The sequence below is a fragment of the Fusicatenibacter sp. genome (genome assembly GCF_977045365.1).
The window spans coordinates 1-57,671 of the sequence record NZ_CDRRUH010000008.1 but is presented as its reverse complement, the minus strand read 5'-3'; the positions used below and the strand labels follow the sequence as shown (position 1 = coordinate 57,671).

The window sequence follows — 57,671 nt, the reverse complement described above, 5'->3', positions numbered from 1 at the left end:
GCGGAGCGCATAGCCGAAGAAACAGTTCAGCAGGGCAAAAACAATCACAATCAGAAGAAGCTGCTGCTGGTAAACACCCATGACGTCCCGGACTTTATCGAGACCGCCAAGCAGCGTGTTGATGTTGAAAGCTTGCATATTCAGATTCATGATATTCACTCCTATATGATGTATCGGAAAAATAGATACAGGTTGTATTTTAGTACGGAACGGCGGTTTTGGCAAGTGAAATTGTGTTTGAGATCTGGGAAACGGCAGAATGGCGGCGGTGTGCATATGGTATAAGGAAGAGCAAAAAGGAAATAAAACAGGCATGAATCAGGATAGAGTATATGAAAATAGAAGAAATTCCTATCAGGGAAATCCGATGGAACGGCCGGAGCCGTTTTTTGCGGCACAGCCCTTATGGGGAAGAAGTATGGAGGAGCAGCAGGAAGCGCGGGAACGGCAGCGGATGCAGTCGTATTATTCCCGGACGGCATCGGATCTGCAGCGGCTGGTGGAGGCAGAGTGTGACCGCATGGATTACCGCGGCAGCATGATGTACGACGAGTTCCCGGACCGGCTCATGATGGAGCACACCTGCCGGAATATTGCACGTCAGTACGGCAGGGAAAACGGTGGGAAGGATGAGAAAACGGCAGAAGAGGAACTGCTCGATCTGATCGGCGTTCTTTTTTATAATGAAATGTTCCGGAGGCGGAGCAGGAGGAAACATTATTACAATCTGTGGCTTTAACCGCGCCATAAAGTAATAAGAGGGTAACACATTTTTAATAATTTTTCTGTTGTGGTTTTGCGGAAAACAGATTACAATATTAGCGGGGTTGTAAGGGGCTTTATTACACATGTTTACAAACGATTCAGGAAGTTTGGAGAGTATAAATGGAATTACAGAAATTATTACAGGATGAAATCCGGGAAGGGCTGTACCGCATTACGATCAGCGGCCCAAGAGGGGACAGTGAAGTGTCCAAAGTGAGAATCCGCCCGGTTGAAATAAAAGGAAAACTGCTCTTTCAGTGCCAGGAAACGGTCGGCGCGAAGGAGTTTCATAAAAATATGACAAAAGACGATGTGATCACCCAGATCAGCGACTGGATGAACGGAACCTTCAAGCAGATGCAGCTCGAATCCGACACCTGCACCGCCTCCGTTCTGGTCAGCAAAAAGGGAACGATGACGATCAAAAAGAAACCGCATATGAAAGGAACCGGCAAACCCGTCAATCTGGCGCATAACCGGAAGAAACGGTATATTCTGGAAGAAGGAATCCCGGTTCCTTTTTTACAGGATCTCGGTGTTATGACAAAAGAAGGCAAAATCGTGCGGACCCGCTACGACAAGTTCCGCCAGATCAACCGCTTTCTGGAGTTCATCGAAGATATCCTGCCGCAGCTCCCATCGGACCGCGAGATCACGATTCTCGATTTCGGCTGCGGAAAATCGTATCTGACGTTTGCGATGTATTATTACTTCCGCGAACTGAAAAAACTGGATGTCAACATCATCGGACTCGATCTGAAAGAGGATGTCATCGCGATCTGCAACGGACTGGCGGAGAAATACGGCTATGAAAAGCTGCATTTCTATCAGGGCGACATCGCTTCTTATACCGGCCGCGACGAGGTCGATATGGTGGTGACGCTGCACGCGTGCGATACGGCGACTGACTATGCGCTGGAAAAAGCCGTCAAATGGAATGCAAAAGTTATTCTTTCCGTGCCGTGCTGCCAGCATGAGCTGAACCGCCAGATTGCAAACAAAGAACTGTATCCGATCATGGATTACGGCATCTTAAAAGAGCGCATGGCGGCGCTTCTGACCGACGGAATCCGGGCAAAGCTTCTGGAGAATGCAGGCTATGAGACACAGATTCTCGAATTCATCGACATGGAGCACACGCCGAAGAATCTTCTGATCCGCGCGGTAAAACGCCAGGAAGGCTCGAAAAAACTGCCGGAAGAACTGAAAGCGTGCATGGAAGCGTACCATGTGAAGCCGACACTGGCAGACCTCCTGACAGAAAAGGAGGAGCCGTGATGAATAAAAGAGCAGCAAGGATTCTGATCCTTTTTCTTGTTTTTGCCGCATCAGTCGTTGTGTTCACACACCTGATGAGCCACGAGACGACGGAGAATGCGACCGATCTGGACGCAGCGAGTCTTCCGGTGCTGTACATGAAGACCGCGGACACGACAGTGAACCGCATGTACGGATACCGCCAGGAGATGAACGGCGTAACGACAAGAGAAAACCTGACACCGCTGCCGATGGACCGTTCGCTTACGCTTGAAATTGATGCGAAGGGACAGAAAATTAAAAACGTGACCTATACGGTGGAAAGCACAGACGGCGGAGCGCTGATTGAAAACTCGGTGCTGAAATCGTTTGACGAGGACGGAAGCTATCTGAAAGCAGACTTCCAGTTAGAGACCGCGATTCTGATGAATCAGGAATATACGCTGAAGCTCGAGGTTGCCTACGGGGACGGCCAGTCTGCCTGGTATTACACCCGCATTGTACAGCGCAACGGCGTGGAGGTCGGCGATTATCTGGCCTACACGCAGATGTTTGCGCAGACATGCCTGGATAAAACGCAGGCGGAAGCGCTCGTTCCGCAGCTTGAGCCGGATGAGACGGGGGATAATTCTTCGTTCCTCAATGTCAACATTCATTCCAGCCTCGACCAGATTTCCTGGGGAAGCCTCGCACCGACGATCGTACAGCAGCCGGTGCAGCAGATCAAAGAAGCGAATGAGACGACGACCAGCATCACACAGGAGTACATGATCAGTGCGCAGGATGAGAACGGACAGACGGAGTATTATACCGTAAGCGAGTTCTACCGGATGCGAGAGTCCGACGGAGAGATTATTCTGCTGGACTTCGAGCGGAGCGCACAGCAGATCTTTGATCCTGAGCTTGGTGTTCTGACGAAATCCGGCATCAACCTCGGTGTGACCGGCGAGGATACCGAGTATGTGACGAATACGGCAGGTGATATTGTTGCGTTTGTGGTAAACGGCGATCTCTGGTGCTACAACCGCAGTGCCAACAAGACGATCCGCGTGTTCAGCTTCCGCGAGAACGGCAGTCTGGATGACCGGGAGCAGCATGGAGAGCACGATGTCAACATTGTGCGTGTGGATGATGCGGGTGACGTGACGTTTGTTGTTTACGGCTATATGAACCGCGGAAACCACGAGGGTGAAGTGGGAGCAGCCGTTTACTATTACCGCGCCGAGCGGAATGTGGCGACCGAGGAGATTTTTGTCCCGGCAGACATTTCGTATGAGATGCTGAAAAAACAGCTCGACCGTCTCTCCTATGTCAATCAGCAGAAAGAGATGTATCTCTATCTGAACGAGGACCTGTGCAAGGTGGATATTGAAACCGGCACGACGACAGTGGTCCGGGAAAGTATCCCGGAGGACTGCTTTGTAGTATCGGAAAGCCAGGAGAGCATCGCGTGGATGGATGCGGACAATGCAAGCAGTGCGATGAACATCACCGTGATGAACCTGGAGAGCGGGGAAACGCAGCGCTTTGCGGCGGATGACGGACAGAAGATCCGGGTACTTGGCTTTATCAATGAAGACTTTGTCTATGGTATGGCAAACGACAGCGATATTTTAAAAGATATTTCCGGCAATGAAGTTTTTGCCATGCATACGGTGCGGATTGTCAGCATCGACGGAACCGTGAAAAAAGAGTATCACCAGGACGGCTATTATGTGACAGGCGTGTCGATTTCGGACGGCCTTCTGGAGCTGGACCGCGTGATACGCCAGGAAAACGGCTATGCGGATGCGCCGGAGGATCACATCATGAACGGCGAGCAGCAGAGCCAGGAGCTGGTGACGGGCCGTCTGGCGACGGTGGATGACAGAAGAGAGCAGCAGTTCCTCCTGGAATTCTCGACGAGCGGCAAAACACAGTCGCTTCTGACACTGACACCGAAATATATTTATTCGACACTGCGGACCGATCTTACGATGTCGTACGATACGGGCAGTGCGGATCTTTACTATGTTTACGGAAAAGGAAAGCTGATCGCCATTTTAAGCTCCCCGGCGGAGGCCGTACAGCTTGCCGATGAGAATGTCGGCGTTGTGCTGAACAGCAGCCAGTCCTACGTATGGGAGCGCGGAAACCGCCAGCAGGGCATGCGCCTCGATGAGACAACGATGCCGTCCGGATTCCAGAGTGCATCGCTTGACGAAAACGTGCTGAAGGAGTCGCTCGGTGATGATTACGAGCTGCTGAACCTGACGGGATGTACAAGAGAAGAAATTCTTTACATGATCAGCAGCGGTTACGGCGTTGTCGTGAAGACCGGCGCGAACGAGAGCCTGCTTCTGACCGGATACGATATTTTCGGAAATTCCTGGCTGTATAACCCGGCAGCGGGTGAGACAACCGCACTTTCTGACGATGACAGCGATGCATTGTTCGCACAGAACGGCAATGTCTTCATCAGTTATATCAAAAAAGTAAAGATCGAGTGATTTGCGGGGTTTTCTAATGAACGAAAAAGTGCTAAAATAAAGAAAGCACTATGAATATTAGGGAGAAAAAAGACAATGAAACTTACAACCATCCGAGAGATTTATAAAAACCGGGAAGCATACCTGGACAAAGAAGTAACCGTAGGCGGCTGGGTGCGCAGCGTACGTGATTCCAAAACCTTTGGTTTCATCGTTCTGCACGACGGAAGCTATTTCGAAACTCTGCAGATCGTATACCACGACGAGATGGAAAACTTCGCTGAGATTTCCAAAATGAACGTCGGCGCAGCCATCATCGTAAAAGGTACTCTGGTTGCTACTCCGCAGGCAAAACAGCCGTTTGAGATTCAGGCGACAGAAGTTACCGTAGAGGGCGCTTCCGCACCGGATTACCCGCTGCAGAAAAAACGCCACTCCATGGAGTACCTTCGTACTATTTCCCATCTGCGTCCGAGAACCAACACCTTCCAGGCAGTATTCCGTGTTCGTTCCCTCTGCGCTTATGCGATCCATCAGTTCTTCCAGGAGAGAGACTTCGTTTACGTCAACACTCCGCTGATCACTGGAAGCGACTGCGAGGGAGCCGGCGAGATGTTCCAGGTAACCACCATGGATCTTGACAATATTCCGAAAACCGAGGACGGCGCTGTTGATTTCACACAGGACTTCTTCGGAAAGAAGACAAGCCTTACCGTAAGCGGCCAGTTAAACGGCGAGACCTTTGCACAGGCATTCCGCAACATCTACACCTTCGGACCGACCTTCCGTGCAGAGAATTCCAACACCACCCGCCACGCAGCAGAGTTCTGGATGATCGAGCCGGAAATCGCTTTCGCTGATCTGGAGGACGATATGGAGCTTGCTGAGGCAATGCTGAAATATGTCATCCGCTACGTTATGGAGCATGCACCGGAAGAAATGCAGTTCTTCAACAGTTTCGTGGATAAGGGACTGATCGAGCGTCTGAACCATGTCGTAAATTCTGAGTTCGGCCGTGTAACCTACACCGAGGCTATCGAGCTTCTGGAGAAAAACAACGACAAATTCGATTACAAAGTATACTGGGGATGCGATCTGCAGACCGAGCATGAGCGTTATCTGACCGAGCAGATCTTCAAGAGACCGGTTTTCGTTACCGATTATCCGAAGGAGATCAAAGCGTTCTACATGAAGCTGAACGATGACAACAAGACCGTTGCCGCTATGGACTGTCTGGTTCCTGGCATCGGAGAGATCATCGGCGGAAGCCAGCGTGAGGACGATTACGAGAAACTGCTGGGACGTATGAAAGAGCTGGGACTTGCTGAGGAAGATTACGGATTCTATCTGGACCTCAGAAAATATGGTTCTACCCACCACGCAGGATTCGGACTGGGATTTGAGAGATGCGTTATGTATCTGACCGGAATGGGCAACATCCGCGACGTCATCCCGTTCCCGAGAACAGTAAACAACTGCGAGCTGTAAAAAGAAAATATAGAACTATTCAGAGCCATGCGAAATGGAAGAAAAGAATGCGAATCATGCTTGCATGAATGAGCGTTCTTTTCTGGAATTTCATATGGCGAGAAGCCATATCGAGATGTAGCGAAGCGAAATCGAGATGGGGCTCTGAATCGTTACGAGATTTAAAAATACGGATGCCGGGTGCAGTGGAATCCAATGTGGATTTAGTGCGCCTGACGTCCGTATTGTAGTAATAGAGAAAATGAGTTCAGAAAGGAGTGTGGCGTATGCGGTTTATTCATATTGCGGATGTGCATCTCGGCATGCAGCCGGATGCGGGATTTCCCTGGAGCGAGGAGCGCGGGGAGGCCATCTGGGAGAGCTTCCGGCGGATCATCCGCCTGGCCGGTCGGGAAAAGACGGACTTTCTGCTGATCGCGGGAGATCTGTTCCAGCGTCAGCCGCTGCTTCGGGAACTGAAAGAGGTTAATGATCTCTTTGCTTCCATCCCGGAGACGATCGTCGTGCTGATTGCCGGAAACCACGATTATGTGAAGCGGGAGAGCTTTTACCGCGGTTTCGACTGGGCAGACAACGTGGTAATGCTCCTGTCGCCGGAGCCGGACTGTGTTGAAGTTCCGGAGAAGAAGACGGCGGTGTACGGATGCAGTTACGACAAAAAAGAGATCCTGGAAAACCGGCTGGACGGCGTGCGGCCGGAGGGCAAAATGAAATATCATCTGCTGCTCGCGCACGGCGGCGATGCCCGCCACATGCCGTGGAATCCGGGCCGCATGGCGCAGGCTGGGTTTGATTATATTGCGTGCGGACACATTCATAAGCCGGGGATTCTTATTCCCGACAAAATGGCATACGCAGGCGCACTCGAACCGACGGATGAGACTCAGTTGGGGCCGCACGGCTACATCCGCGGAACGGTGGACGAGCACGGCACGCGGATTCAGTTTGTGCCGTTTGCCAGATATGAGTACGAAGATCTGGTGTTGAACGTGACGGAGGATCTGACACAGTATGCGCTGGAGACGAAGCTGACACAGGAGCTGGCGCTGCGGGAGGATGGGAAGATCCGGAAAATCATCCGCCTGAAACTTGTGGGGCACCGTGCCGCCGAGCTGGAATTTTCTCCGAAGCGGCTGATGGACTGCGGAAGAATTATCTCGGTGGAGGATGAAACACGCCCGGCGTATGATCTGGAACAGTTGAAGAAAACGTATGGCACGGGTCTGATCAGTGCCTACATTGAAGCATTTGAAACGAAGACGGATGTGCAGTCGCAGAAAGCACTCGACTATGGACTCGAGGCGCTGCTGGCGGCGCGCAGGAACGGCTGAAAAAAAGATTGCGGGAGGCGTAGAAGATGAAAATAGAAAAACTGGAAATCCGCAATTTTGGAAAAATGCAGAACCGCACACTGGAATTTTCCGATGGGATTCAGCTCATCAGCGGGGAAAATGAGAGCGGAAAATCGACCGTCCATACCTTCATCCGCAGCATGCTGTTCGGCATGACACGCGGCCGGGGGCGGGCGGCAAAAAATGATGTCTACAGTCGTTATGAGCCATGGGAAAATCCGGCATACTATGCGGGAGAGATGGTGTTTGAAAGCGGCGGCAAACGGTTCCGCCTGACACGGAATTTCGGGCGGCAGAACGCCGATACAAAGCTGGTGTGCCTGACGGACGGCGAGGTACTCTCCGTGGAGGACGGCGATCTTTCCATGCTGCTCGGCGGTGTCAGCGAAATTGTGTATGATAATACGGCTTCCATCGGGCAGTTAAAAGGCAGAACCGAGGAAGGGCTTGCAGACGAGCTGCGGAACTATATGGCAAATTACCAGGGGAGCAGCGATGGAGAGCTCGATGTGGCGGCGGCGCTGGATCTGCTGAAGCAGAAGAGAAAGCGCCTGGAGCAGGAACAGAAAAAGACGCTGGCGGGACTGGAAAAACGGAAGGAAGAACTTGAGACGAAAATTTCCATTTTTACGGAGGAGTGCCGTCAGAGCGAGGAGAATCTGCAGCAGGCGAAAGAGCAGATGAAGCGGGATATTTATCAGAAGGATGTGCCGATCGAACGGGTGCGGAAGATGAAAAAAGAATCTCGGAAGAGCCGCAAATGGGGTGCCGCGTGCGTGGCGCTGGCTGGATTTCTCTTGTTCTTATGCATTCTGCAGTTCTTCCATATTGATTCGCTGCTGACGAGAACGGGACTCGGGCTTGCGATTGCGGCGCTCTTGTATCTGGCGTACAGTTTGTTCCGCCACCGGAAAACGGAGGTCGAGCAGGTCGTGACGGAGCCGGAGGAGCAGGCGATCCGCCGCCAGCAGTGGAATGTGGACCGCCTGAAGCAGGAGCTTGGGCAGAAACAGACGGTGCTGTCGAATCTGCAGAGTGAATACGAGGAACTCTGCATTTCCATGACGGAAAAAGATCACCTGCAGGAGGAACTCGACGCGCTTTCCATGGCGGGGGAGACGATTCAGCGTCTCTCCGTGCAGATGCAGAGCCGGATTGGTGACCGCTTAAAACAGCAGATGTCAAAAACGCTGTCATCGCTGACGAACGGCCGCTATCTGCAGGTGAATATGGATGAGAATCTGCGGATCGGGCTCCACACCGCGGACGAGTACGTGCCGCTTGAGCAGGTCAGCCGCGGCACGATCGAGCAGGCGTACTTTGCACTCCGCATGGCGGCGATGGATGTGCTCTGCGGGGAAGAGGAGCTGCCGGTGATCCTCGATGAATCGTTTGCGTTTTATGATGAAAACCGGCTGAAAGAAACTTTGAAATGGCTGGCGGAAAGCCGGACGCAGGTGCTGCTCTTTACGTGTCAGAAGCGGGAGGAGGAAGCACTCTCGGAGATGGGAATTTCGTACCGGAAAATTGTGCTATAGATGCTGCGGCCCGCAGGAAATCTGTGAACTGCGGGCCGGGAAATAAAAGGAGAATAATATGCTGACAATAGGATGTCATTTATCATCGTCCAAAGGATACCTTGCCATGGGAAAAGAGGCGGTGTCCATCGGGGCGAATACCTTTCAGTTTTTTACAAGAAACCCGAGAGGAAGCAAAGCGAAAGCCATCGACGAGGCGGATGTCGCAGCGTTTCTTTCCTACAGTAAGGAGCATGGAATCGAACAGATTCTGGCGCATGCGCCGTACACGCTGAATCCGTGCTCGAAGGATGCGCACACGAGAGAGTTTGCATGGATGACGATGGCGGATGATCTGAAGCGGATGGAATACACGCCGGGAAACTGCTACAATTTCCACCCGGGCAGCCACACCGGACAGGGTGCGGAAGAGGGAATCTGTCTGATTTCGGAGATGCTGAACGAAATTTTAAAACCGGAGCAGACGACCACTGTGCTGCTCGAGACGATGGCAGGAAAAGGAACCGAGGTCGGAAGATCGTTTGAGGAGCTGGCGGCGATTCTGGATCGCGTGGAATTAAAAGACCACATGGGCGTCTGCCTGGATACGTGCCATGTGTACGATGCAGGATACGATATTGTGGATCACCTCGATGATGTGCTCGAGGAGTTCGACCGCGTGGTGGGACTTTCGAGGCTGAAAGCAATTCATCTGAACGACAGCAAGAATCCGTTTGAGAGCCATAAGGACCGCCATGAGAAGATCGGCGAGGGATCGCTGGGGCTTGCGGCATTTGAGCGGATCGTGACGCATCCGGCGCTTGCGGGACTGCCGTTCTATCTGGAAACACCGAATGAGCTGGATGGATATGCGAAAGAGATCGCGCTGCTGCGCGGGTTTGCGAAATAGAGGAAGAAGGTAAGAGAAAGTGGAAAACCAAAGAGAGAAGAACAGAAAAGCATTTTCTGGCGACAGAAGTGAGAGAGTGACCGGAAAGAAAAAGGAAGATTTTCGGGAGAACAGAAAGAAAACCGGTGATGGGAAAGTTGAAAAATTCCATATGAACCAGGAGAAAAACAAAACCGGAAAACGGGGAACGTTTGGACAGGACAAAGGAAAGAAAAACGGGAACAATGCGGAGCCGGTGAAGAAATTCAGAAAAGAAGAGAAAGCAGCACCGGCAAAGGCAGAGCAGAAAAAGGGCGCATCCTCGTCGAAATCGAAATGTCCATACCAGAAAAAATGCGGCGGATGCACGTATCTGAAACTTTCCTATGAGGAGCAGCTTGCGAAAAAAGAGCAGTTCATTAAGAAAACACTGAAAGGCATTGTCCCGGTCAAAGGCATGGTCGGCATGGAAAATCCCTACCATTATCGGAATAAAGTCAACTCCGCCTTTGCACGCAAAAAAGACGGAACGATCGTATCCGGAATCTACGAAAAAGGAACGCACAAAGTAGTCCCGGTCGAAGAGTGTCTGCTTGAGGATCAGCGCGCCGATGCCATCATCCGCGATATCCGCAGTCTGCTGAAGAGCTTCAAAATCATGATCTACAACGAAGACAGCGGCTACGGCCTCCTGCGCCACGTCATGGTGCGCACCGGTTTTGCCTCCGGAGAAATCATGGTCGTCCTCGTCTGCGTATCGCCGGTCTTCCCGTCGAAGAACAAGTTCGTGAAAGCCCTGCGCAAGCTCCACCCGGAGATCACGACCATCGTACTGAACGTCAACGACCGCACCGACAGCATGGTGCTCGGAAAACGCGACATCGTCCTCTTCGGACGCGGCTACATCGAAGATGAACTCTGCGGCTGCACCTTCCGCATCTCCCCGCAGTCCTTCTACCAGGTCAACCCGGTTCAGACAAAGAACCTGTACGAAAAAGCCATCTCCCTGGCCGGCCTTACCGGAAACGAGCGCGTCATGGACGCCTACTGCGGAATCGGAACCATCGGCCTGATCGCATCCCGTGACGCCAGAGAAGTCATCAGCGTAGAACTGAACCCGGACGCTGTCCGCGATGCCGTAACAAACGCCAAACGAAACCAAATCAAAAACGTCTCCTTCTACCAGAACGACGCCGGCGCCTTCATGGTCTCCATGGCCGAAAAAGGCGAAAAAGCCGACGTCGTCTTCATGGACCCGCCAAGAGCCGGCAGTGATGAAGCCTTTCTGTCCTCTGTCGTAACCCTTTCACCGAAAAAAGTGGTCTACGTCTCCTGCAATCCGGAGACATTGGCGAGAGACCTGTGGTATCTGACGAAACACGGATATAAGGCAGAAGAGGCATGGGGGTATGATATGTTCGCGTGGTCGGAGCATGTGGAGACGGTAGTCTTGATGTCAAAGAAAGAGAAATAAATAGCGAAAAGTAGCGTATTTACGGGCTTTTTTTGAGATTAGGCAATAGCTCATGAAAGTCCGTATTTCTTATATTGAAACATATCTACTGAAAAAACGGTCAAAGGGTTTAGGCTGTGGATTAGATGTTATGAAAAAGCGTTAAGCATGAATCAGTAAATACAAGGAGGAATTAATATGGATTGGGCTATATTGATATTTGAAATTTTATTGACAGTTGCAGTGTTTTTAATTGGTTTGTTTGTCAAAAATTATCTTCCTTCATACATGGATGAAAAAGGTAAGAATTTAGCAACTAAAGAAGACATAGAAGAAATTACAAGAAAGACCGAGGAAGTCCAGCAAGAGTTCCGTGAAGGATTTGAACTTTTTTCAAATGATGTAAAGTTCAAATATGATTTCTTTTATAAACAGTACTCTGAGTTATACTGCAAATTGTATGCGATTATTATTCAGTCTGAGTATGTTAGGCATTTTATAGAACTGACAGATAAAAGAAATATACCTTTTGAAGAGGCTCCTTTTTTAGAAATTACGCCAACACACAAGGAAACTACTACTTTCAATATAAGCAAAGCAAATGGTTCATCTGTTACAAGAAAAACAGAAGAGATTGAAACACCGATATCGCAGTTTAACAAGAAAGAGTTGTGTGATTACATAATAAGCAATGGCAGTTTGGCTTCACAAAAACTGTTAAAGCTTGCGGTTGCATATAGATTTGCCGCAGACCATTATTCGGGAAATGGTTCAGGTGGAAGTATTGATGTTAAAGATATTGCTGATGAAGAAGAATTCAGAATGATAAAAGATATAGTCGTTGCAATTGTGCAGGACTATAATCTGTTAAGAAAAGAATTGAAATTGGATTATAATGAAAACGAAATAAAGACTGGTATTCCAGAATTATAAATTAAAACCCTCTCAACCATCATGGGTGGGAGGGTTTCGTGCGTGTATGATGTTAATATAAACTTCACAATTTAATACTACATTTATTCTTGTAATACTACATTTGTTGTGATACATTATTACTACAAGGAGGGAGCTTGATGGATACTTATAGTGTTAAGGAAATAGCAGATATGCTAAATACAAATCCAGAAACCGTAAGAAGATGGATTCGTTCAGGTAAGCTAGAAGCAATTCAAGAATCGAGAAAAGGCGGAAATGTAGTAACAAAATCAATGCTTGATGCTTTTCTTAAAACCTCTCCAAAGTACGCCGGTATTGCTACAGGGTTATTGGCTTCGCCAGTCGGCTTAACAACAGCTACAGCTGCGATTGTTGGAGGCATTCTTGCTCAACAGCTTATAAAGAATGATGAGATAAAAAATGCTCACGTTAATACTTCAGAAATACGTAAGTTGTTGTTAGGCAATATCCAATCTTCCAAAGAAATTATTGCTAGAAAGAAAAAGAGTATCAAGCATCTTCAGGAAGAGATTGACGAAGAACAACAGCGTATTAATGAAGCAGAAAGACTTATAAAAGAGCTCGATGAAAAGACTAAAAGTCAAGAGGAGGAATAGTATGGCTCAGAATTGGGATTATGCAGAATTATCAAAAGATGCAAAAGTAGCAGGAGGCCCAGAAAAGTATGTTGAAATGCTGGAGCTTGCAAGCAAAGAGGCAGGTAAAATGGAGATGCTGCCTTGGCTTGGAGTAGCGGCAGTTGGTGCTTCATTATTGACTGCGGCAACTATTAAAGTTGTTGACTATTTCAAATCGAGAAAGAAGAACAACGAAACCGAAATAGAAAAAGCAAAAGCAGAAATCATAAATGGTATTAAAGAATATGATGCTGCACATCCAGATGAAGAAGGAGGTAGCGAAGATGAGTGAAAGATTTCCGGGATTTGATTGGTACTGTGACCGTTGTAATGCCTATTTGAATGACCAACTGGGATTTGATGACCATCATTATGTGTGGAAGTGTACCGAATGTGGTCATAAGAATAGTATTTCCACTGATGATATTTATGAATCAGAAGAAGACTTTAGAAACTATAACAAATAATTTAAGGGAGCGAAAAGATGACTAGAGAAGAATTAAAAGAACAGATTGATGAGCTTATGCGACAGTATGCTGATGAAGAAATTGATGGAGCTACATACGCACAAAAGATGATGGAGTTAACTTCATCTGCTCAGAACGATAACGATTAAACTTGATTATTCGATAATGTGCTGAGGTGGTCAAACTATGCCTTATAATTACAAGGCATGGAGTTTCCTGTTGTGTTTGTAGATTCATTAGGGAATGTTCCGAGAAAAAGCTATAAGGATATCCTAAATAAAATTGAAGGAAGATATTACCATAGAGAGACATTTGAACCATACGACGAAATGAAACTCTTTGATTTCTGGAGATTGTATTATACAGCCTTTTCCAGAGCACAGGATTTATTGGTGCTAACCTGTAACGAAGATAAGAAAACACCAAGTAAGTATATTAAAGAAGTTTATGGCGAGCTTCAAAGTGTGGAGGCACTTGATCTTTCTGAGTTTACTTTTCATACAGTAAAGAGCGTGAATTTGAAAAATACTTTTTCGTTCACATCACATATTGCTGTTTATGAGACCTGTGCCCTTCAGTACAAATTTTATAAAGAATTGGAATTTATGCCTATTCGTCAGGGAGCTATGTTATTCGGTACCCTGGTTCATGAAACGATTGAAGACGTACATCGTGCAGCACTTAGACATGAGACCGAAAAAATAACCAAGGATAATATTACTAGTTGAGCTTTCAACCAAAGAAACAGTAATTGATGATATCAAAGATCAGATGAGATATAGCAGGTTTTCATTGATTGGCGAAATTTCACGCTATATGAACTTGTCGTGTGTTTTAATTAGTCGAATTCTTTCTGAGGCTATTGATGAATTTGACAACTTAGTTAAAGCAGTAAATAAGCATAACGAAGTATTGGATGATGTAATTATACCCAAAATCTTCAACACACTTTATGAGGTTAAATCTGAGCAGAAGAATGAGGATGTGGATGTAATATTACTAAAAGAGCCAAAAGATTCAGGATATTATGAGTTCTCTGCCGATGAGAATTTGGTGATAGAAAAAGATCATAATAGTTTTAGTCCTGAGGAAATCAAGAAAAGCTTTCATGCCGACACATATTGCTTTGATTCAAAGCCGGAGAAGGAATGCTTCTTACAGTATATTTCAAGTAAAAAGGTCAAAGAAATATACTTTACTGGTATGTTTACGGCCAATCAGGGAGATTTATTTGTTCAGTATTATGATCCAGAATCAAAACGTATTAGGCAGTATTATCCGGATTTCTTGGCTAAGATGAATGATGGTTCATATCAGCTTATTGAGGTCAAGGGTGACAATATGATCGATGATGAAGTCGTAAAGGCAAAGGCAGAGGCCGCAGAGGAGATGTCTGTCGCAAGCGGTATGAAATATGTTATGTATGCGGGCAGTGTACTCATGAAGCAAAATGTATTAGAGCATCCGCCTGTGACATATTCCGATGAGCCGTCACCTTTGCTTATGGTAGCTGAAGACCCCGTGCCTTACGGCAAGTAATGATCTTAGAAGGTTGCTACTGGATATAGATATAAAAGAGGAGGGCGTAAACATGCCAACAACGATAGAAGTAAATAAACAAAGCGTGGAAGCGCTCCTGGGTAGCGGAAAATCAAAACCGTTTGTTATTCCTGAGTACCAGCGACCATATGCTTGGACAGATGAACAGGTAGAAACACTCTTTGAGGATTTATGGGATTTTACTGCTACAAGTGGCGGTACAGAAAGAGAGAGTTCCTATTTCCTCGGAAGTGTGGTTTCCTACGAAAATGAAGATGGTGAGCAGGAAATAATCGATGGACAGCAACGTATTACGTCTTTGTTTCTGCTGCTGTGTGCGATTTATACGAAGCTTGTTGCTACGCCTGCATCAGAGAGAACGGCAGAGGCCAATAACTTTATTGGAAAGATTGAGCCTACCATCTGGAGAACCAATAAACTTACCGGAATGGTGGATTTCAAAAATATCCTTTTGACATCACGAGTTGTGAATAACGAAGGAAATGAAATTTTGCGATCAATCTTGGAAACCGGAAAAGCGGATGAGGATGCGAAAGACAACTATTCGAAAAACTATCGCCATTTTCAAGAGCTGTTTGATAAGCATTCCACTGAGAATCCATTGATGGTATATCAGTTTATTTATGCGCTCCTGAACCAGGCTATTCTGCTGCCTATCACAGCAGATACCCAGGATACTGCGTTGACTATTTTCTCAACGTTGAATGATAGAGGTCTTCCTCTGTCGGACGCAGATATTTTTAAGGCAAAGATTTACAACCAACTTGCGCCGGATGATAAGAAGGCATTTATCGACCGCTGGAAAGATTTAGATGAGCAGTCTACTGATGCGAATGAAAGTATTCAACAGCTGTTCTACTATAATATGTTTTATTATCGCGCACTGGATAAGGATACGAAGACGACTACTCCTGGCGTCAGGAAGTATTATGCGGCTAATAAGTTTGAGCGCTTGTATAAGCCTGAATTGTTGGACACTCTTTTTGTTATCCTGAATCTGTGGAAGGTTGTAAACAAAGGAGAGGAACTTGAAGATGAAGCCTGGTCCAAGAATATTAAAATAAGGCAGACACTGGATATTCTGACTTCATATCCGAACGAGTACTGGAAATACCCGGTTGTTATTTACTATGTTTGCTATAGGAATGAAGAAAATTTTGAAACACGATTTGCTCGGTTCTTGAATAAGCTGCTCATGGAGCTGATGACAAAATACTTGATGATACCGACAATCAATGCTGTAAAGCCGGATATCCTGAAGCTGAATTCTGCAATTGTAGCATCGGATATACCTACGTTTGAGTTTAAGACTGTCGATATGACACAGCTGGAGCCGTATATCCAGAATCCGAATCGTAATGCAGTGCGTATGCTTCTGAAGACGCTTGCGTATGAACATCAGGATGATCTGCTTCCGGCTAAGTGGGAGATAGAACATATCTTTCCGCAGAAGTGGCAGACGAATTATTTCCCGGATGAGCCAGACGCAACCATCAAAGAGAGAATTGAGCATATAGGAAACAAACTCCCATTTGAAAAGAAGCTGAACATTGTCGCTGGTAATGGATATTTTGGCAAGAAGAAAAAAGAGTACACCTCTTCCAAGATTGTAATTACCAAGGCAATGGGAACCTCTGATGTAATGGATTGGAATCTGGAATCCATCACGAAACGCGATATTCGCGTATCTGATGAGGTGATCGAAATTATGAAGAGATGGGATAACGAATATTTGGACGTTCCGGCTAGTGAGGGTAAGGCAGAAGAACCTTCTGAGGAAGAATTGGCTCAGATTGAGAAATTTAAGAAGAATGGCTGGATCTAGTGATAAGAAAAAGGGAGGCATTTCATTTGGCAAAGAAAAAAGATGAGATAACCATCCGCTCAAGCGCAGCGGAATACCTGACCTATGTTGCCTCTGTAGGTGATCAGCAGGACAGCATAGAAATGCGCTATGAGGATGAAAATATATGGCTGACACAGAAGATGATGGCCACATTGTATGATGTTGGTTTACCGACGATAAATGAACATATTAAAAAAATATACGCAGATAGTGAATTGGAAGAGGCTGCAACTATTCGGAATTTCCGAATAGTTCAAACCGAAGGTTCTCGTCAGGTCACACGCGATACCAAGCACTATAGCCTTCAAATGATCATTGCCGTAGGCTTTAAGGTCAATTCTGAGCGAGCGGTACAGTTCCGTAAATGGGTAAACCAGATCGCTAAAGACTACACCATCAAAGGCTGGGTGATGGATGATGAAAGGCTGAAGCGAGGAACGTATCTGACTGAAAAGTATTTTGATGAACAGTTAGAGCGTATTCGTGAGATCCGTGCGAGCGAAAGAAAGTTCTATCAGAAGATCACCGATCTGTATGCTACAGCCATTGATTATGATAAGAATTCTGCAACGACGAGAAGATTCTATGCGACCGTTCAGAATAAAATGCATTACGCAGTTCATGGACATACAGCAGCTGAGCTGATCGTGGAAAGAGCCGACCACACAAAGGAACATATGGGATTAACTACCTGGGCAGATGCTCCTGATGGAAAGATTAAGAAAAGCGATGTCACGATTGCGAAGAATTATCTGAGTCAGGATGAAATGAAGCAGCTGAATCGTATGGTTACGGCATACCTGGATTTTGCGGAAAACATGACATTACGGCATATTCCGCTTACGATGCAGGATTGGGAAAAAAGGCTCAATAGCTTCATTGAAATGTTTGATTACGGTATTTTACAGGATGCAGGCAAGGTGACAGCGGAAATTGCAAAGCTTCATGCTGAGACAGAATTTGAAAAATACCGCGTGATCCAGGACAGATTATTCATGTCCGACTTTGATAGGTATATGCTGGAGTTGGAAGAAAGCGCAAAGAAATAGGGACAATATTTCAGGTCGAGACGGTGAAATCCGGCAATTCAACCTTGTCGAGTGTATGGGCTCATCTGAGATAATCACCGGCATGTTATGAGGATATAAGTCGACCTTCACTGTCTCAACTGTCGAGACAGTGGCAGGGAGCAGCAGTGTAGACTTGCCTTGCATTATATAGGTAGGAAGGATCTTATGCTGACTTGTTCCCATAGACTTCAATGGTTAAGACCGTGATATGAATGTCAAATTTGCCACAGATTGCATCGGTTTGAAGCCATGAATGCGCGGTTTCAGAAGGTGTGGACATGTTTCCGTTTTGACAGGATATGTTTCCGCGAACGGGCACAATACCAGACATCAATCAGAAGGTATCGTGCCATGTGTAGACAGTCTGTTTACTAACGCGAAAGAAGGCTTAATACAACAGAAGAAAATAATTTCGTGAAACAGACGAAGAGGCTTGTCTGAAAAAAGAAGGAATGAAAAAACAGGAGAGGAAAAAAGAAACATGGCAGTAAATAAAAATGGAATCGTAGTATTAGGAGCAGTTTTTGTGGATATCAAAGGTTTTCCAGAGAACATCTACGTCCCGGACGGCAGAAACGCCGGCCATGTCGAATATATCCACGGCGGTGTGAGCCGAAACGTGGTGGAGGACATCGCAAATCTGGAGTTGCGCCCGACTTTCCTTGGAATTGCGGACAATACCGCACTCGGCGAGGATGTTGTGCGCAAACTGCAGCGCCATAAAGTCAACACCGAATACATGAAAGAAATCCCGAACGGTATGGGAACATGGCTTGCTGTCTTCGATCACAACGGTGATCTGGCGGGCTCCATTTCCCAGCGCCCGAACCTGATGCCGATTCTCAATATTCTGGAAGAAAACGGAGATGAAATTATCGAAAACTGCGATTCTGTTGTGGCGGAGATCGATATGGACAAAGAGATCATCAAAAAGCTGGTACAGCTCTGTGAAAAGTATGATAAAAAATTGTACGGCGTTGTCAGCAACATGAACATTGCGGTCGGCAGACGCGATCTTCTGCAGAAATTTGACTGCCTGATCTGCAACCAGCTCGAGGCAGGTGTTTTCTTCTCCGACGATTACAGTGAGAAAACACCGGCCGAGATGGAAAAGATTCTCGCCGAGCGCCTGAAAGCGGCGAATGTTCCGGCCATGGTCGTAACAATAGGCGGCGACGGAGCGGTTTATGCGGAAGCAGGCGGAGAGAGCGGCTTCTGCCCGGCGCAGAAAGTACAGGTAAAAGATACAACAGGAGCCGGTGATGCGTTCTGTGCAGGTGTTTCCGCCGGTCTGACCTATGGAAAAACGCTTGGCCAGGCAGTTGAAATCGGTACGCGTCTTGCTGCATCTGTCATCACATCGTCGGAAAATGTCTGCCCGCGCTTCCGCCCGGAAGAGTTCGGCATCGAGGCATAAAGGGGGGCAGAAATGAAGTTACTGTACGGAACCGGCAACCCGGCAAAACTCGACGCGATGCGTCACCGCCTTGCGGGTCTTGGGATTGAACTGATCGGCCTCAAAGATCTGAACGGTGCAGAACTGCCGGAGATTGTTGAAGATGGGAAAACACCGCTGGAAAATGCCAGAAAAAAAGCGGAAGCTTATTTTGACGCACTTCGCATGCCGGTATTCTCTTGCGATTCCGGTCTGTATTTCGATGGCGTATCCGAGGACGACCAGCCCGGTGTTCATGTGCGGACCGTGAACGGAAAGTATCTGTCCGATGAAGAAATGACCGCACATTACGCCGCCCTTGCGGAAAAGTACGGCGGCCTGATGGGACGCTACAAAAACGCAGTTTCGCTGATCCTGGATGCGGACCACCGCTATGACGCGATGGACCTGTCAATGGAGAGCGCTCCTTTCCGCATGGTCAGCACACCCCATCCGATGAGCAAAAAAGGCTTTCCGCTCGACCGTCTGTCGATCGATCTGCGGACCGGAAAATATTATTACGATCTGAATGAGAAAGAAGCCGCGCTCGATCAGCTTGCCGTGGAAGACGGTTTTCTGCAGTTTTTTGAGCGGGCAATGGAGGAATACCATAAAATGGAACGATATGAACTTCGAACCATCCGCCAGGATGAAATGGAACAGGGCGTTGCCATTGAGCTGGCGTGCTTTCCGCCGAATGAGGCGTGCTCCGAGAAGAGTATGCGCGAGCGGGTGCAGTACGCGCCGGAGCTGTTTCTGGCGGCAGTAGACAAAGAAAACGGAAAAATCGCCGGAACGCTGAACGGACTTGCAACAAACGAGACAAAATTCCGTGATGCCTTTTTCGATGAAATCAGTCTGTACGACCCAAAGGGTGAAAACGTTATACTGCTGGGCCTCAGTGTCCTGCCGGAATACCGCGGCCAGGGAATCGCCCGCGCGCTGATGGAAGAGTACAGCCGCCGGGAACAGAAAAACGGAAGAAAACAGCTCATTCTGACCTGCCTGCAGGATAAGGTGGAGATGTACAAAAAGATGAATTTCCGCGACGAGGGAATCTCCGCATCCACCTGGGGCGGCGAGGAATGGCATGATATGACGAGAAAATTAAACGATTAAGAATTTTACAGAGAAAATCTCTTGTGTTAAAGTTTGCTGTAAGCGTTATAATCGGTGAGATCGTGAACGTCTGCGCAGACGAGAGCGTTCTGACCGACGGAAAGATCGATCCGAAAAAACTGAAACCGATCGCCTTCGATCCGGTCAACAACACCTACCTCGCCATGGGTGATAATATGTAAAAATTTTATATATTCCCCTTGACAAACCACCTCCGCAGTCTTATGATATGTATAAAATTTATATATATAAATATTTTACATATCAGAAACTGACGGAGGTGGTTTTTTATGTATTTTCCGGTATCAGCACTGCTGATCGAATTTATGATCCTGTCGATTGTGAACCGGGAAGATTCCTATGGATATGAGATCAGCCAGACTATCAAGCTGGTTGCCGACATCAAAGAGTCGACCCTGTACCCGATCCTGAAAAAACTGGAAAAAGCAGGCTACGTGATAACGTATTCCGCAGAGTACCAGGGCAGAAAACGGAAGTATTATTCGATTACAGAAGAGGGAAAAACACAGATGGCGTACCTGCAGGGCGAATGGAAGTCCTACCGTGACACCATTGACGACATCATCGAGGGGAGGAAAAAAGGATGACAAGTGGGGAATACCTGAATCAATTGCAGAAGTATCTGAAAAAACTTCCGCAGAGTGATTATGAAGATGCAATGGAGTACTTCACCGAGTACTTCGCGGACGCCGGCCCGGAAAAGGAGCAGGCGGTAATAGAGGAGCTTGGAACACCGAAACAGGCGGCTGCTGAGCTGATGATGAATCTTCTGGACAGAAAGATAGACGAACGAGAGGCCATGGAGCAGGAGGAAAAACGGAAAGAGAAGAAAAAAACGACAGGCGCGAACGTTGTCTGGATCGCGATTCTCGCTCTGTTTGCAGCTCCGATCGGAGCGCCGATCCTGATCAGCATTCTCATCGTTCTGCTTTGTGCGGCCCTCTGCGTGGCACTGCTTGACATGAGCGTCTTTCTGATCGCAGTTGTCGGCGTGGTTGTTGGCGTCAAGATGCTGCTGCGCGGTATCCTGGCAGTTTCAGTTTCCTTCGGCGGTTTCTGTTTTATCACCGGAATGGGAATTTTACTGATTGGAATCAGCATTCTGTGCGCGGCGTTCGGCGTATACTTTGCAAAATGGATGGGACAGCTGTTTGTATGGTGCACACGTAAGGTAACAAAAAAAGGAGGCAGCAGATCATGAAAAATTGGACAAAAACAGCATTACTGACAGGATGCGCCTGCTGCATTGCCGGTGCGGCGCTGATGTTCTGCGGCTGGACGGGCGGCGGAAAAGCATATGCGGAAACGTATGACCTGAATGCCATGAGCGGTTCTGTGACAAAAGCAGACGGCATTTCTGTGCAGGGGAAGACAAAGATTGAAGATTTTGATGAACTGCAGACAGATCTTGCCATCGGCGACCTGCGTGTCCTTCCATCCGGCGACGATTCCTGCTATCTTTCCTGGCGGGTTCCGTCGAAAAAGGGAAAAACCGTCGTGGAGTACAGCGTGCGGGACGGTGTTCTGAAGATTGAAGAAACGAAAGCTGTATCAAACTACATTCACGTCGATATTGACTTTATGGGAGAAGTATTAAGCGGCGGAAAAGAGGACGAAACAGGTGTTGTCCTGTATCTGCCGGAAAAGAAAGTGCTGAAAAAAATGGACGTAACCATGGAATTCGGCGATGTGCAGATGAACGGAGTCCAGGCAGAAAGCGGAAGGATTCAAAGTGATGACGGCGATATCACACTTTCCGGATGCAGAATGCAGAATATTAAACTGGAAGCGGACTACGGTGATGTTGAACTGAAGAGCGGAACGTGGGAGAATGGATCGATCACGCTGGATGATGGTGATGTGAAAATCCAAAATACGAAGCTTTCTGGGGAAGTGCCGGTGGAAAACTCCTACGGTGATATTGACCTGGAACTGAGTAAAAAAGATCTGGAACAGCTGGAAATTACAGCAAAGACAGATTTTGGGGAGATCGATGTACCGGATACCATGGAGAATCTGCTGCAGAAAGAGGAGGATGAGCAGAGCTTTTCTTATGCACCGGATCAGGCTGCGGGCAGAATCAAACTGATGACAAAGGATGGTGATATCTCGCTGGAAAACGATTAAGCGTTTGTGACTGTTCAGGGCTATACGAAATTCCGAAAAAATCGCGAATCATGCTTGTTTGAATGAGTGCCTTTTTGAAATAAGACAAAAGTGATAAAAAAGCAGGAGGCTGTTTGGCTGGTTTCACTAAGAAAAAGAGAAACGACCCAAACAGCCTCCTGTTTTTTTGTGCTTAAATTCGCAGTATTTCACTTGATTTGTGGGTTGCGGTGCTTTAAAATGAAAGTAATAAGGCATTGTGGAACGGGCTCCACAGACCGGCAGCGGGGGAAGAAGCCGGAACAAGTCAGAGAAAACAGCCCAGTGTAAGAATAGGAGTTAGGAGAAACTATGGCAAGTATTAGAGATGTCGCGATCAAAGCGGGAGTAGGAATCGGAACGGTATCCCGTGCGCTCAATGGAAGCGGATACATTTCCGAAGAAACAAAACAGAAAATCATGCAGGCAGTGGAGGAACTGAACTATAAACCAAATGAGCTTGCCCAGAACCTGTTCCACAATAAGTCCGGTTTTGTCGGAATTGTTGTTACGAACCTTTCACACCCGTTCATGGCATCTCTGGTCAAGCATGTCGAGAACAATCTGTACACCAACGGCTACAAGTGCATGCTCTGCGAGGTGGGAGAGAATCAGAACCGCATCGAGGAATTTGTGGAAATGCTGCAGCGAAATGTCATGGATGGTATCATCTGCTGTGCGGACATTCCGCCGTCTATCAGTCTGGCAGAAATCCACCGTCCGATTGTCATGGTTGATCGCTACGTCGCCGAGGGGATCCCGTGTGTACATTCCGACCATAAGCGCGGCGGTGAGCTTGCGGCGCAGGCACTTTTGAGCGCCGGATGCAAGAACGTGATCTATTTTGCATCGAGTGCAACAGAGCGCGGTTACTCGATGGATCGTTACCGACGGTTTGCAGAAGTCTGCAAACAGCATAAATGTAAAGTTACAGCGATTGATGCCGGAAGCAAAATTCCGAATTTTCAGACCGGCTCGATGATCTGGAAAAAATATATCAGCCACTTTGATGGAATTGATGGACTTTTTACAGCCGATGTCACAGCGGCAGTGTGCATGAAGATGCTGCAGAAAAAAGGAATCAAGATTCCGAAAAAACTGAAAGTGGTCGGCTATGACGGCCTGGATTTTACCCGCTTTTTGACACCGGAACTGACGACGGTCCGTCAGAATGTGCCGGAAATCGCCAAGCGGAGCGTAGATACGGTCATCCGCATGATTGACGGAAAGAAGATTGAGGAAATGGAACAGATTGTAGATGTGACCTTCCGAAAAGGGGAAAGTACCTGAAAATAACGAAACAGGGAAGCACTGAATTTTGGATTATTTTCCGGGAATGCAATAAAACAGAAGAAGAACAGATATCAGAGACATTCGATCTGAAAAGAAAGGGTGTCTCTTTTTCATGCATAAAATTGTTACGGAAACAGTTGCAATTGTCGAAAAAATAGTGAAAAACGGAAAAGTGGAACATATGGAACAAAAACGCATGGAACAGAGAAAAATGTGGAACAGTGGAATGGGAGAAGAAAAGAAATAAGTGTGGAGTTTTTGAAAAAGTTAGGTGCATATTGCACAAAAACACGAAATAAAAATTGTGAAAATGTTGAAAACGACGAAAAAATATTGGAATTTCGTTGACATTGGGCGAACTGCGTACTATGATACAGATATGGAACAGGTTCCACAAGACAAAGTGCCGAAACGGAAACAATGCAAATGTGGAACAAAAAGCGGTTGGTAAAGCTTTTAGAGAAATAAGGAGGGAACTATGAAGAAAAAAACGTCATCGCCGAAAACGGCAGAAAGTGGAAAATTGAAAAAAGCGCTCTCGTGTTGGCAGCTGTACATCCTGCTGATTCCTGCACTGATCTGGCTGATCGTTTTTGCTTACTATCCAATGTACGGCCTGATCATCGCCTTTAAAGATTTTAAAGGCCGCATAGGAATCATGGGAAGTCCGTGGGCAGATCCGATCTTCAAGTATTTCGAGATGTTCTTCAGTACCAGTATTGCCATGACGGCAATCAAGAACACGATCATCATCAGTCTGGAGAGCCTGATCATCGGATTCCCGATTCCGGTTATCTTCGCACTCTTACTGAACCAGGTACAGAGAAGCGGACCGAGACGAATCATCCAGACCATCTCCTACGCACCGTACTTTATGTCAAACGTAGTTGTAGTCAGCCTGATTTCCGTACTGTTTTCCGCAAACGGTCTTGTAAACCACGCAGTTATGGGAGCCGGCGGAAAAGCAATCATGTTCACCAGCCTTCCGGAGTACTTCCGCAAACTCTTCATCGGAAGTAACATCTGGCAGACGATGGGATTCAACGCCATCATCTTCATCGCAGCACTGACCGCAATCAGCCCGGAGTATTACGAAGCAGCAACGATGGATGGTGCTTCCAGATTTCAGAAAATCCTTTACATTGATTTACCTCTGATTATGCCGACCATCATCCTGATGCTGATCCTTCAGGTAGGTAACATTATGAACGTGGGATATGAGAAAGCTTATCTGATGCAGAACGGTACCAATACAACCGTCAGTGAGATCATCTCGACATACGTATACAAAGTAGGTCTCCAGACCGCACAGTACAGTTTTGCGACAGCCGTTGGCTTATTTAACTCCGTTGTAAACTTCATTATTCTGGTTATCACAAACGCAGTTGCAAAGAAGACCAGCGATATCAGTATTTTCTAAGAGTCAGGGGGCTTGAAAAATGGCAAATAATAACACTGTGAAAAAGAAAAAAGTAAAAATGAGTACGGGAGACAAGGTCTTTACCGTGATCAATACCATCATCATGATCCTTGTCTGTATTGCAATTGTATATCCTCTGTATTACGTGCTTCTGGCATCTGTTACAGACCCGGTTGTTGTAAGTTCCGGTAAATTCCTTCTCTATCCGGAAGCGTGGTACACCAACGGATATGCAACCACACTGAAATATCAGCCGCTCTGGACCGGCTATGCAAATACCATCAAATATACCGTATTAGGAACGCTGATTTCCCTGGTCTGCACCATTCCGGCCGGCTATGCACTTTCCAGATACGATATGGTAGGAAGAAAACCGATCATGTTCCTGTTCACCTTCACGATGTTCTTCAGCGGCGGTATGATTCCGATGTACTTAACCGTACAGCAGCTGCACATCTACAACACAACATGGGCTATGGTTCTTCCGGTAGCAGTATCCGCTTACAACCTGATCGTATGCCGCTCCTTCTTTGAAAGCGGTATTCCGGTCGAGCTTCTCGAAGCAGCAAAAATCGACGGCTGCAGCGACTTTGGATTTTTCTTCAAAATTGCAATTCCGCTGTCGAAAACCATCATCGCAGTTATGTGTCTGTTCTATGCAACTGCAATGTGGAACCAGTTCTTCAACGCGCTGATGTTCCTGCAGGATGACAGCAAGATGCCTCTTCAGGTCGTTCTTCGAAACCTGGTACTGATGAACCAGTCCAACCAGATGGGAAGTAGTGCTTCTGAGATGGTAACAAAACAGAAACTGGCTGAGCAGTTAAAATACTGTGTTGTAGTTGTTTCCGCATTCCCGCTGCTGTGCGTATATCCTTTCCTGCAGAAATACTTCGCAAAAGGTGTTACGATCGGTGCAGTCAAGGGCTGATACAGAAAAGAAAAGTTATCGTTACAAAAGTTATCGTTACAGAGTTCATGGCTGCAGCAGACATGATTTTATAGTAGAAACACAAAAATACTAACGTATTTCACTGCCGAAAAGGCAGCAAAATAAAGGAGGAACAACATGAAGAAAAAAATCGTATCCGTATTACTGGCAAGCCTTATGGTAAGCAGCATGCTCGCAGGCTGTGGAAACAGCTCAGGCAGCTCAAGCAGCTCCGGTGCAGGAAGCACAGGAGGAGACACCACATCCGCATCCGGTACAGAAGCAGGTGACACAGGTCTCACAGCAGAAGAGCAGGAAGCAGTTGATGAGGGAATCATCCAGCTCGATGGTACCCTTCCGATCATCAAAGATCCGGCAAAATTCGAAGAGAAATACGGAAAAATTTCCGCTCTGATCGTAAACACTGCAGACAGAACCGTAGAAGTAGGCGACCTGGCTATGTGCCAGAAATGGTTCGAGGACACAGGAGTAGAGTTTGACTGGCAGCCGATCCCGCAGGAGAGCGCAACAGAGAAAATCAACCTGATGCTTTCTTCCGGACAGGATCTTCCGGATGTATTCTGGAACTTCGGCGATGGTAAATCCGGAAACACCGTAGTTCAGTACGCAGACCAGGATGTATTCCTTCCGACCGAAGGCCTGATCGAAGAGTACATGCCAAACCTGAAAGCATTCCTCGATGACAATGAGCAGTATCAGCTTGAGATCACCGCTCCGAACGGCCATAAATATGGATTCCCGTACGTAGAGGAAATGAAAGGTCTTGTATTAACACCTGGACCATTCGTGATCAACAAAACATGGCTGGATAAAGTAGGCAAAGAAGTGCCGACAACCGTAGACGAGTGGGTAGACTGCCTGAAAGCATTCCGCGACGGCGGCGATCTGAACGGCAACGGCGAAGCTGATGAAATCCCGATGGCAACCTGGTTCGGTGCAACCGATACCTTTGGTTCCTACAACCTGTTCTATCGTTTCACAGGTGCATTCGGATGCGCTGACTCCTACTGCGGAGGAAATGCATATGCGGACCACTTAAGACTGGTTGACGGAAAAGTTACGTTCACTGCAACAGACGAAGCATTCAAGAAAACAGCAGAATTCTTCAATATGCTGTATGAAGAAGGACTGATCTGGAACGGTTCCTTCGAGGCAGACTCCAGTATGGCATTCAACGCTTCCCTGATCAAAGAGAACGTTGCAAAAATCGGTTCCTTCGGTGTTTGGGGCGACCAGGAAATTACAAACCAGGAAGTACATGATCAGTACGTAGCAGTTCCGAGACTGCAGGGCGAAGACGGTATGACCGGTTTCGAGTGCAACTACTCTGAGCTGCAGGATTCTTCCGATACAGCAATCACAACGACCTGCAAATTCCCGCACGTTGTTGCAAGATTTGTAGATTACATGGTAGGCGATCCGGAAATCTCTGTTACATCTAACTGGGGTGCAATCGGATACAACTATGAGAAAGACGAAGATGGTATTCTTCGTACACCACTTGATGAAAACGGAAACTACAAACCTCTGAATCCGGAATATAAGAACTTTGGTGAGGCTCGTGTAAACTCCACAACCTGCCGTGGTTCTATGATCGTTCAGAACGAGTACTATGACACCGTTTGCGGATACACCTTCGATGCCGTAAAACTTCTCGAGATGCAGAAAGAAAACGGTAAAGATGACATCATGGAAGAGTATGACACCATTCCGCGTGTTCTGATGACCCAGGAAGAGATTCAGCGTCTGGCACAGATTCAGCCGACCATCTCCGATATTGTTGACCGTTACATCACCACATGGGTAACCGGCGGCGTTGATGATGCAAGCTGGGAGTCCTATAAGACAGAGCTTGAGGGCGCTGGTTTGAGCGAACTGGTTGAGATTTACCAGGGCGCAGTAGATCGAGCAGCTTCTGCAGCAAACTAAAAATCGGGCGAAAAGCGATTACGAAAAAACAGTAACGTAAACGATTTGCAATTAATGTTCTATAACTAAAGAAATTCCAAATGTGGCCATGTTGTATCCCATATAACATGGCCATATTTAAAAAGAAGATTATTTTGTTCTTATTTCTTTTTGTTGAAGTTCCAAATGGAAAAAGATAAAATAGGAAAAGAGAGAACAGGAAAAGAGGGATCCTATGAGTAAAAAGGGAAAAAGAGATTTTAGACCGAACATTCATTTTACACCGGAGAAAAACTGGAACAACGATCCGAACGGACTGATTTATATCGATGGTATCTGGCATCTGTATTATCAGCATAACCCAAATGACGTTGTATGGGGACCGATGCACTGGGGTCATGCAGTATCGAAAGACCTGATTCACTGGGAGCATCTGCCGGTCGCCCTGTACCCGGATGAGATTGGAACGATGTACTCCGGAAGTATGGCATACGATGAAAATAACACCAGCGGATTTGCAAAATACGGTGAGAAACCGATGGTGGCTGTCTACACGGCGCACAATATGGAAACAGGCCTGGAGCAGCAGTGTATTGCATACAGCCTGGATCAGGGAAAGCATTTTGAAAAATATTATGGCAATCCGGTCATCAAAAACCCGGGCACACCGGATTTCCGTGATCCGCGCGTCTTCTGGAATGATAAAAAGGACTGCTGGAGCCTTGTTCTGGCATCCGGCGACCACGCAGAGTTTTATGCATCCCAGGATCTGAAAAACTGGAAGAAAACGGGCGAGTTCGGTGTCGGTGTCAATAAAGTGCCGACCGTATGGGAATGCACCGATCTGATCCGTGCTAAAACAGGAAATGAATTTGACGGATTCAAATGGATTCTGATAGTCAGCATGATACATCCGGGAACTGAAGGCCGTGCCAATATCCAGTATTTCGTCGGTGATTTTGACGGAGATACCTTCCAGTGCACCGAGATCACAGACGAGCCGCTGTGGATTGATTTCGGATTCGACAACTATGCCGGCGTAACGTATGGAAACTACGACCGTCCGGTTTACCTTGGATGGGGCGTTAATCCGCTCTACGCAAACTTCGTTCCGACCGGTGAGTATTCCGGCCTGATGACACTGCCGAGAGAACTTTCTCTCTGCGAGACCGAGGAGGGCTACCGCCTGAAAACAAAACCGTTCGGTATCGACGAGTACCGTGCGGGCGCATTCCCGATCGGAAATCAGAAACCGTTGCTGACCGAGAGCTTTGGACTTCTCGTGCAGGGTAATTTCGGAAGAATTGCACTGAAAAACAGCAGAGGTGAGGAAGTAGTCATCGAAGTAACGGTGGACAGCATCACGGTGGACCGTTCTAAGAGCGGCGATCTTAGTTACTTTGATGATGTAGATCCGAAGCTCTTCAAAAAAGAGGATCTGCTGGTATCCACAACAAAACGTTACATGCGCGGAAATGTCAATATGGAGATTATTTTTGACGTTTCCTATCTGGAGATTTATGCAGATGGTGGTCTGGAGACCGCTTCCGTATGCGTTTACCCGGATGCGCCGTACCAGGTGGTTTCTACAGACGGCGATCTGGAAGTGAAGATGTATACCATCAAAAAATAAGGGATGCAAAAATTCGTAAACTAAAGTAAAATAAAGAAAACGGCTGGTGTCTGCAAAACCGGGATATAGGTGGTTTTGCAGACACTTGTACTATATTGGGATAATTTGGAGGGTTTGAACAAATGACAAAAACGAGAGACTACAGACCAAAAATTCACTTTTCACCGGAAACAGGCTGGATGAACGATCCAAACGGTATGGTTTATGTGGACGGCGTGTACCACTTCTTTTATCAGAAGTATCCATACGCAACCAACTGGGGCCCGATGCACTGGGGCCATGCGACATCCCGCGATCTGATTCACTGGGAGCATCAGCCGATTGCACTCTACCCGGATGAACTGGGATTTATCTTCTCAGGAAGTGCAGTATACGATATTCAGAATTCTTCCGAGTACGGCACCAATGAAAATCCGCCGATTATTGCCATTTACACGAGTCATCACAAGGACGGCCTGGAGCAGCAGAGCATTGCATACAGCAATGATAAAGGCCGGCATTTTGAGAAATCCTATCTGAATCCGGTCATCAAAAACCCGGGAATTTCCGATTTCCGTGATCCGAAAGCGTTCTGGAATCCGGTCAGAAGATGCTGGGGTCTTGTCCTTGCAGCACAGGACCGTGTTTTCTTCTATGCATCCCAGGATCTGAAAAACTGGGAGAAAACTGGTGAATTCGGACCGGAAGGAAACCATGTCAAAGGCGTATGGGAGTGCCCGGATCTGTTCCCGATCGAGTATGAAGGCAAAAACGTATGGGTTCTTATTGTCAGTATGACGAAAGCTTCTGAGAATGATCACTGCAAGATGCAGTATTTCCTGGGCGATTTCGACGGCGAGAAATTCCTCTGCACCTACCCGTCCGATGAGCCGAGATGGCTGGACGAAGGCTTTGATAACTATGCGGCCGTTACCTTCCAGAACGCAAAAGACGTTCTGATGATGGGCTGGGGCATGAACTGGCAGTATGCTGCACAGACACCGACAGAAGACTACTGCGGTCAGGCAACTCTGGCAAGAAAACTGTCACTGACGAAAGTGGACGGCGATCTGACCCTCGTGGCTGCCCCGGTCGGACTGGAAAAATTCCGCCACAGCAGCTATCCGATTGAGAACCACACTACGATTCGTACCGAGACCTTTGGATTAAAGATCTCCGGAAAGGGAGATGCAAAAATTTCCCTGAAAAACTCGGTGGGTCAGAAGCTGAAAATCTATGTAACCGATACCGAAATCACGGTTGACCGTACGATGGCAGGATACAAAGAATTCAGTGAGCATTTCATGACGGAGAAATATTCCATTAGTACGGCAGCGAGAAAGAAAGACGGCGCATGGAATCTGGAACTTGTGTTTGACGTTTCGATTCTGGAACTGTTCGCCGAGGACGGCGTAGATGCCATCTCGACCGTTGTTTATCCGGAGACACCGTACGACCGCGTAAGCTGGAAGGGTGATCTTTCCGTAGAATTTTACGAAATCGAGGCATAGGACCGACAGGAAAGGAGAAAACGCAGAATGGGATACTTTAAAGATGTGACACCAGAATCAGTTGGAATTGGTTCGAAAGGAATTTTGAATTTTCTCGACCGGATCGAGAAAAGCCAGATCGAGCTGCACAGTTTTATGGTGATCCGCCATGGAAAGTGCGCGGCAAAGGGCTGGTGGAAGCCGTATGATGAAAAATTCCGTCATCCGCTGTACTCGTTCAGCAAATCACTGACGGCAACGGCGATCGGATTTGCAGAGCAGGAGGGAATCTTGTCGCTCGATGAAAAAATCGTCGATATATTCCCGGATCTGCTGCCGGAAGATCCATCCGAAAATCTCAAAAAAATCACACTGCATCACCTGCTGATCATGGGATGCGGCCACGAGACAGAGATTACGGATAATTCCGAAAACTGGATTTCCACATTCCTTCATCACCCGGTGCTTCATGAGCCGGGAACGTTTTACAAATATAACACGGCCGGAACCAACATGCTGGCGGCCGTTCTGCGGAAAAAGACAGGACAGAACGTCACAGAGTTTCTGAAACCGCGCCTTTTGGAGCCGCTCGGCATCACCTCCCTGACCTGTGCACTGCTCGGTGACGGAACGGAGCTTGGCGGAGGCGGTATGAAGATGGTGACGGAGGATATGGCGAAATTCACCTATTTTCTGTCCAGACAGGGCGAGTGGGAAGGAAAACAGCTGCTTCGAAAAGACTGGTTTGAACGCGCCTGCCGCAAGCAGATTGAGACGGAGGGCGATTCGGAAGGCCACGTAAAAGACTGGGCGCAGGGCTACGGCTATCAGTGCTGGATGTGCCGTTATCCGGGTTCGTTCCGCGCAGACGGCGCCTACGGCCAGTTCGGTGTTGTATTCCCGGATCTCGACCTGATCGTGATTCTGACAACCGCGACAGAGCAGACCCAGGAGGAACTGAGTGCCCTGCAGGAAGAGCTGATCCCGTATGTGAAGAAAGAGGCAGGAGAGCTGCCGCCGTCCGCGCTTGCCGATGTGGTAAAAGAGCGTACCGCAGATCTGGCTCTGCAGCCGCGCAGAGGAACGAGAAATCCTTTCATGGAAGAAAAAGTAAGCAGTCATGTTTACGTGTCTGTTCCGGTGATGAATGACCGGCTGCCGGATTCCGCAGAAATTCTGATCGGCGGAAGCGGACTGTTCAACCTGGAGACAAGCCCGATCCAGGAGATGCGCTTTTCCTTTGGCGGCGACCGGATGTACTGGAAAGTAACCGAGGGCGGCAAAGAAAAAGAATTTGTCCTCTCGATGCGTCAGGATTTCGCCTACAGCGAAGCGGACGGCCATATTTACGCTGGATCCGCTGCATGGCGCACCCTCAACACACTTGAGATGGAACTCCGCCGGATGGACGGTTTAAGCGGCGGCCGCATGATCATAAGATTCCAGAAGGAAAATCTTCTGTTAGAGGCGGAGGATACGCTGATCAGCGTCGGCGGACTCGGCATTTCACCGCGCCAGGCACTGACTGTGTTTGGAATCAAAGAAAATTAAACATAGCGAAACAGACCAAAGCCGGCGGAATTTTCCGCCGGCTTTTTCGCGGGACGAAAGAGTATTCTGTAAAATTTTTAGAAAAAAATAAAAAACAATATGCAAAGTTGGATGGAAGAATTGCCAAGTTTCTCTGAATATGGTAAAATTTTGACTATCTTGAAAAGAAATCGACGCAAAATATAAAGATACAGGAGGTTCTATGTCAGTTTTTTCAGATTTATTATCCGAATATATTACCATGAAGGATGTCGGGGTTTACCCGCTTTCGCAGTTCTGCGGACTCGACCGTTCTTCCATGTATAAAATTATCAACGGAAAGCGGACTCCGGCCGGGGAGGATGTTGTGCGGAAGATGGCGCAGTTTATGCAGCTGACGCCGCAGGAAAAAACAGACTTCATGGATGCGTTCTATATTGCCCAGATGGGCGCGGAGGTGTATTACCGGCGCAAAGCGGTCGGAGAACTGATTGAAACATTCAGCCGCCGTGAGGGAAGAAAAGAACATATCTTTTCTGAGATGGAGGTTGCGAAACTCGAACTGAACGGGGGGGGGGTAGCGGAGCAACTCCCTTTCAGGGCGCAGCGCATGTGCGGCATGCGATTTTACAGCTGTTTTCCGGCGAAGCTGTAAAAGAAAACGGAAAAATTTCCGTTCTGGTCCAGCCGGACTTTGACTTTGCGATGGAGCTGCTGCAGGCACTCGGAGGACAGAATCCGGGTCTTACGATCCGCCATCTGTTCTGTATGAACAACAACGAGAAGCTGATTTCGATGCGGAAAAACTATAACTTAAGCTGTCTGCAGAAAATTCTTCCGATCTGTGCCTGCGGCTGTGATTACCGTGCGTGGTATTATTACGATAACGTGGCGGCACGGCTGAATGAGTTCCGTCTCTTTCCGTATCTCATTCTGACTGAGCACTGTGCGCTTGTGTTCAGCGCGGATTACCAGAATGCGATTCTGTTCCGGGAGGAAGAGACGCTTCGGATGATGCGGGAAATGTTTGAACAGTATCTGCGGCAGTCTGATCCGTTGTTTGAACGGCTCGACACGGTGCAGACACAGCTTGGCTACACGGAAACACTGATTCAGCATTTTATCGAATCGAACTCACCGCGCTACTTTTTTCAGCGGATGCCATGCTTTTCCGGCCTTCTGACCGGACAGATGCTGGAGCGACACCTTGTGCCGGAGATGCCGATGCGGGAACAGATGGTGCAGGCGGTTGCCCGGTATGCAAAAGTGATGCAGAGCAGAGTGTTGGACAAAAAGACGACGATGTTTTTCTCGGAGGACGGCGTGCGGAACTTCCTCGAAACGGGACGCGTGGATGAGTACCCGAGAGAGTGCTATTCCCCGCTCGATATGGAGGAGCGAGTCGATCTGGTGCGGAAATTTCTGGCGCTGCGGGAGCAGACGAATCTTCGGATGATGAAAGATGCGGAGGTCAGAGCGAAACATACGCTGAATATTTCGGTCAATGCACATGAAGGCTATCTTTTATTCCAGACGAAAAACGAGCGCCTGATTTACCTGAGCATTCAGGAGCCGAGCGTTCTGACAGCGTTTTACGATTACCTGGAATCGATGAAACCCGAACACTTCTGCACGGAAGAAGAAATGCTCGCGCGGATGGACAGACTGCTTGACGAATTTGTATCTTGTCATTCGGACGCAGGTTCGATATAATAATTAACAGAAAGATATTCCAAGAACCGGTCAGTTGCGGAAATCGCAGGTGACCGGTTTTGTTGCGGCTTTGCAGAAAAAGCTGCGGGAAAATCAAATTTTACAAATGGGGGTTTTGTATCATGAGCGCAGAGAGCAAAACAAGAATGACAGAGGGCAGTATCTCCCGGAAGATCATCCTGTTTGCCATCCCGCTGTTTCTCGGAAATCTGTTTCAGCAGCTCTACAACACAGCCGACTCGCTGATCGTAGGAAACTTTCTGGGAAGCAACGCGCTGGCAGCCGTCAGCTCATCGGGAAATCTGATCTTTTTGATGGTCGGTTTCATCAACGGTATCGCGATGGGTGCCGGTGTTGTCATCGCGAGGTACTATGGAGCGAAAAACAGAGACAATCTGCAGAAGGCAATTCACACGACCGTGGCCTTCGGAATCGCGGCCGGTCTTGCATTGACTGTGATCGGCATGTATCTGGCACCGAAGATCCTGGTGCTGATGGGAACGCCGTCCGATGTGCTTCCGCAGTCGGTTGAGTATTTCCGCACGTATTTTGCGGGTTCCCTCGGATTTGTCATGTATAACATTTTCGTCGGCATCCTGCAGTCCGTCGGCGACAGCCGCCACCCGCTGATCTATCTGATCGTGTCGTCGTGCATCAACGTTGTGCTCGACCTGCTTTTCATCGGTGGCCTCGGTATGGGCGTCGGTGCGGCGGCGCTTGCAACGGTCATTTCCCAGTTCACAAGTGCGATTCTCTGTATGATCCATCTGCTGCGGACGAAAGAAGAGTACCGGCTTCATATCAGCAAAATCCGTTTCGACGGCCGCGTGCTCGGCGAAATTATCCGCAACGGTGTGCCGTCCGGCTTCCAGAACTCAGTTATCTCGATTGCAAACGTTTTCGTGCAGACAAACATCAATGCATTCGGAAAAATGGCGATGGCAGGCTGCGGTTCGTATGCGAAAATTGAGGGCTTTGCCTTCCTGCCGGTCACCTGCTTTACGATGGCGCTGACCACATTCGTCAGCCAGAACCTCGGCGCAAAACAGTATGACCGTGCGAAAAAGGGAGCACGGTTCGGCATTCTCTGCTCGGTCATTATTGCCGAACTGATCGGATTTGTCATCTACGCTGCTGCACCGACCCTGATTGCGGCATTCAACAGTGATCCATCTGTCGTTCACTATGGTGTTATGCAGGCGAGAACGATTGCGCTGTTCTACTTCCTGCTGGCATTTTCCCACTGCATCGCGGCCGTGCTCCGCGGTTCCGGACACGCCTCGATTCCGATGGTTGTCATGCTCTGCGTCTGGTGTCTGTTCCGTGTCAGCTACATCACGGTGACGGTCCGTCTGATCCCGGATATCCGCGTGATCTTCTGGGCATATCCGCTGACCTGGAGCATCAGTTCTGTCATTTTCCTGTATCTGTTCCTGAAAGGAAAATGGGTGTATGGCTTTGAAAAAGGAGGAAGGCAGAGATGAACGCAGAATCGACAAGAGAAGCGCTCGATGTGGCATCGCTGGCAGGGGATATTCTGCTGGCGAGCGGAGCGGAAATTTTTCGTGTGGAGGAGACGATTGAGCGCATCGCGCGGGCGTACGGCGTCAGCTCCAGCGACGCGTTTGTTCTGAGCAGCGGCATTTTTCTGACGGCAGAAAGCGGAAAAAAACAGGAATTTGCCCGTGTGCGTCACATTCCGCTGTCTGCCGCGCGGCTCGACAAGGTAACGGCGGTTAATCAGCTCTCCCGTGAGATTGAGGAGGGCCTGCACACACCAAAAGAAGCGAAAGCATGGCTGCTCGATATCCAGAGGATGCCGGAAAAAGCGAGATGGCATCAGGTTCTTGCGTCCGGCATCGGAAGTGCCTGCTTCTGCTTTCTGTTCGGCGGTGATGTGGTCGACAGTATGGTAGCGTTTCTGTCCGGCTTTGTTCTGTATTTCTATCTTTTGTATCTGCTGCGCGGCAGAATGTCAAAGATTGCGACAAATATTTCCGGTGGTGCACTCGTCACACTGATTGCGGTGTTCCTGTATCAATCGGGAATCGGTCACCATCTGGACAAGGTTATCATCGGTTCGATTATTCCGCTGGTGCCGGGTGTGAACTTCACAAATGCCATCCGCGATGTTGCGGACCAGGATTACATCGCGGGTTCGGTACGGATGCTTGACGCTCTGCTTGTAACCTTCTGCATCGCACTTGGCGTCGGGCTTGTGATCACAGGGTACCATCAACTGGCAGGAGGACTGCAGCTATGAGTGAGACGATTCGTTTGATTGCGGAATTTTTCGCGGCCTGTGTCGGAACGATTGCATTTGCACTTCTGTTCCAGGTTCCGCGGAAATATTATCTGTACTGCGGACTGGCCGGGGCGTGCGGCTGGATCTGCTACAAGCTGATCCTTCCGTATACGACAGAGCCGGTATCGATCTTTTTTGCAACGGTGCTTGTTATCATTCTGTCGCGCAGCTTCGCGGTATACAAGCGCTGCCCGGTAACGGTATTTCTTATTGCCGGGATTTTTCCGTTGGTGCCGGGAGGCGGAATTTACTGGACGGCTTTTTATGTGGTAACAAATGATCTGGAACGGGCCGGTGCAAGAGGCTTTCTGACGCTGAAGGATGCGGTTGCGATTGTACTTGGGATTCTCTTCGTCTTTGAATTTCCGCAGAGCTGGTTCCGTAGGGTGTTGACAGACAAAAGCAAATAACCTATTATTGTGATAGAGTTTATAAACAAGGAGGAAGGAAAACAAATGGCATTGAATCAGTTTTCCAGAACACAGCTTTTGCTTGGAAGCGAGAGCATGGATCTTCTGGCGGATGCAACCGTTGCCGTATTCGGGATCGGCGGTGTAGGAGGCTATACCGTGGAGGCGCTGGCAAGGAGTGGTGTCGGTCATTTTGTGCTGGTGGACGATGACAAGGTCTGCCTGACCAATATCAACCGTCAGATTATTGCAACAAGAAGCAGCGTTGGAAAATATAAAGTAGATGTAATGAAAGAACGGATTCTCGACATCAATCCGAAAGCGGAGGTGGAGGTATATAAATGCTTCTATCTGCCGGAAAATGCGGATGATTTCGATTTTTCAAAGTATTCGTACGTTGTAGACGCGGTTGATACGGTAACAGCAAAGATTGAGATTATTATGCGTGCCAAGGCATGCAATGTGCCGGTTATCAGCTGCATGGGGGCCGGAAACAAGCTGGATCCGACCAGGTTCCGTGTGGCGGATATCTATAAAACCAATATGTGCCCGCTGGCCAAGGTCATGCGGCGCGAGATGAAAAAGCGCGGGGTAAAAAAACTGAAAGTTGTCTATTCGGAGGAAAAAGCGCTCCGCCCGCTCGAGGATATGAGTATCAGCTGCCGGACAAACTGTATCTGTCCTCCGGGAGCTGCAAGAAAGTGTACGGAGCGGCGGGACATCCCGGGCAGCGTAGCCTTTGTGCCGTCTGTAGCAGGACTGATTCTGGCGGGAGAGGTCATCAAGGATCTTTCCGGTGTCAGAGAGAGAAGACAGTTACAGTAAGAGAAGAAGAGAATAAGACGAGCCCCGGAAAACAGAAATGCTTTCCGGGGCTCGCTTCATATTCTTTTATGGAGATTTGTAAAATAAAACTTACATCACAGCAACAACATCATACTCGGTGCAGCCTTCGGTCATTGGAATCAGATTTCCTTCTACTGCGGTTCCGTTTACAGTCATGGAAGAAACGCCCTTCTCCTTGTGATCCGGGTTCTTGAAGGTGATGTTATACCATGCACCGCGGAAGTATCTGCGGATCTTGAACTCTTCCATATCGGACGGAATACACGGATTTAAGGTCAGTCCGTCGTAATCCGGCTGGATACCGAGGATGTACTGGGAAACATTGACAAAGGTCCATGCGGCCGTACCGGTCAGCCAGGAGTTCTTTGCCTCACCGAAGTGAGCGGCATCTTTTCCGGCAATCATCTGGGAATAGACATATGGTTCCGTGCGATGGATTTCACTGATATCCTCGATGTAAGCCGGGCAGATCTTACGGTACAGGTCAAAGGCGCGGTTGCCGTGACCTACCACCGTTTCGGCGATGGAAATCCATGGGTTGTTGTGACAGAAGATACCGGCATTTTCTTTGTATCCCGGCGGATAGGAGGAAACCTCACCAAGATTCAGGTAATATTTGGTGTAAGCCGGCTGCAGAAGAACGACACCGTACTTGGTTTCCAGGATATTTTTTACGGAAGTCAGAGCCTTTTCGGCCAGACCCTCTTTCACGCCGATTTCGGCAAGAACGCAGAAGCCCTGTGGCTCAATGAAAATCTTGCCTTCCTCACACTCGTTTGATCCGACTTTTTCGCCGGCAGCGTCATACGCACGCAGGAACCATTCGCCGTCCCAGCCGGCATCGAGCACGGCCTGGTAAACCTTTGCAACCTCTTCCTCTGCGTAAACAGCCTCCGCTTCATTGCCTCTGCGGCGGCAGATTGCTGCGTATTCTTTTCCGTATTTGACAAACATAGCGGCGATGAAAACAGACTCGGCAACCGGTCCCTCAGACGGTCCAGTTGTCTGGAACGGTTCGCCCGGCTCTGCAGAGAAGCAGTTCAGGTTCAGACAGTCATTCCAGTCAGCACGGCCGATCAGCGGCAGCTTGTGCGGGCCGAGATGGGTTACGGTAAAGTCGAAGGAACGTTTCAGATGCTCCATCAGAGGCTGTGCCTTGGTGGAATCGTTGTCGAAATCAACCTGCTCATCGAGAATAGAGAAATCTCCGGTCTCTTTGAGGTAGGCGGCACATCCGGCGATCAGCCAGAGCGGGTCATCGTTGAAGCCGCTTCCGATATCCATGTTTCCTTTTTTCGTCAGTGGCTGATACTGATGGTACGCGCTTCCGTCTTCAAACTGGGTAGCGGCGATATCGAGCAGACGCTCTCTTGCGCGGTCCGGAATCAGATGAACGAAGCCGAGCAGATCCTGGCAGGAATCACGGAATCCCATACCACGGCCGGTGCCGGACTCGAAGTAGGAAGCCGAACGGGACATGTTGAAGGTAACCATACACTGATACTGGTTCCAGATGTTGACCATGCGTCCCAGTTTTTCATCTGCACAGGAGAGCGCATATTTTGCCAGCAGGCCATCCCAGTAGGAAGCAAGCGCTGCAAGTGCTGCGTCAACCTGCTCGTCGGTCTGATAGTGGGAGAGCATCTCTTTTGCCGGTTTTTTATTGATCACGCCAGGAGCTTCCCATTTGTCATCGGCTGCATTCTCGCAGTAGCCGAGAACGAAGATAAAGGAGCGGGATTCGCCCGGTTTTAAGGTAACGTCGATGTGGTGGGAACCGATGACACCCCATCCGCTGGCAACGGTATTGCCTGCAGTGCCGCGCAGAACGGTCTCCGGGCGGTCATTTCCACGGTAAGCGCCAAGGAAAGCGTCGCGGTCGGTATCGTATCCGTCGATCGGGCAGTTGACTGCATAAACAGCGTAATGTCTGCGGCGCTCGCGGTACTCGGTTTTGTGATAGATCTCAGAACCCTGGATCTCAACTTCGCCGATGCTGAAGTTTCTCTGGAAGTTGGTCATATCATCCACAGCGTTCCAGAAGCAGAACTCTACAAAAGAAGTCAGAGCCAGTGTTTTTTCTTCGGTGCCGTTGTTGGTCAGCACGAGACGGTTTACTTCGCAGGAATCTGCCAGCGGAACAAAAGCGGTCAGTTCAGCGGCAACTCCGTTTTTGGAAGAAACAAAGCGGCTGTAGCCAAGGCCATGATGGCACTCGTAGGAATCGAGAGGAGTCTGGGTCGGCTGCCAGCCCGGGTTCCAGACGGTATCGCCGTCCTTAATGTAGTAGTAGCGTCCGTTCTGATCGAGCGGCGTATCGTTATAACGGTAACGGGTCAGACGCAGAAGTTTTGCGTCCTTGTAGAAGCTGTATCCGCCGCAGGTGTTGGAAATCAGAGAAAAGAAGTTCTCAGATCCAAGATAGTTGATCCACGGAAGCGGAGTCTTCGGGCTTGTGATGACATACTCTTTTTTCGCATCATCAAAATGTCCAAATTGCATGTGTGATACCTCCTTCGTCGTACAATGTAATTTCATTATACCGCCGAAAAAAGAAAAAACTAGCAAGAATTTGCTAAAAATATAAAAAAACGCCGAAACCGTTTTTGTGACAGTTTCGGCGTTTGTGGATATTCACGAATTGCTCCGCAATTCTGCAAACATTCGGAATCCGCTGGCGCTACTTCCTCATGTTTGGCGGGTTCCAAATTCGAACGCTTTATCGTGCAAGCACGAACAGCGTTCGAGCTTGGAACCCTGGAATATCAGATCTTCTCGTGATTCTTAAATTTCTTAATAACTTTCTGAATCCGATCCGCCGGATCCAGCAGTCCGCTGATGGAGGCGTCGTGATTCAGCTTGTCGATGATGAGAGCGATATATTTGCTCAGGTCGCAGCTGATGTAATACTCGCGGGAGAGAAGCTCCGGTGTCTGGTATACGACGTTGGTGGTCAGAACCTTTGTGAAGAGTCCTTCCTCATAAGCCTTGTCGAATTTCTCCAGTCCGCTGGTGAACAGTCCGAAGGTCGAGCACATGTAGATGTTGCGAGCCTCACGATCCTTTAAGAGTTTGGCAACTTCCAGCATACTCTCGCCGGAGGAGATCATATCGTCGATGATGATCATATCTTTTCCTTTGACATCGGCACCGAGGAACTCATGGGCAACGATCGGGTTGCGTCCGTCGATGATGGTGGAGTAGTCGCGGCGTTTATAGAACATACCCATGTCAACGCCAAGGTTGTTTGCCATATAGATGGCACGGCCCATACCGCCCTCATCCGGGCTGATGACCATCAGATGATCCTTGTCGAGCTTCATATCCGGTGCATTGCGCAGGATGTTTTTGATGAACTGGTAAGCCGGCTGGATGGTTTCAAATCCATGCAGCGGAATCGCGTTCTGGACACGCGGGTCGTGAGCGTCGAAGGTGATGATGTTTTCCACGCCCATAGCGGTCAGCTCCTGCAGACCGAGTGCGCAGTCGAGAGACTCTCTTCCGGATCTCTTGTGCTGGCGGCTCTCATACAGGAATGGCATAATGACATTGATTCTGCGGGCTTTTCCACCGATGGCTGCGATGACACGCTTCAGATCCTGGAAGTGGTCGTCCGGAGACATGTGGTTGGTGTAGCCGCACAGAGAATAGGTCAGGCTGTAGTTGCAGACATCGAGCAGAATGTAGATATCGTCACCGCGGACAGATTCGTTGATGATACCCTTTGCCTCGCCTGAACCGAAACGCGGAACCTGAGACTGGATAATGTAGCTGTCACGCTCATATCCTTCATAGGCAGCGACATATTTTTCCGCAAATTCATTGCCGCGTCCTTTTCTCCAGCTGACCAGATAATCGTCGACCTTTTTTCCAAGTGCGGCGCTGCTGTTCAGCGGGATCAGTCCCAGTCTTCCGATTGGCAGTGTGTCAAAATGTCCTTCAGTTCCCTTACTCATGCTTTGGTTCCTCCCAAAAGTTTTTTCTGGATCCGAATATCGTTTCCAAAAAGTTTAATGATGGTGTAGTTACTTGAAATTCGTGAAAAGGTACGTTCTGAGTACGTCTCCATGAAGCGGTCAAGGGGCAGGTTCGTGGAGATGATCGTCGATTTCTTCCGCAGGATGCGTTCGTTGATGCAGAGAAAGAGCTGGGAAGAGACGAAGCTGTTGGTCAGTTCCGTACCTAAATCATCGATGATCAGAAGATCGCAGTCAAAGATATTGGCGTGAGCGTCTTTTGCTTCTTCTGAACTGGAAAAGGTGTAGCGTGCAAACAGGTCAAACAGATCAAATGCAGTAAAATAAATCACACAGAACGACTGCTCGATCAGCTCGCGGGCAATACAGTGCGAAAGAAACGTTTTTCCGACACCAGTGTCGCCGTAAAAGAAGAGATTTTCAAACGACGAACCGAAATTGCGGACGAACGCCTGACTTTTTTCGAGCGCGGCAGCAGCGGCCTCGCGGGAAGTGAGCGGTGTTCCGGTACTGGTCAGGCTGTCCGAGTAGTAATCCAGGGAGAACTGGCTGAAATTTTCAGCTTTCAGAAGCTCCTCCACATTGGACTGCCGGTACAGAAGATCGACGGCAGCTTTTTTGAAGCAGGCGCATTTCTGCGTGCCGTTGATGTAGCCGGTGTCGCGGCAGAGCGGGCAGTCATACGTCAGCTCGAGATAGTCTGCCGGGTAGCCGTGCATGGAAAGAAGCGCCGCGCGTTCCTGGGAACGGTCACGGATGGCAGCATTCAGGTCGAGATCCATGGAAGCGTCTCCGTTCAGCATCGCTTTTGCTTTCCGGACCGAGAGGGATGCAATCTCGGCGTCGATTTCCGCAAGGCGCGGAATCTTTTCATAAGCAATGCGGATGTGCTCCTGCTGTTCTCTCTGGTGGCGGAGCTGCCGTTCGTTGTACATGCGCATAATCGCATCGTATTGCGGGTTTGTCAGTGCCATAGTTGTTTCGTCCTCCGGGCGTTATTTCAGAAGCTGTTCTTCTAACTTCTGGTAGTCGTATTCTCTCTGATGGAAATTGTTGAAGCGGTTATTCGAAGCAGCAGGAGCGGTTTTTCGTGCCGCATTCTGATCCGATGCGGTTTTTTTCCTTTTCTGGTGCTCCGCATCGCGCTGCTCGACGTCTGCCATGGAGCGGACGCCCTGTTCCTTCCATTTGGAGAGAATGCCTTCCGCGTACTGGAAACTCGGCTGGCCGATCTTGGAAACGGTGCGCTGACAGGCTTCGGTGATAAGATCAATCGTAAAACCGTAGGTATTCAGCCAGCGGTCCATCATCTCGGCTTCTTTTTCCACCGGTGCGCGGCTGCGGATGCCGAATGCTTTCAAAATTGTGTAGTAATGTTTGTTGAATGTCGTGGTCTCCTGTTTGGCAGAGGCAACATCGCGGATTCCGCTTTCCTGCCAGGCGAGTCCTACCTTTTTCAGGTAGTGGATGCTGGTGCTTCCCTTCGAAACACAGTATTCCACCAGGTATTCCAGAAGATCCGCGGAAAAATGGAGATCATCATAGAAAAACATGATGCATTCGATTTCCGTCGGCGACAGAAGATGACCGAAATACGTCTGCGCAACGTAAAGAACGTGCTGCAGTTCTTCGCGGCTGCCGGGAGCGTGTTTTTTTTCTGCTGACTGTCCGGAACCGCCGGAGCTGGAAAGATCATCTGCCGGAGAAGAGACAGATGGGGCAGAAACGGCCGGCTGTGGTGATGGAGCCGGGTTTTGTTCCGTCTGCGGGATTTCAACGGATACAGCAGAAACAGCCGGTGCAGCCGCAATCGGACCGGAAATCGAGGATTCCGGTGTTGGAAGGATTCCGCTTTCTTCCTTCCGGACAAGCGGCAGAAAGGCGATTCCGGTCGGAACGCTTTCCCCGGCGGTGTAGGAGAGCGAGAGGAGTCCCTGCTTCTCCCAGTATTTCAGCGCACGGACGATATCGTTTTCCGTGCAGGAAAAAAAATCTGCCATCGATGACAGAGTGGAATCCTGCTGATGGTCTTTGACCAGCTTCAGCAGATAAAGGTACACTTTTACAAATTCTCCGTTGGCTGCGGGCATATATTGTTCCAGAAAAAGATCCGGCACAGCAGTCACACTGGCCAGGCAGTCATTGTTTAATGTCAGCATACTCAAAATTACACCATCCTGTTCTTATCGTGCGGCAGATTTTTACTTTTAGCGATCTGTTTTTTATTATACGTCTTGCCTTCTCATACACAATCAAGTATAACACAGTATTTTCGACAAGTGAATAGGTGTTTTGCGGAAAAAACATTCCGGGAAAAAGGCACGGTGGATGAAAAAGGACTGTGGACAATGTGGATAATGTGGAGAAATCCGTTTTGTGAAATATTATCATCTACCAAAAATGTTGAAAAATGGCGGAAAACAGGGAAGTGTAGGAATTTCTGTTGATATCGTTATGTAAACAAAGTTATACACAGGGAATCCACATTGTGTGGATCGTAAAAATGTGTATAAAATTGTGGACAATGTGGATAACTCTGAAAACAGGCGGAAATACAGGAAAGTAGCTGTGAATAAAATTGTGCGTAACTATTTGGCGAAAAGACAGATTGTGTGGATTCGGAGCAAAAAAAGACCCTGTGGAAAAAGGAAAACTCCATTTTCCACAGGGAGCAGGTAAAGCGAAAGAATGCTTTTATTTTTCGGAAGCAAGAAGCTCCTCACCGATTTTTACAACGTCTCCGGCACCCATGGTGATCAGCATGTCGCCTTCGGCAAGATTTTCGTTCAGATAGTTTTCGATTTCCGCAAAGGATGGGAAATATTCGCAGGCAGTGCCGAGTTTTACAATGCGCTCCTGGATATCTTTGGAGGAAATACCGAGCGTATCGGTTTCCCGGGCTGCATAAATATCGGCGAGAACCACATGGTCTGCCAGGGAAAGAGCAGCAGCGAAATCATCGAGCAGCGCTTTCGTTCTGGTGTAGGTATGCGGCTGGAAGACGCACCACAGTGTCTTGTGGGCACAGTTTCCGGCAGCTTCCATTGTTGCACGGATTTCCGTCGGATGATGCGCATAATCGTCGATCACCTTTGCTCCGTGGTATGTACCCTTGTACTGGAAGCGGCGGTCGGTTCCGCGGAAGGTGGCAAAGCCTTCGTGAATGGCGTTTTCCGGCAGCTGCAGTTCATCGGCCAGTGCGATGGCAGCCAGTGCATTGGAAACATTGTGGAGTCCCGGAACCATCAGCGTGTAGTGGCCGCGCAGTTCGCCGCGGCAGATGCAGTCGAAGGACGGGTGATCCAGCTCATCGTAGGTAATGTTGGCAGCAGTATAGTCAGCGGCAGCCTGGTTTTCCAGTGCGTAGGTGACAACCTTACAGCCAAGACCTTCAGTCACGTAATCGTATTTCGGTGTATCGGCATTGATGATCAGCATGCCGTCGGCCGGGAGCAGACGGGCAAACTCGCGGAAAGAGTGGCGGATGTCGTCGATATCCTTGAAGAAGTCGAGATGGTCCGCATCCATGTTGAGGATGATGCCGATTTTCGGGAAGAAGCTTAAGAAACTGTTGGTGTACTCACATGCCTCGGTCAGGAAAGTTTCGGAGTGGCCGACACGGATATTTCCGCCGATGGACGGAAGAATACCGCCGACAGAAATGGTCGGATCACAGTCGGCTGCCATCAGAATGTGGGAGAGCATGGAGGTTGTCGTTGTCTTTCCGTGGGTACCGGAAACGGCGATCGGTGTATCGTAGTTGCGCATGATCTGTCCGAGCAGCTCGGCACGGGTCAGCATCGGAATGCCGGCAGCTTTGGCAGCGGCAAACTCCGGGTTGTCCGGGTGGATCGCTGCAGTATAAACGACAAGGTCGATGCCAGGAATGATATTTTCCGCCTTCTGGCCGTAGAAAACCTGTGCGCCAAGAGAAGTCAGGTGGCGGGTCAGGTCACTTTCCTTTGCATCGGAACCGGAAATCGTAAAATTTTCTTTTAAAAGAATCTCAGCAAGGCCGCTCATGCTGATGCCGCCGATGCCGATAAAATGTATATGGATTGGTTTACTGAAATCTACTTCGTACATAGTATCTCCTTCAATGTGTCTTTTCACTGAATTGGGGAATTTTTCTCAACTAATCATAGGAAGGAACAGAGTAAAATCCAAAGCCGTTTCCCCGGAATCCGGCCGGAACTGTTCTGGCTAATAGTATACACGTATTTGCCGGAAAAGTAAAAGAAAAAAAGCACAGGAAAACGAAAATGAAATAAAAAATAATAGATAAGTAGTGTAAACGAAACTATATGCAAAATAATATATTGCAAATCAAAACCGGCGGAGTGTGACGAAAACTGGTAAAAATTTATGAATGAGATGTCGAAAATTGTAGAAAATCATGATTTGATTTTTAACACAAAAAAAATGAATAGTCAAAAGTGATAAAATATAAGAAAAAAATAAAGAAAAATTATAAAAAACGTTCACAATGGGAAAGAAGTGTGATATAATTTTAAATGTAGTTATCAAAGAAGTGCGTGGATATGAAAAGCCAGGACCGACAGGGATTATTTCTGAAGGCAGACAGAAAGTATACCGTACATTCTTACAGTTACTGCAAATCTTTAGATACGACAAGAGGTGATTGCATGATTAAGAAAGAGATGATAGCAATGCTGCTGGCAGGCGGTCAGGGAAGCCGTCTCGGTGTGCTCACGGAGAAAGTGGCAAAACCGGCAGTAGCATTTGGCGGAAAGTATCGAATCATCGACTTCCCGCTCAGTAATTGTATCAATTCAGGAATTGATACGGTAGGCGTACTGACCCAGTATCAGCCGCTGCGGCTGAATACCCATATCGGAATCGGTATTCCGTGGGATCTCGATAAAAACGAAGGCGGCGTAACCGTTCTGCCGCCATACGAAAAAAGTACAAACAGCGAATGGTATACAGGAACGGCAAATGCAATTTACCAGAACATGGCTTATATGGAAACATACAACCCAGAATATGTTCTGATTCTTTCCGGCGACCACATTTACAAGATGGATTACGAAGTAATGCTGGATTACCACAAAGCAAACCACGCGGACGTAACCATCGCATGTATGCCGGTCCCGATCGAAGAAGCAAGCCGTTTCGGCGTCATGATCACAGACGGAAACGGAAGAATTACCGAATTTGAAGAAAAACCGGAGCACCCGAGAAGCAACCTCGCTTCCATGGGTATCTATATTTTCAGTTGGAAAGCATTAAAGGAATCTCTGACTGCCCTGAAGGATCAGCCGAGCTGTGACTTTGGAAAACACATTCTGCCGTACTGCCGCGACAACGGAAAACGTCTGTTTGCGTACGAGTTCAACGGCTACTGGAAAGATGTCGGAACGCTTGGCTCCTACTGGGAAGCAAACATGGAGCTGATCGATATTATTCCGGAGTTCAATCTCTATGAAGAATTCTGGAAAATCTATACCAGAGGTGATATCATCCGTCCGCAGTATGTGGCGCAGGATGCTGTCATTGACCGCTGTATTATCGGCGAGGGTGCTGAGATTTACGGCGAGGTACATAATTCCGTCATCGGCGCGGATGTGCGCATTGAAAAGGGCGTTGTCGTAAGAGATTCTATTATTATGCGCCACAGCAGAATCGATGAAGGAACCCAGATCAACAAGGCGATTATTGCAGAAAGCGTACATGTCGGCAAAAACGTCGTGATGGGCGTTGGCGAGGAAGCGCCGAATGTATTAAAACCGAATATTTACGGATTCGGACTCGTGACCGTTGGAGAAAAAGCAGTCATTCCGGATGGCGTAACCATTGGAAAGAATGTCTGCATTTCCGGCGAAACTACCATCGAGGATTACCCGGATGGCACACTTCCGTCCGGCGGAGCAATTGTAGAAAAGGACGGTGAGTAATATGAGAGCATTGGGAATTATTCTTGCAGGCGGTAACAACAACAAAATGAGAGAGCTGTCCAACAAAAGAGCCGTTGCAGCTATGCCGGTCGCAGGCAGCTTCCGCAGCATCGACTTCGCTCTGTCCAGCATGGCAAACTCTCATATTCAGAAAGTGGCTGTCCTGACACAGTACAACGCCAGATCCTTAAACGAGCATTTAAGCTCTTCGAAATGGTGGGATTTCGGAAGAAAACATGGCGGTCTGTTTGTATTTTCTCCAACCGTTACATCGGATAACAGCTGGTGGTACCGCGGAACGGCAGATGCGATCAGCCAGAACCTGACATGGCTGAAAAACAGCCATGAGCCATACGTAGTCATCGCTTCCGGTGACGGCGTATACAAACTTGATTTCAACAAGGTGCTGGAGTACCATATCGCAAAACGTGCCGACGTTACCGTGGTATGCACCGAGTCCAGAGAAGCAGATACCAGCCGGTTCGGTGTCCTGAAGATGAATGAGGACTGCCGCATCGAGGAGTTTGAGGAAAAACCGATGGTTTCCAGCTCCAATGTGATTTCTACCGGTATCTATGTCATCCGCCGCCGCCAGCTGATCGAAATGATTGAGCGCAGTGCACAGGAAGACCGCTACGACTTTGTAAAAGATATCTTAATCCGTTACAAGAATCTGAAACGGATTTACGGCTACAAGATCAACACCTACTGGAGCAACATTGCTACCGTAGATTCCTATTACAGAACCAACATGGATTTCCTGAAACCGGAGGTAAGAGATTACTTCTTCGGTCAGTATCCTGGCATCTACTCCAAAATTGACGACCTTCCGCCGGCAAAATACAACCCGGGCTGCGTAGTGAAAAATTCCCTCGTATCCAGCGGCTGTATCATCAACGGACAGGTTGAGAACTCTGTTCTGTTCAAGAAAGTATATGTAGGAAACAACTGTGTGATTAAAAACTCCATCATCTTAAACGATGTCTATCTTGGAGACAACACTCACATTGAGAACTGTATTGTGGAAAGCAGGGACACCATCCGTGCAAACTCCTATCATTGTGGTGAGGACGGCATCAAGATTGTTGTCGAGAAAAACGAAAGATACGCCATCTGATTATGAGGTGAAAGGGGCATAAAAATTTATGAACATTACAGACGTTAGAGTACGCAAGGTTACAAAAGAAGGAAAAATGAAGGCGGTTGTGTCCATCACAATCGATGACGAGTTTGTCGTACACGATATTAAAGTAATCGAAGGAGAGAAAGGACTGTTTATTGCGATGCCGAGCCGCAAGGCTACGGACGGGGAGTACCGCGATATCGCACATCCGATCAACTCCGGAACCAGGGAAAAAATTCAGACTATTATCCTGAAACAGTACGAACAGGCGATGGCAGAAGCGGAAGCAGAGGAAGCTGCTGCAGAAGCCTGAGTAAAAAAAATGCCCCCGGGCGGAAAACGGAAGTGGTTACGTTTTCCGCCCGGGGGCGTTTTTACGTCAGCAAAAAAGAAAGATGACGATATACAAAAGTATATCGCCATCTTTTTATGAGGGGGGAGATAGTGAGTGGTTTATCAACTATCCGAGATTTATTATAAAAGGAATATGTGAGCAAAGTGTGTCCAAATTCTAAAAGAAATGGAAAAAATATAAAGAAAAGAAGAAAAATTGCGGGAAGAGGTATGGACAGAAGAGAGAAGAGAGCGTAAAGTGAGAGAAAAATGTACCTTCGGAGTCTTTTTGTGCCTGTCTTTGTGTGAACTGAAAAATTCCGGGAGTACATCATAAAAAGAGGAGGAAACAGGATGAGACAGAAGAGAATCAGCGATTACGGATATCGGATTGGCCATCGTGAAAGCGGTCCGCGAAACAAAATTACGGATGTACCGGGAGTGCGGGTAGGCCATGCGACGGTGGAAGACGGAAATCAGCATACCGGTGTGACGGTGATTGTACCGGGAGAGGGGAATCCGTTTCTGAAGAAATACCTGGCGTCTGCTTACGTGCATAACGGTTTCGGAAAAACATGCGGTCTTGTACAGATACAGGAACTCGGAACTCTCGAAACGCCCATTGCCCTGACCAATACACTGAATGTCGGAAAAGTGGCGGATGCCATGATTTCATGGATGATACAGCAGACCAAAAAAGAAGGGGAAGATGTTTTCTCCATCAATCCGGTTGTCGGAGAATGCAACGACTCGAGGATCAATGAGATTGGGAACCGGGCAGTGGGGGAAAAAGAGCTGTATCAGGCACTGGAGCAGGCGGATACAGACTTTGCGGAAGGAGCTGTCGGTGCCGGAACAGGAACGATCTGTTATGGACTGAAAGGGGGAATCGGATCGTCCTCCCGCACGCTGGTACTTGATGGAAAAACATATACCATCGGTGTACTGGTACAGTCGAATTTCGGGGCAACCAGAGATTTGAAAATCAGTGGAAAACCGGCAGGGGAGAGAATTCTGGAACAGATCCGGAAAGAAGAATGCGGAAGCAGCGCCGAAGACCGGGGATCCATTATGACGGTTCTGGCGACGGATCTTCCGGTATCGGAGCGGCAGCTGTACCGGATCATCCGCCGCTGCGGAGTCGGAATCGCCAGAACGGGAGCCTATACCGGCCACGGAAGCGGTGAAATCATGATCGGATTTACAACGGCAAACCGCGTGGATACAAAGAGTACATGTGAAGTGGAAGCGTGCGCCCGGATAAAAGAAGAAAAAATCAACGAGGCATTTGAAGCTGCGGCAGAGGCTGCGGAAGAAGCAATCCTGAACTCTATGGTAACCGCAAAGGAAAAAAGAGGCCTGGACGGAGCCAGATACCGCAGCCTTGCCGAGTTTCTGGAAAAACCGGGATTTCTGAAATAAATCATTTTTCCAGAACCATACGCCCCAGCTCAGAGATTTCGCATCCGCCCTTTGTGCGGTGCACGATGAGATAACCGGCGGAAGAAAGCTCTCCTAGCACGGTGCGCAGAGCCGCTTCGGATACAAAGGTTTCTCCGTCGGCCAGTCCGTTTTTGATGGCCAGGCGGCCTGCTTTCGGATGCGTCGATACGAAAGAAAGAACCTGATATTGAAGATCGGTGAGGGAAACATCAGCCATCTGGCGGGAGCGGAGGTACGTCGGCAGGTCGGAAAGCTGCAGCTTATGACTGTTGTACCGGGTAAACAGGCTGCAGGACAGATTGTACAGCTCATGAATATTTCCGGGGTACGCATACTCCTTCAAAAAGCGCAGAAGCCCTTCCGAAAAGATCCGGTCGCAGGTCATATCGGAATTGTGGAAAAACTGAAGCAGAAAGTAATTGAGAAGATCGGGAATATCCTCCCTGCGTCTGCGGATCGGGACGGTCTGAAGCTCCGAAGCACTTAAAAGATGAAAAAGCTCCCGCAGGAAGGTTCCTTTTTCTACTTTTTTGTAAAGGTTATCATCTGCAATGGCAATGATCCGCACATCGAAACGGTGTGTTTCCGGTGCGGAAAAGAAATTTCCATAAACATTGGTAAGAACATTGACCAGCAGATCCTGAATGGCAAGCGGGAAACGGTCCACCTGGGAAAGAACGAGTGTGCCATGGTTGGTTTCGGCAAGAAGCCGGAGCAGGGAGGATTCGGTCAGATCATTTCCCGGAGAGTGAAGAACGGAAAACGGATAATGGTGGCGGCGCGAAAAATTGTGGATTGCACGTGCGAGTGTCCGGCGCTGTGTACCGCTTTCCCCCTGGATCAGAATCGGAAAATCAAAAAGTGCAAGATGTCTGGCCTGCGTCATCAGATTCTGGACGGAATCTGCGTGGGAAAGGGAAAGAGAAAATGTACGGGAGGAAGCAAAAAAAGTGCTTTCTTCCGTTTTTTCTTCTTCGGCTGCCGGTGCCTCTGTGGATCTGCCCCCGGGAAGAAATGCAAGGAAAACAGGATCTGTATCCGGAAACACCATAGAAAGAACGCTTAACGTAATCTGTGTTTTCTGATCCGAAAGGAGAATGGTCCAGTCGCCGTTGCGGTCGAAGGCAGTATCTGCGTAGGCAGGCGGAAGACATTCCGAAAAAGGCTGCCCTTCAAAATTGGAGGAGGGAAGAGAGAAGGCATGTGCAAATTTAGCGTTCATAAACTGAATGCGGCCATCCGCGCCAAACAGACAGACGCCAACGGGAAGAGAGAACAGGATCACCTGCATGAGCTGTTCGGCCTGCACATAATTGGTATAGTAGGTTTCTGAGGTCTTGACGGTGTGAAGAATCTGCTTGACGTAATTGCGCGATACACGGTTTACGGTCTGCAGAGGAATGTTGAAATATTCGCAGAGCTGTAAAATAGTGGAAATATCAATGATACGGTTGCCGATATCCAGCACATTCGGAATGCGGGAAGGAACGAGCTGCGGCTCGCCGGCGGTAATGGCAAACTGAATGTCAGACTCGGTATCCTTGCATCCGGGATAAAACGGAACAAAGTCATATTGTGTGATGCCGCATTCCTCAAGCTGGGAAATGATAGCGAGAGTGGAATATTTATCATCGTTTACCAGATAGACACGTTCGTGCGGCGGAATCTGAATGATTTTATCCAGAAACATATGGTTGAAGACGCGGTCGCAGGCGAGCTGTAAAATGGAGGAGTCAAGGGTAAGCGGAAAGGTTTCCATGGCGCGGGCGGTTGGAAAAAGGACGCACTGGTATCCCCGGAAGAGAGAGGGGTCTGTGGCCTGTTCTCTTAAAAGTGTATTGAAGGTGAGATATTCACCGAGCACGGAGTGAAGATAAGACTGAAATTCGGAAAGCATTCGTTTCCGGGAAGAAATGATCAATACGTTGCCAAGCTTTTGTGTTCTGTTCATAAAGGGCCTCTTTTCCTGCTAAAAAGTGGTAATGGGTTAAAAATTAGGATAATTATACCATTTTTGACGAAAATAAACAACCTAAATGCAAAAATGCAAAAAAGAAAAGAAAAAAACAGGAAGAATGCTTTGACATAGTGACGCATTACATCTATAATACCGATTAAGCAAAGGGGCTGTAAAAAAAAAGGTAAGGCATCTTTGCTCTTTTTTATATCATGGTTCTGTTATCTGTGAAAAGAAAGAACAAAGAAAACAGCAACACTTGCAGAAAAGGAGGAGACAACAATGAAAAAAAGACATGTAATGCGTGCTCTGGTTGCAGCAGCAACGGCACTGGCGCTGACAGCATGTGGATCGACTGGTTCTTCTGACACAAGTAAGAGCACATCAACAGCATCTGCTGCATCGACCTCATCCGGTTCAGAAGCAGGTACGGAGAATACCATCACGATCCCGGCAGGCGAGTCGGTATCCCAGGATTCAGATGTTACGGCAATGATAGGTGTAGATTTTACCACCATGGATCCGATGGATACTTCCGATACACTTTCCGGTGGTGTACAGCGAATGATGATGGACGGTCTGTTTGGATTTGATGAGAATATGCAGATCATTCCGATGCTGGCAACCAGCTACGAAGCAAACGATGAAGCAACCGAGTATACGATTCATCTTCGTGAGGGCGTAAGCTTTACCGATGGAACTCCGTGGAATGCAGATGCCCTGATTGCAAACGTAAACAAATGGGCAGACAAGAGCCTTGGACTGAAACGTACTACATTCCTCTGCAATGTTCTGGATCATGCAGAGAAGGTAGATGACTATACCGTTACAATTTATTTATCACAGTCATTCGGTGCTTTCATCAGCAACCTGGCACATCCGGCTACGCTGATCATGAGCCCGAAACAGATTGAAGCAGGAGAAGATGCCTGTGCACAGGCACCGGTAGGAACCGGCCAGTACAAATTTGTTGAGTGGGTTGCCGGTGACCATATGAAGGTAGAGCTGAACAAAGACTGGTGGGGATATGACGCAGACGTCTGCGGCGGAACTGCTCTGGCAGATGCAGATGCAGGATTTAAGAGCATCACATTCAAACCGGTTGCAGAAAGTGCTACCCGTGTATCTGCAATTCAGGCAGGTGACGCACAGATTATGTGGTCTGTACCGACCGAAAGCGTTGACACCTTAAAAGGTGACAGCAACGTATCCGTTGGAATGGGCGACAGCATCGCCGTATGGTACTTCTTCATGAATACACAGAAAGCACCGTTCAACGATGTTAAGGTTCGTGAGGCAATGGCTTATGCAATCAACAAAGAGGCATATATCCAGGTCGTTATGAACGGTTACGGTTCTGTGGCAACTTCTATGGTAGGAGAAGAAGTACAGCACTACAAAGGAAATGATCCGTATTCCTACGATCCGGAAAAAGCAAAAGAGCTGTTAAAGGAAGCAGGATATCCGGATGGATTTACCACAACACTGATGTACAGCAACACGACAGCAAATCAGAAAAAAGCAGAGTTCTACAAACAGCAGCTTTCTGAGGTTGGTATTGATCTGGAACTGAACGGAATGGAAAATGCCGTTCTGAATGAAAAGGTTCAGGGAGCTGACTGCGCAGGCGCCGATGCCGAGGTTGACTGCTACATAAGCGGATGGTCTACTTCCACCGGTGATGCTGACTGGGGACTTCGCCCGATGCTGGCAACCGAGTCTGAGCCGCCGATGAGCTTCAATATCAGCTACTATGAGAATGAAAAAGTAGATCAGCTTCTCAAAGACGGTCTTGCAACTGCAGATGAAGACAAACGTGGTGAGATCTATGGAGAAGTACAGGATATCGTATGGAAGGATCTCCCGCTGCTCTGCATCGCAAGCGATAAAAACATCTGGGCAACCAGCAACAACATTACCGGAGTATATCTGTTAGGTGATGGAAGCATCGGCATGAGAAATGCCAGAATGGCAGCCGAATAACGGCAGACTGAAACAAGGATATGAAAAGACCCGGCGTCCTTCCATCAAAAGAGGGCGCCGGTTTCTTACAAACAGGAAAGCAGGCAGTGATCCGTGGGATTGTACCTGTAGGATAAGCATGAAAGTAGGAGATACAATATGCCAAAATATATACTGAAGCGTATTGTGGGTACGATCCCCACACTGATTATTGTTGTTACATTTGTATTTTTCTTTGTCCGCCTGATTCCGGGAGATCCGGCGAGACTCGTTGCAGGAGAGCAGGCAACACAGGATGACGTAGAGGCAGTAAGAGAAGAGCTTGGCCTCAATAAATCCATTCCGACACAGTATGTTACCTATGTGACAGGACTTTTAAAAGGAAATCTCGGAACATCCCTTCGCACAAAGCAGCCAGTTACAAAGGAAGTTGCGGGAAGATTCGGAAATACCGTTCGTCTGGCATTTGTCACATTGCTGTGGAGCTCGGTTGTTGGTGTGCTTTTTGGTGTGTGGTCCGGAACACACCGGGGAAAATGGCAGGATTATACCGGAATGACGATTGCGGTCTCAGGTATTTCGCTCCCCTCGTTCTGGATCGGCTTTCTGCTGATTATGCTGTTTGCGGTAAAACTGCGAATTCTGCCGACAACAAGCGGAACAAGCCTGAAAAGTCTGATTATGCCGTCGATCACGCTCGGCGTCGGAATTGCAGCCGTGATCGCACGATTTACAAGATCCTCCATTATTGAGGTTTTAAAAGAAGATTACGTCAGAACAGCAAGAGCAAAAGGAATCAAAGAAAAGGTTGTGATCTGGAAGCATGCGTTCCGCAACTCCATGATTTCCGTCGTGACGGTTGTGGGTCTGCAGTTCGGCTTTCTGCTGGGAGGTTCTGTTGTCACAGAAACGGTATTTGCCTATCCTGGCCTTGGCTCCCTTCTGATTGAATCGGTCAATTACAGAGATTATCCGGCAATCCAGTCCCTGATTCTGATCTTTTCGCTGCAGTTTATCGTCATCAACCTGATTGTCGATATCCTCTATGCGGTTCTGAATCCGGAAATTAAACTTCAGTAGGAGATGAGTGGAATGAAAGAAAAGAAAAAAGTACAGACCGAGAACCAGGAGAGAATTAAAACTCCGTTTTCTGAGATGGTTCGAAAATTTAAAAAACAGAAAAATGCAGTAGTTGCGCTTTGTTTTATCATTTTTCTCATTTTCCTTGCGTTTTTCGGAAGCAAAATTGTGCCGTACGGAATCAATGAGTATGATTACAATGCGATTCTGCAGGGACCAAGTATGAAGCACCTGTTTGGAACGGATGAGTTTGGACGGGATCTGTTTTCCCGTATCGTCTGTGGAACCCGGATTTCACTTGCAGTCGGATTCGGCGCTGTTACGGTCGGTGCAGTCTGTGGTACCATTCTCGGACTTCTGGCCGGATATTACGGCGGATGGATTGATTCTATTATTATGAGAATCTGCGATGTCCTGTTCGCTTTTCCGGGACTGATTCTTGCAATCGCCATCGTGGCAATCCTCGGAAGCGGCATGACAAACGTTGTGATTGCGGTCGCTGTCTTTTCTACACCGACCTTTGCACGGCTTGTCCGAAGCAAAACGCTGAGCCTGAAAAATTCCGTTTTTGTCCTGGCGGCACGGAACATCGGTGTTTCCGATGCGAGAATTCTGTTTCACCATATTCTGCCGGGAGCCATTCCGGACATCATTGTACAGTATTCCATGTCATTTGGATCTTCCATTCTGACGGCATCGAGCCTTTCCTTCCTGGGAATGGGAGCACAGCCGCCGACACCGGAATGGGGACTGCTTCTTTCCAACGGAAGAAACTATATGACGAGCGCAATGTATGTGACGATTTTCCCGGGTCTTGCGATTTTCCTTACCGTACTGAGCTTTAACCTGTTAGGCGACGGACTTCGCGATGCACTCGATCCGAAACTTTCCGATTGATAAGGAGGAGCAGAAGTGGCTACTGATAACGTACTTGAGATAAAAAATTTACATACGTATTTCTATACCGATGGCGGTGTGATCAAAGCAGTAGACGGTGTCGATGTGGAGCTTCGACGCGGCGCAACGCTTGGCATCGTAGGCGAGTCGGGAAGTGGAAAGAGCGTGACATCCCTCTCTGTGATGGGATTACTGGCCGGAACGAAAGGAAAAATTGCTGACGGCGAAATCCTGCTGGATGGCGATGATATTGTAAAGCTGACGAAGGAACAGCAGAGAAAGCTGCGCGGAAGCAAAATTTCCATGATTTTCCAGGAACCGATGACCAGCCTGAATCCGGTCATGAAGATCGGGGATCAGGTGGCAGAATGCGTTCTGCAGCATGAAAAAATATCAAAAAAAGAGGCACTGAAAAAAGCAGAGGATATGCTCCGGAAAACGGGCGTTCCGCGTGTGGAGCATATGATGAAGGAGTATCCGTTCCAGCTTTCCGGCGGCCAGAGACAGAGGGTCATGATTGCCATGGCACTTGTATGTAAGCCGGAAATCCTGATCGCGGATGAGCCGACGACCGCACTGGATGTAACGATTCAGGCACAGATTCTGGATCTGATGAACCAGCTGAAAAAAGAGACGGGTACATCCATCCTGTTTATTACACATGATCTTGGCGTTGTCGCAGAGGTCTGCGATGATGTTGCCGTTATGTACTGTGGCCGCGTGGTAGAGCGGGGAGATGTAAAAACAATTTTCGCCAATCCGTCCCACCCGTATACGAAAGGACTGCTGGGATCGATTCCGAGACTGGGAGATGCCGGAAAAGAACTGAATTCGATTCCGGGAAACGTTCCGAACCCGAAATATATGCCGAAAGGCTGCAAATTTGCGCCGCGATGTCCATACGCTTCGGAAAAATGCCGCGAGGCAGAACCGGGATTTTTCCAGATCGGGGAAGGCCATATCAGCAGATGCTGGCTCTGCGAAAGCGGACAGCTCAAAACAGACCACGTAGAGAAGGCAGGTGACTAGGATGTCGGATACATTACTTAGAGTAGAGGATTTGAAAATTTATTATC

The 57,671-nt window shown here is 48.2% G+C and carries 51 protein-coding genes (1 of these 51 running past the window's edge); 44 read left to right on the top strand and 7 right to left on the bottom strand.

Annotated elements, in window-relative coordinates; all coding sequences use genetic code 11:
* On the bottom strand, positions 1–150 hold the beginning of the coding sequence (locus ACY2VW_RS03455; protein WP_461877030.1) for a TM7S3/TM198-like domain-containing protein. The gene continues 942 nt to the left of window position 1, outside the view; the window shows 150 of its 1,092 coding nt (coding positions 1–150); its start codon is at positions 148–150; the stop codon falls past the left edge of the window.
* 163 nt (positions 151–313) lie between these two features.
* On the opposite strand from ACY2VW_RS03455, the gene ACY2VW_RS03450 reads away from it, so the two are divergent.
* From ACY2VW_RS03450 to ACY2VW_RS03275, 36 genes are all read left to right on the top strand, one after another.
* Positions 314–739, top strand: a complete 426-nt coding sequence (locus ACY2VW_RS03450) for a hypothetical protein (protein ID WP_082424871.1) — start codon at positions 314–316, stop codon at positions 737–739.
* Between the two features lie 146 nt (positions 740–885).
* On the top strand, positions 886–2,043 hold the full coding sequence (locus ACY2VW_RS03445; protein ID WP_461877029.1) for a class I SAM-dependent methyltransferase: 1,158 nt from the start codon (positions 886–888) through the stop codon (positions 2,041–2,043).
* Positions 2,043–4,511 (top strand): hypothetical protein, encoded by a 2,469-nt coding sequence (locus ACY2VW_RS03440; protein ID WP_461877027.1) that lies wholly within the window; start codon positions 2,043–2,045, stop codon positions 4,509–4,511. Before ACY2VW_RS03445 ends, ACY2VW_RS03440 begins: the two co-directional genes overlap by 1 nt.
* 75 nt (positions 4,512–4,586) lie before the next feature.
* Complete coding sequence (gene asnS / locus ACY2VW_RS03435; RefSeq protein ID WP_461877025.1) at positions 4,587–5,978, top strand: asparagine--tRNA ligase; 1,392 nt, start codon at positions 4,587–4,589, stop codon at positions 5,976–5,978.
* A 266-nt stretch (positions 5,979–6,244) separates the two neighbouring features.
* Positions 6,245–7,309, top strand: coding sequence for a metallophosphoesterase family protein (locus ACY2VW_RS03430; RefSeq protein WP_461877023.1), 1,065 nt, complete (start codon positions 6,245–6,247; stop codon positions 7,307–7,309).
* 26 nt (positions 7,310–7,335) lie between these two features.
* A complete protein-coding gene (locus tag ACY2VW_RS03425) occupies positions 7,336–8,868 on the top strand; it encodes an ATP-binding protein (RefSeq protein ID WP_461877021.1) in 1,533 nt (510 codons plus the stop codon).
* 58 nt (positions 8,869–8,926) lie between these two features.
* Positions 8,927–9,757 carry a deoxyribonuclease IV gene (locus ACY2VW_RS03420; RefSeq protein WP_461877019.1) on the top strand — a complete coding sequence of 277 codons (831 nt, stop codon included), beginning with the start codon at positions 8,927–8,929 and terminating at the stop codon, positions 9,755–9,757.
* 151 nt (positions 9,758–9,908) lie between these two features.
* On the top strand, positions 9,909–11,210 hold the full coding sequence (gene rlmD, locus ACY2VW_RS03415; RefSeq protein WP_461877045.1) for a 23S rRNA (uracil(1939)-C(5))-methyltransferase RlmD: 1,302 nt from the start codon (positions 9,909–9,911) through the stop codon (positions 11,208–11,210).
* Positions 11,211–11,387: 177 nt separating this feature from the next.
* Positions 11,388–12,122 carry a hypothetical protein gene (locus ACY2VW_RS03410; RefSeq protein WP_055226668.1) on the top strand — a complete coding sequence of 245 codons (735 nt, stop codon included), beginning with the start codon at positions 11,388–11,390 and terminating at the stop codon, positions 12,120–12,122.
* Between the two features lie 140 nt (positions 12,123–12,262).
* Entirely contained in the window at positions 12,263–12,742 is a 480-nt protein-coding gene (locus tag ACY2VW_RS03405; RefSeq protein ID WP_055226670.1) for a helix-turn-helix domain-containing protein, read from the top strand.
* Between the two features lies 1 nt (position 12,743).
* On the top strand, positions 12,744–13,055 hold the full coding sequence (locus ACY2VW_RS03400; protein WP_461877017.1) for a hypothetical protein: 312 nt from the start codon (positions 12,744–12,746) through the stop codon (positions 13,053–13,055).
* Positions 13,048–13,230, top strand: a complete 183-nt coding sequence (locus ACY2VW_RS03395) for a Sec23/Sec24 zinc finger-containing protein (RefSeq protein WP_461877015.1) — start codon at positions 13,048–13,050, stop codon at positions 13,228–13,230. Before ACY2VW_RS03400 ends, ACY2VW_RS03395 begins: the two co-directional genes overlap by 8 nt.
* Before the next feature lie 17 nt (positions 13,231–13,247).
* Positions 13,248–13,379: a hypothetical protein gene (locus tag ACY2VW_RS03390; RefSeq protein WP_256359661.1), complete on the top strand. Its 132-nt coding sequence runs from the start codon at positions 13,248–13,250 to the stop codon at positions 13,377–13,379.
* Positions 13,380–13,451: 72 nt separating this feature from the next.
* Positions 13,452–13,958, top strand: a complete 507-nt coding sequence (locus tag ACY2VW_RS03385) for a hypothetical protein (RefSeq protein ID WP_461877013.1) — start codon at positions 13,452–13,454, stop codon at positions 13,956–13,958.
* Between the two features lie 64 nt (positions 13,959–14,022).
* The gene (locus ACY2VW_RS03380) at positions 14,023–14,769 is read left to right on the top strand and encodes a TnsA endonuclease N-terminal domain-containing protein (protein WP_461877012.1); all 747 of its coding nucleotides are present in this window, start codon (positions 14,023–14,025) and stop codon (positions 14,767–14,769) included.
* A 52-nt stretch (positions 14,770–14,821) separates the two neighbouring features.
* A complete protein-coding gene (locus ACY2VW_RS03375; protein ID WP_461877010.1) occupies positions 14,822–16,615 on the top strand; it encodes a DUF262 domain-containing protein in 1,794 nt (597 codons plus the stop codon).
* A 26-nt stretch (positions 16,616–16,641) separates the two neighbouring features.
* Complete coding sequence (locus tag ACY2VW_RS03370; protein WP_195530799.1) at positions 16,642–17,685, top strand: virulence RhuM family protein; 1,044 nt, start codon at positions 16,642–16,644, stop codon at positions 17,683–17,685.
* A 502-nt stretch (positions 17,686–18,187) separates the two neighbouring features.
* Positions 18,188–19,123, top strand: a complete 936-nt coding sequence (locus ACY2VW_RS03365) for a carbohydrate kinase family protein (protein ID WP_461877009.1) — start codon at positions 18,188–18,190, stop codon at positions 19,121–19,123.
* Positions 19,124–19,135: 12 nt separating this feature from the next.
* Complete coding sequence (locus tag ACY2VW_RS03360; RefSeq protein ID WP_461877007.1) at positions 19,136–20,260, top strand: non-canonical purine NTP pyrophosphatase; 1,125 nt, start codon at positions 19,136–19,138, stop codon at positions 20,258–20,260.
* 23 nt (positions 20,261–20,283) lie between these two features.
* Positions 20,284–20,442 (top strand): hypothetical protein, encoded by a 159-nt coding sequence (locus tag ACY2VW_RS03355; protein ID WP_238033417.1) that lies wholly within the window; start codon positions 20,284–20,286, stop codon positions 20,440–20,442.
* A gap of 108 nt (positions 20,443–20,550) precedes the next feature.
* Complete coding sequence (locus ACY2VW_RS03350) at positions 20,551–20,868, top strand: PadR family transcriptional regulator (RefSeq protein ID WP_461877005.1); 318 nt, start codon at positions 20,551–20,553, stop codon at positions 20,866–20,868.
* Complete coding sequence (locus ACY2VW_RS03345) at positions 20,865–21,482, top strand: DUF1700 domain-containing protein (protein WP_461877004.1); 618 nt, start codon at positions 20,865–20,867, stop codon at positions 21,480–21,482. The genes ACY2VW_RS03350 and ACY2VW_RS03345 overlap by 4 nt, the downstream gene beginning before the upstream one ends.
* The gene (locus ACY2VW_RS03340; RefSeq protein WP_461877003.1) at positions 21,479–22,408 is read left to right on the top strand and encodes a DUF4097 family beta strand repeat-containing protein; all 930 of its coding nucleotides are present in this window, start codon (positions 21,479–21,481) and stop codon (positions 22,406–22,408) included. Before ACY2VW_RS03345 ends, ACY2VW_RS03340 begins: the two co-directional genes overlap by 4 nt.
* 330 nt (positions 22,409–22,738) lie before the next feature.
* Entirely contained in the window at positions 22,739–23,716 is a 978-nt protein-coding gene (locus tag ACY2VW_RS03335; RefSeq protein WP_461877001.1) for a LacI family DNA-binding transcriptional regulator, read from the top strand.
* A gap of 481 nt (positions 23,717–24,197) precedes the next feature.
* Complete coding sequence (locus tag ACY2VW_RS03330) at positions 24,198–25,139, top strand: ABC transporter permease (RefSeq protein ID WP_055226695.1); 942 nt, start codon at positions 24,198–24,200, stop codon at positions 25,137–25,139.
* A 19-nt stretch (positions 25,140–25,158) separates the two neighbouring features.
* Positions 25,159–26,070, top strand: coding sequence for an ABC transporter permease subunit (locus tag ACY2VW_RS03325; protein WP_177268064.1), 912 nt, complete (start codon positions 25,159–25,161; stop codon positions 26,068–26,070).
* Between the two features lie 138 nt (positions 26,071–26,208).
* Positions 26,209–28,020, top strand: a complete 1,812-nt coding sequence (locus tag ACY2VW_RS03320) for an extracellular solute-binding protein (RefSeq protein ID WP_461877000.1) — start codon at positions 26,209–26,211, stop codon at positions 28,018–28,020.
* 214 nt (positions 28,021–28,234) lie between these two features.
* Positions 28,235–29,632, top strand: a complete 1,398-nt coding sequence (locus ACY2VW_RS03315; protein WP_461876998.1) for a GH32 C-terminal domain-containing protein — start codon at positions 28,235–28,237, stop codon at positions 29,630–29,632.
* A 122-nt stretch (positions 29,633–29,754) separates the two neighbouring features.
* Positions 29,755–31,122 (top strand): glycoside hydrolase family 32 protein, encoded by a 1,368-nt coding sequence (locus ACY2VW_RS03310; protein WP_461874860.1) that lies wholly within the window; start codon positions 29,755–29,757, stop codon positions 31,120–31,122.
* A 27-nt stretch (positions 31,123–31,149) separates the two neighbouring features.
* Positions 31,150–32,652 (top strand): serine hydrolase domain-containing protein, encoded by a 1,503-nt coding sequence (locus ACY2VW_RS03305; protein WP_461874858.1) that lies wholly within the window; start codon positions 31,150–31,152, stop codon positions 32,650–32,652.
* Between the two features lie 202 nt (positions 32,653–32,854).
* Positions 32,855–33,286 carry a hypothetical protein gene (locus tag ACY2VW_RS03300; protein WP_461876997.1) on the top strand — a complete coding sequence of 144 codons (432 nt, stop codon included), beginning with the start codon at positions 32,855–32,857 and terminating at the stop codon, positions 33,284–33,286.
* A complete protein-coding gene (locus ACY2VW_RS03295; protein ID WP_461876995.1) occupies positions 33,244–34,344 on the top strand; it encodes a hypothetical protein in 1,101 nt (366 codons plus the stop codon). The genes ACY2VW_RS03300 and ACY2VW_RS03295 overlap by 43 nt, the downstream gene beginning before the upstream one ends.
* A gap of 92 nt (positions 34,345–34,436) precedes the next feature.
* The gene (locus ACY2VW_RS03290) at positions 34,437–35,828 is read left to right on the top strand and encodes an MATE family efflux transporter (RefSeq protein WP_461877043.1); all 1,392 of its coding nucleotides are present in this window, start codon (positions 34,437–34,439) and stop codon (positions 35,826–35,828) included.
* Positions 35,825–36,607, top strand: a complete 783-nt coding sequence (locus ACY2VW_RS03285) for a threonine/serine exporter family protein (RefSeq protein ID WP_177268056.1) — start codon at positions 35,825–35,827, stop codon at positions 36,605–36,607. The genes ACY2VW_RS03290 and ACY2VW_RS03285 overlap by 4 nt, the downstream gene beginning before the upstream one ends.
* On the top strand, positions 36,604–37,059 hold the full coding sequence (locus ACY2VW_RS03280) for a threonine/serine exporter family protein (RefSeq protein WP_461876993.1): 456 nt from the start codon (positions 36,604–36,606) through the stop codon (positions 37,057–37,059). Before ACY2VW_RS03285 ends, ACY2VW_RS03280 begins: the two co-directional genes overlap by 4 nt.
* Before the next feature lie 45 nt (positions 37,060–37,104).
* Positions 37,105–37,884 carry a tRNA threonylcarbamoyladenosine dehydratase gene (locus ACY2VW_RS03275; RefSeq protein WP_461876992.1) on the top strand — a complete coding sequence of 260 codons (780 nt, stop codon included), beginning with the start codon at positions 37,105–37,107 and terminating at the stop codon, positions 37,882–37,884.
* A gap of 90 nt (positions 37,885–37,974) precedes the next feature.
* Here the strand turns inward: ACY2VW_RS03275 and ACY2VW_RS03270 are convergent, their stop codons facing one another.
* The 5 genes from ACY2VW_RS03270 to murC all read right to left on the bottom strand — a co-directional run bounded on the left by ACY2VW_RS03270 (position 37,975) and on the right by murC (position 45,968).
* On the bottom strand, positions 37,975–40,407 hold the full coding sequence (locus ACY2VW_RS03270) for a GH36-type glycosyl hydrolase domain-containing protein (protein ID WP_461876991.1): 2,433 nt from the start codon (positions 40,405–40,407) through the stop codon (positions 37,975–37,977).
* A 263-nt stretch (positions 40,408–40,670) separates the two neighbouring features.
* Entirely contained in the window at positions 40,671–41,861 is a 1,191-nt protein-coding gene (locus tag ACY2VW_RS03265; protein ID WP_022463223.1) for a ribose-phosphate pyrophosphokinase, read from the bottom strand.
* Positions 41,858–42,856 carry an ATP-binding protein gene (locus ACY2VW_RS03260; protein WP_055219220.1) on the bottom strand — a complete coding sequence of 333 codons (999 nt, stop codon included), beginning with the start codon at positions 42,854–42,856 and terminating at the stop codon, positions 41,858–41,860. The genes ACY2VW_RS03265 and ACY2VW_RS03260 overlap by 4 nt, the downstream gene beginning before the upstream one ends.
* A 21-nt stretch (positions 42,857–42,877) precedes the next feature.
* Positions 42,878–44,041 carry a DnaD domain protein gene (locus tag ACY2VW_RS03255; protein ID WP_461877042.1) on the bottom strand — a complete coding sequence of 388 codons (1,164 nt, stop codon included), beginning with the start codon at positions 44,039–44,041 and terminating at the stop codon, positions 42,878–42,880.
* Positions 44,042–44,576: 535 nt separating this feature from the next.
* Positions 44,577–45,968 carry a UDP-N-acetylmuramate--L-alanine ligase gene (murC, locus tag ACY2VW_RS03250; protein ID WP_461876989.1) on the bottom strand — a complete coding sequence of 464 codons (1,392 nt, stop codon included), beginning with the start codon at positions 45,966–45,968 and terminating at the stop codon, positions 44,577–44,579.
* 560 nt (positions 45,969–46,528) lie between these two features.
* Between murC and ACY2VW_RS03245 the strand changes: the two genes are divergently transcribed.
* The 4 genes from ACY2VW_RS03245 (at position 46,529) to ACY2VW_RS03230 (ending at position 50,678) form a co-directional block, all read left to right on the top strand.
* Positions 46,529–47,800, top strand: a complete 1,272-nt coding sequence (locus ACY2VW_RS03245; protein WP_177268041.1) for a glucose-1-phosphate adenylyltransferase — start codon at positions 46,529–46,531, stop codon at positions 47,798–47,800.
* Position 47,801: 1 nt separating this feature from the next.
* Positions 47,802–48,917, top strand: a complete 1,116-nt coding sequence (glgD, locus tag ACY2VW_RS03240) for a glucose-1-phosphate adenylyltransferase subunit GlgD (protein WP_461876988.1) — start codon at positions 47,802–47,804, stop codon at positions 48,915–48,917.
* A gap of 28 nt (positions 48,918–48,945) precedes the next feature.
* Positions 48,946–49,236, top strand: a complete 291-nt coding sequence (gene spoVG, locus ACY2VW_RS03235; protein WP_022463229.1) for a septation regulator SpoVG — start codon at positions 48,946–48,948, stop codon at positions 49,234–49,236.
* Positions 49,237–49,610: 374 nt separating this feature from the next.
* A complete protein-coding gene (locus ACY2VW_RS03230; protein WP_461876987.1) occupies positions 49,611–50,678 on the top strand; it encodes a P1 family peptidase in 1,068 nt (355 codons plus the stop codon).
* Between the two features lies 1 nt (position 50,679).
* On the opposite strand, the gene ACY2VW_RS03225 is transcribed toward ACY2VW_RS03230, so the two are convergent.
* Entirely contained in the window at positions 50,680–52,650 is a 1,971-nt protein-coding gene (locus ACY2VW_RS03225; protein WP_461876985.1) for a sigma 54-interacting transcriptional regulator, read from the bottom strand.
* 288 nt (positions 52,651–52,938) lie between these two features.
* Here ACY2VW_RS03225 and ACY2VW_RS03220 point away from each other — a divergent pair, with 288 nt between their 5' ends.
* The 4 genes from ACY2VW_RS03220 (at position 52,939) to ACY2VW_RS03205 (ending at position 57,624) form a co-directional block, all read left to right on the top strand.
* Positions 52,939–54,639 carry a glutathione ABC transporter substrate-binding protein gene (locus ACY2VW_RS03220; RefSeq protein WP_461876984.1) on the top strand — a complete coding sequence of 567 codons (1,701 nt, stop codon included), beginning with the start codon at positions 52,939–52,941 and terminating at the stop codon, positions 54,637–54,639.
* A 138-nt stretch (positions 54,640–54,777) separates the two neighbouring features.
* Positions 54,778–55,698 (top strand): ABC transporter permease, encoded by a 921-nt coding sequence (locus ACY2VW_RS03215; RefSeq protein WP_461876983.1) that lies wholly within the window; start codon positions 54,778–54,780, stop codon positions 55,696–55,698.
* 12 nt (positions 55,699–55,710) lie between these two features.
* Complete coding sequence (locus ACY2VW_RS03210; protein WP_117509918.1) at positions 55,711–56,595, top strand: ABC transporter permease subunit; 885 nt, start codon at positions 55,711–55,713, stop codon at positions 56,593–56,595.
* 15 nt (positions 56,596–56,610) lie between these two features.
* Complete coding sequence (locus ACY2VW_RS03205) at positions 56,611–57,624, top strand: ABC transporter ATP-binding protein (protein WP_461874837.1); 1,014 nt, start codon at positions 56,611–56,613, stop codon at positions 57,622–57,624.
* Positions 57,625–57,671: the final 47 nt, after the last annotated feature.

What these genes read in the sequence shown, in the direction of transcription:
- ACY2VW_RS03450 (WP_082424871.1), top strand. Translation starts at nt 314, where the DNA reads ATGAATCAGGATAGAGTATATGAAAATAGAAGAAATTCCTATCAGGGA.
- ACY2VW_RS03445 (WP_461877029.1), top strand. Translation starts at nt 886, where the DNA reads ATGGAATTACAGAAATTATTACAGGATGAAATCCGGGAAGGGCTGTAC.
- ACY2VW_RS03440 (WP_461877027.1), top strand. Translation starts at nt 2,043, where the DNA reads ATGAATAAAAGAGCAGCAAGGATTCTGATCCTTTTTCTTGTTTTTGCC.
- asnS (WP_461877025.1), top strand. Translation starts at nt 4,587, where the DNA reads ATGAAACTTACAACCATCCGAGAGATTTATAAAAACCGGGAAGCATAC.
- ACY2VW_RS03430 (WP_461877023.1), top strand. Translation starts at nt 6,245, where the DNA reads ATGCGGTTTATTCATATTGCGGATGTGCATCTCGGCATGCAGCCGGAT.
- ACY2VW_RS03425 (WP_461877021.1), top strand. Translation starts at nt 7,336, where the DNA reads ATGAAAATAGAAAAACTGGAAATCCGCAATTTTGGAAAAATGCAGAAC.
- ACY2VW_RS03420 (WP_461877019.1), top strand. Translation starts at nt 8,927, where the DNA reads ATGCTGACAATAGGATGTCATTTATCATCGTCCAAAGGATACCTTGCC.
- rlmD (WP_461877045.1), top strand. Translation starts at nt 9,909, where the DNA reads ATGAACCAGGAGAAAAACAAAACCGGAAAACGGGGAACGTTTGGACAG.
- ACY2VW_RS03410 (WP_055226668.1), top strand. Translation starts at nt 11,388, where the DNA reads ATGGATTGGGCTATATTGATATTTGAAATTTTATTGACAGTTGCAGTG.
- ACY2VW_RS03405 (WP_055226670.1), top strand. Translation starts at nt 12,263, where the DNA reads ATGGATACTTATAGTGTTAAGGAAATAGCAGATATGCTAAATACAAAT.
- ACY2VW_RS03400 (WP_461877017.1), top strand. Translation starts at nt 12,744, where the DNA reads ATGGCTCAGAATTGGGATTATGCAGAATTATCAAAAGATGCAAAAGTA.
- ACY2VW_RS03395 (WP_461877015.1), top strand. Translation starts at nt 13,048, where the DNA reads ATGAGTGAAAGATTTCCGGGATTTGATTGGTACTGTGACCGTTGTAAT.
- ACY2VW_RS03390 (WP_256359661.1), top strand. Translation starts at nt 13,248, where the DNA reads ATGACTAGAGAAGAATTAAAAGAACAGATTGATGAGCTTATGCGACAG.
- ACY2VW_RS03375 (WP_461877010.1), top strand. Translation starts at nt 14,822, where the DNA reads ATGCCAACAACGATAGAAGTAAATAAACAAAGCGTGGAAGCGCTCCTG.
- ACY2VW_RS03365 (WP_461877009.1), top strand. Translation starts at nt 18,188, where the DNA reads ATGGCAGTAAATAAAAATGGAATCGTAGTATTAGGAGCAGTTTTTGTG.
- ACY2VW_RS03360 (WP_461877007.1), top strand. Translation starts at nt 19,136, where the DNA reads ATGAAGTTACTGTACGGAACCGGCAACCCGGCAAAACTCGACGCGATG.
- ACY2VW_RS03350 (WP_461877005.1), top strand. Translation starts at nt 20,551, where the DNA reads ATGTATTTTCCGGTATCAGCACTGCTGATCGAATTTATGATCCTGTCG.
- ACY2VW_RS03345 (WP_461877004.1), top strand. Translation starts at nt 20,865, where the DNA reads ATGACAAGTGGGGAATACCTGAATCAATTGCAGAAGTATCTGAAAAAA.
- ACY2VW_RS03340 (WP_461877003.1), top strand. Translation starts at nt 21,479, where the DNA reads ATGAAAAATTGGACAAAAACAGCATTACTGACAGGATGCGCCTGCTGC.
- ACY2VW_RS03335 (WP_461877001.1), top strand. Translation starts at nt 22,739, where the DNA reads ATGGCAAGTATTAGAGATGTCGCGATCAAAGCGGGAGTAGGAATCGGA.
- ACY2VW_RS03330 (WP_055226695.1), top strand. Translation starts at nt 24,198, where the DNA reads ATGAAGAAAAAAACGTCATCGCCGAAAACGGCAGAAAGTGGAAAATTG.
- ACY2VW_RS03325 (WP_177268064.1), top strand. Translation starts at nt 25,159, where the DNA reads ATGGCAAATAATAACACTGTGAAAAAGAAAAAAGTAAAAATGAGTACG.
- ACY2VW_RS03320 (WP_461877000.1), top strand. Translation starts at nt 26,209, where the DNA reads ATGAAGAAAAAAATCGTATCCGTATTACTGGCAAGCCTTATGGTAAGC.
- ACY2VW_RS03315 (WP_461876998.1), top strand. Translation starts at nt 28,235, where the DNA reads ATGAGTAAAAAGGGAAAAAGAGATTTTAGACCGAACATTCATTTTACA.
- ACY2VW_RS03310 (WP_461874860.1), top strand. Translation starts at nt 29,755, where the DNA reads ATGACAAAAACGAGAGACTACAGACCAAAAATTCACTTTTCACCGGAA.
- ACY2VW_RS03305 (WP_461874858.1), top strand. Translation starts at nt 31,150, where the DNA reads ATGGGATACTTTAAAGATGTGACACCAGAATCAGTTGGAATTGGTTCG.
- ACY2VW_RS03300 (WP_461876997.1), top strand. Translation starts at nt 32,855, where the DNA reads ATGTCAGTTTTTTCAGATTTATTATCCGAATATATTACCATGAAGGAT.
- ACY2VW_RS03285 (WP_177268056.1), top strand. Translation starts at nt 35,825, where the DNA reads ATGAACGCAGAATCGACAAGAGAAGCGCTCGATGTGGCATCGCTGGCA.
- ACY2VW_RS03280 (WP_461876993.1), top strand. Translation starts at nt 36,604, where the DNA reads ATGAGTGAGACGATTCGTTTGATTGCGGAATTTTTCGCGGCCTGTGTC.
- ACY2VW_RS03275 (WP_461876992.1), top strand. Translation starts at nt 37,105, where the DNA reads ATGGCATTGAATCAGTTTTCCAGAACACAGCTTTTGCTTGGAAGCGAG.
- ACY2VW_RS03270 (WP_461876991.1), bottom strand. Translation starts at nt 40,407, where the DNA reads ATGCAATTTGGACATTTTGATGATGCGAAAAAAGAGTATGTCATCACA.
- ACY2VW_RS03265 (WP_022463223.1), bottom strand. Translation starts at nt 41,861, where the DNA reads ATGAGTAAGGGAACTGAAGGACATTTTGACACACTGCCAATCGGAAGA.
- ACY2VW_RS03260 (WP_055219220.1), bottom strand. Translation starts at nt 42,856, where the DNA reads ATGGCACTGACAAACCCGCAATACGATGCGATTATGCGCATGTACAAC.
- ACY2VW_RS03255 (WP_461877042.1), bottom strand. Translation starts at nt 44,041, where the DNA reads ATGCTGACATTAAACAATGACTGCCTGGCCAGTGTGACTGCTGTGCCG.
- murC (WP_461876989.1), bottom strand. Translation starts at nt 45,968, where the DNA reads ATGTACGAAGTAGATTTCAGTAAACCAATCCATATACATTTTATCGGC.
- ACY2VW_RS03245 (WP_177268041.1), top strand. Translation starts at nt 46,529, where the DNA reads ATGATTAAGAAAGAGATGATAGCAATGCTGCTGGCAGGCGGTCAGGGA.
- glgD (WP_461876988.1), top strand. Translation starts at nt 47,802, where the DNA reads ATGAGAGCATTGGGAATTATTCTTGCAGGCGGTAACAACAACAAAATG.
- spoVG (WP_022463229.1), top strand. Translation starts at nt 48,946, where the DNA reads ATGAACATTACAGACGTTAGAGTACGCAAGGTTACAAAAGAAGGAAAA.
- ACY2VW_RS03230 (WP_461876987.1), top strand. Translation starts at nt 49,611, where the DNA reads ATGAGACAGAAGAGAATCAGCGATTACGGATATCGGATTGGCCATCGT.
- ACY2VW_RS03225 (WP_461876985.1), bottom strand. Translation starts at nt 52,650, where the DNA reads ATGAACAGAACACAAAAGCTTGGCAACGTATTGATCATTTCTTCCCGG.
- ACY2VW_RS03220 (WP_461876984.1), top strand. Translation starts at nt 52,939, where the DNA reads ATGAAAAAAAGACATGTAATGCGTGCTCTGGTTGCAGCAGCAACGGCA.
- ACY2VW_RS03215 (WP_461876983.1), top strand. Translation starts at nt 54,778, where the DNA reads ATGCCAAAATATATACTGAAGCGTATTGTGGGTACGATCCCCACACTG.
- ACY2VW_RS03210 (WP_117509918.1), top strand. Translation starts at nt 55,711, where the DNA reads ATGAAAGAAAAGAAAAAAGTACAGACCGAGAACCAGGAGAGAATTAAA.